The following is a 50,260-nucleotide window of genomic DNA, read 5'->3' as shown; positions in this document are numbered from 1 at the left end:
CGGCCAGGTGCCGTACCCCACCTGCACCGAGCCCCGCCACGTCCCTCCTCGGGGACCCTCCGGGCCCCACTCGTCGGTCGTCCCCCCGGGACCCGCCCCGTCCGGCCAGGTGCCGTACCCCACCTGCACCGAGCCCCGCCACGTCCCTCCTCGGGGACCCTCCGGGCCCCACTCGTCGGTCGTCCCCCCGGGACCCGCCCCGTCCGGCCAGGTGCCGTACCCCACCTGCACCGAGCCCCGCCACGTCCCTCCTCGGGGACCCTCCGGGCCCCACTCGTCGGTCGTCCCCCCGGGACCCGCCCCGTCCGCGCCGGCGAGCGGTCACCTCAGGACAGCACCGAGGCCCGGCCCCTGACGGGAACCGGGCCTCGGTGCGAGAACGGTGTGGCTCAGGCGACGCGCACGGAATCGGCCTGCGGCCCCTTCTCGCCCTGGACGACCTCGAAGGAGACCCGCTGGCCCTCGTCGAGGCTCTTGTAGCCGTCCATCTGGATGGCCGAGTAGTGGACGAAGACGTCCTGACCGCCGTCGACGGCGATGAAGCCGAAGCCCTTCTCGGCGTTGAACCACTTCACGGTGCCCTGTGCCACGTGTGCTCCCACGTTCGTGCGTGCCTACGACCTCCGCGATCCAGGAGGCCGGGTACAGCTCTCCCGCCCGCCTGACACGAACGTGGAACTGGAACCGCGCAGACCGTACAGCACGAAAGCCGTGGTGAGAGCAAGTTCACGCACTCCGGGGACCGGGAGGTCGGGGGGTGTCCCGGCCCGTGGGACGCCCCCCGACCGGTCACCCGATGAGGCCGGCGGCCCGCACCGACGCCAGCGACGGCTGCACCCGGTGGGTCGGCCCGACGACCGGCTCCAGAGGGTCGAGCGTCTTCAGCCCCTCGCCGGTGTTGAGGACGACGGTCTCGGCCGCCGGGTCGAGCCGGCCGTCCTCGACCAGCTGACGGAGGACGGCGACGGTGACCCCGCCGGCGGTCTCGGCGAAGACGCCGGTGGTGCGGGCCAGGTCGCGGATGCCCTGCACGATCTGCGCGTCGTCCACCCGGCCCACCGCGCCGCCGGTGCGGCGGATCGCGTCGAGCGCGTACGGGCCGTCGGCGGGGTTGCCGATGTTCAGCGACTTGGCGATGCCGGTGGGCTTGACCGGCTTGACGACGTCCCAGCCGTTGTCGAAGGCGGTCGCGATCGGGTCGCAGCCGGCCGACTGGGCGCCGAAGACCCGCCACTCGGTGGCCTCGACGATGCCGGCGGCGACCAGCTCGCGGAAGGCCTTGTCCACCTTGGTCAGCAGCGACCCGGACGCCATCGGGACGACGACCTGGGCCGGGATCCGCCAGCCGAGCTGCTCGGCGATCTCGTAGCCCATCGTCTTGGAGCCCTCGGCGTAGTAGGGCCGCACGTTCTGGTTGACGAACGCGGTGTCCTCGAACTCGTCGGTCTCGGCCAGCTCGCTGGTGAGCCGGTTGACGTCGTCGTAGGAGCCGTCGACGGCGACCAGGGTCTGCCCGTAGACCGCCGACTGCACGACCTTGCCCGGCTCGAGGTCGGACGGGATGAAGACGTAGGAGGGCAGGCCGACGCGGGCGGCGTGCGCGGCCACCGAGTTGGCCAGGTTGCCGGTCGAGGCGGCCGCGATCTTCGCGTAACCCAGTCGCTTGGCGGCGGTGGCGGCGAGGCTGACCACGCGGTCCTTGAACGAGTGGGTCGGGTTGGCCGAGTCGTCCTTGACCCACAGCCCGCCGGTGAGGCCCAGCTCGGCGGCCAGCCGGTCGGCCCGCACCAGCGGCGTCAGGCCCGGGTCCAGGGTGACGCGGTCGGCCGGGTCCTGGCCGACCGGCAGCAGCGCGGCGTAGCGCCAGATGTTCTGCGGCCCGGCCTCGATCTGCTGGCGGGTGACCTGCCGCATCAGCTCGGGGTCGTAGTCGACCTCCAGGGGGCCGAAGCACTCGGCGCAAGCGTGCTGGGCGACAGGTGCGAACGTGGCGCCGCAGTTGCGGCAGACCAGCCCGCGGGCCGGGGACGGCGGGACCGGGCCGCCGGCGGACGAGTCGGCCTGGACGGCTGGGCTGGTCGTGGTGGAGCCGGGAGCGGTCAGGGTCATGCGACGACTACCTCCTCATCTTCCCCGCGTCGGGCCGTCGAGCCGCGCGGGACGGAATTGGCACCCTTCCGCGCGAGCGGCGGTTGCCGGGGCTTCGCCGGGCCGTGTCCCTCTGCCCCTCTGGATGAGTGGAACGGCCCGACTCTACCCACCTGGTCGACAGCGCTCCGGCCCGGGCCAGGATGGGCCGGTGAGCGCGCGCGTCGTCTACACCGACCTCGACGGCACGATGGTCGGCCCGCGGGGCTCGTTCTGGCACACCGCGCACCGCGACCTCACCGCCGACCCGGCCGCGGCCCTGCTCGACCTGCACCGGGCCGGCATCGAGCTGGTACTGGTCAGCGGGCGCACCTTCGAGCAGGTGGTGGAGGCCGCCCGCATCTTCGCCGCCGACGGCGCCATCGCCGAGCTGGGCTCGGTGGTCAGCTGGGACGCCGGCCGCGGGGTGCACCGGCTGACCGGCCGGCTGCCGGCCGAGCACGCCGGGCGGACACCGATGGAGGTCATGACCGAGACCGGCGTCGTGGAGCAGCTGCTGGCCCGCCACCCCGGCCGGCTGGAGTGGCACGCACCCTGGCACGCCACGCACGTCACCGACGCGCTGCTGCGCGGCCGGGTCGACCCGCTGGCGGTCGACGCCGACCTGGCCGAGCGCGGGTTCGGCTGGCTGACGCTCAAGGACAACGGCGCCATCCCGGCGACGTCCCGCATGACGCTGGCCGCCGACGCGCTGCCGCCGCGGGTCTACCACCTGATGCCGCGCGGCATCTCCAAGGGCGCGGCGATCGCCTGGGACCTCGAGCGCCGCGGGCTCACCCCGGACGACGCGGTGGCCATCGGCGACAGCGTCAGCGACCTGGAGATGGCGCCGGCGGTCGACCGGCTGTGGATCACCGCCAACGGGGCGACCGTCGACGGGATGGCCGACCTGCTGGTCGCCGTCCCCAACGCGACCGTGACCGACGCGCCCATGGGCGAGGGCTGGGCGCAGGCCGTCCGCGCCTCGCTGTAGCGGAGTGTGCGAGCACAGGAAACCCGCACTCGCACACTCCGCTACAGCTCAGGAGGTGACGTCGCGGCGGGCGAAGTGGCGGAACGCCAGCGCGGTGAAGACCGCCGCGTAGAGCAGCGACTGGACGACGCCGCGGAACAGGTCGCCGGAGTCGACCGGGGTCTGCAGCAGGTCGGTCCAGGCGAACTCGTACGCGGTCGGGAAGAAGTCGCGGATGCTGCCCAGCTGCTCGACCTGGTCGAGGATGGCGAAGACGAACACGGTGAACACCGCACCCCCGACGGCGGCCAGCGGCGCGTCGGTGACCGTGGAGAACCAGAACGCCAGCGTGCCGACGACCAGCAGGTGGACGGCGAGGTAGCCGACCATCCCGGCCAGCCGCAGCAGCCCGTCGGCCTGTCCGAGGGTCACCCCGATCGGCGTCTGGATGGGCGCGAACCCGAACGCGGTGCTGCCGGCGACGAGCGCGGTCAGGACCAGGGTGAGCAGCGCGCCCACCGACAGCAGCAGCGCGGCGTACCACTTCTGCCGCAGCAGCCGCGCCCGCGGCACCGGGGTGGCCAGCGTGTAGCGCAGCGACCCCCACTGCGCCTCGGCGGCCACGGTGTCGCCGAAGAACAGCGCGTAGACCACGACCAGGAAGAAGCTGGTCGTGGCGAACAGCACGAACAGGGTGAAGTTCAGCCCGCCGGCGGTGGCCACGTCGACCAGGTTGATCCGGCTGTTGGCCTGCGCGTCCTCGCTGCCGCCCAGCTGCAGGGCGGCGATGAGGATCAGCGGCAGCGCCACCATGAGGGCGAGGACGCCGATGGTGCGCCGCCGCTTGAACTGCCGGCGCAGCTCCACCGACAGCCGCAGCGTGCGCTCGGGCCGGTACCCGGCGACCGCGCCGGTCGCCTGCACGGCCCGGGGGGCCTCTGTGGCCACAATGGCCCCTTCGTGTGCGGTGCTCATCGGGCTCAGCCCTCCCCCACCAGTGCCAGGAACGCGTCCTCCAGCCGGCGCCGCGGGGTGAAGGCGTCCACCTCGATGCCGGCGGCCACCAGCGCCTGCAGCGCCCGTGCTCGGGGCGTGCCGTCGAGCTCGGCGACCAGCCCCTCGTCGGTGCGCTCGACGGTCACCCCGGGCAGGCCCTGCAGGACGGCGGCCGCGCGGTCGGCGTCCGCGTCGTCGGCCAGCCCCACCGACACGGCGCCGCCGGTGCCCACGATCTCCTCCACCGTCCCCTGGGCGATCTTCTGCCCCTTGGCCATGACGACGACGTGGCTGCAGGTCTGCTCGATCTCGGCCAGCAGGTGGCTGGAGACGATCACCGTGCGCCCGGTCGCGGCGTAGGAGCGCAGCACCTCGCGCATCGCGTGGATCTGCGGCGGGTCCAGCCCGTTGGTCGGCTCGTCGAGGACCAGCAGGTCGGGCAGGCCGAGCATGGCCTGGGCGATCGCCACCCGCTGGCGCATGCCCTGGCTGTACCGGCGCACCGGGCGGTCGATGGCGGCACCCAGGCCGGCGACCTCGAGAGCCTCCTCCAGGTGCGCGTCCTCGGCCGGCCGGCCGGTGGCGGCCCAGTACAGCCGCAGGTTGTCCCGGCCGGACAGGTGCGGCTGCAGGCCGGTGCCCTCGACGAACGAGCCCAGCCGGGACAGCACCGGCGCCCCGGGGCGGACCTCGTGGCCGAAGACGGTGATCCGCCCGGACGTCGGCCGGATCAGCCCCATGAGCATCCGCAGCGACGTCGTCTTGCCCGCGCCGTTGGGCCCGAGCAGGCCGAGCACCTGGCCGCGGCGCACCTCGAAGGAGAGGTCGCGGACGGCGACGAAGCCGTCCTTGTACGCCTTGGTGACGCCGGTGAAGCGCAGCGGCACGTCCTCCCCGTCGGGCTCGACGGCCGAGACCCGGCGACGACGCCGGCGCCCCTCCAGGACGGCGGCGCCCCAGCCGAGCAGGCCGAGGGCGGCCAGGGCGCCGAGCAGCACCCACCAGCGGGAGGTGCCGCCGGTGTCCTGCGCCCGCGCGGCGACCTCGGGGACGCTGAGCGCGGCGCCGTCCCCACCGGCCAGGGCGACCGAGTAGACGGCGGACTGCGCCGGCAGCGCGAAGGCCTGGTCGGTCGAGGAGACGACCACCCGCATCGTGTGCCCGGCCTCGAAGCGGTGCACGATCGCCGGCAGGGTCACCGACACCCGGGTCGGTGCCGTGGGGTCGGCCGACAGGCCGGTGAGCGACAGCGGCGCGACCAGCCCCGAGGGCAGCGTCTGCTGCCCGTCGGGGCCGACGTCGTAGAGCTTGGCGAACAGGGTCGCCGACCCGCTGGAGGAGGCGACGGCGAGGTCGACCGTGGGCGCTCCGACGACCTCGACGGCCGCGTCGAGGGGGTCGCTGGCGAAGGCGGCGAACTGACCGGGGATCTCGACCGAGGTGCCCGGCAGCGCCGAGCCGAGCGAGCCGAGCCCGGGCACCACCGTGATCGCCGCGGGTGTGCCGCCCGCCGGGGTCACCACCGGCTGCACCGACCCGTCGACGGCGATCGACCGCCGCTCCGCCGGGGCGGCGCCGGCCAGGCCGGGGTAGGCGGGGGCGACGACGGTCGGGGTGCCGCCCTGCACGCTGCTCTGCGCGGTGCCCAGCCCGCCGGTCAGGCCGGTGGGGGCGGGGAACTCGAAACCGGTGCCCGGGTCGGTGCCCTCTCCCCGCAGGTACCGGTCGAACCAGCCGGCCACCTGGTCGCGCAGCCGCTCGGTGGTGCGCTCGGACGCCTGGGCGTCGTGCCCGCCGGCGTACCAGACGACCTCGACCGGGGTGCCGTTCGCGGCGATGCCACGGGCGTTGGCGTCGGCCTGGCCGAGGCCGAACAGCGAGTCCTGGGTGCCCTGGACGAGCAGGGTGGGCGCGTGGATGCGGTCCAGGACGGCGGCCGGGCTGCTCCGGTCGAGCACGGCGGCGACCTCGGGCGTCAGCGTCCCGGAGGCGGCGGCGGCCTGGTAGGCGGCGCAGACGTCGGCGCGGAAGCGCCCGCAGGTGAGCAGCTGCTCGGCCTGCTGCGGGTCGACCGAGGTGGGGTCGACCGGGAGGGACGCGGGCGCACCGCCGGGCGCCGCGGCCGCGCCGTCCCCACCACCCAGGCCGTCGAGCAGCCCGCCGCTGGGCGCCGACCCGACGCCGAAGAACAGCCCCGACCACAGCCGCTTGTAGACCCCGCCGTCGCCCTGCGGCGTCGCCGCCACGGTCGGCTCGTCGGCCGCGCCGACCTGCGAGGGGAACAGCGCCGCGGTCAGCGAGTTCCAGGTGATCTGCGGGGCGATCGCGTCGACCCGGGGGTCGTGGCCGGCGGCGAGCAGGGCCAGCGCCCCGCCGTAGGAGGCGCCGGCGACGCCGACCCGCGGGTCGCCCGGGGCGTCGAGGAGGACGTCGTCGCGCGCGGCGAGCCGGTCGAGCAGGGTGGACAGGTCGGCGACCTCGAAGCGCGGGTCGTCCAGCCCGATCTGGCCGGTGCTGCGCCCGAACCCGCGCGCCGAGTAGGTGAGGACGACGTAGCCGCGCCCGGCCAGGTCGCGGGCGTCGGCGGCGACGGAGTCCTTGCTGCCGCCGAAGCCGTGGGCGAGGACGACGGCCGGCGCGGGGGCGTCGGCGGTGGCCGACGCGGGGACGTAGACGGTGGTGTCGAGCTCGACGGCGTCGGCGCCCGACCCGGAGGGGACCATCGCCTCCTCGGTGGCGACGTCCGCGGCCGCGGCGGCCGGCGCAGGGGGCGCGGCGGCCAGCAGGACGCCGGTGAGCAGCAGGACGATCAGGGCGGCCGGTGTCGGGCGGGCGCCGGGGCGCGGGCGACGGGTCACGGGCCCGCGAACGGGACGCACGGTGCGGCCAACGGACGACCGCCCCCGGGGGTTCCGGGGACGGTGGCCGCGGGCGGGTCGGGCTGCGGTCAGGGCCGCCACTCGCCGGTGGCCACCACCACGAGACCGGGCTCGGCGACGTCCGGGACGTCGAAGAAGCGCACTCCTGGGCCGGTGATCTGCGGGAACTGCTCCATCAGCTGCAGCGCGGCCTGGCGCTGGGTCTCGTCGCCCTCGGCGTAGTAGACGGTGGTGACCGCGACGTCCCCGCCCTGGTACTGCCCGACGCCGGGCGACTGCCAGCCCTGGGTGCCGAGCTGGGCGACGATGGCGGCGGCCAGGCCGGGGACCCCGGTGGCGTTGAGCACGGTCACCGGGACGCGCACCGGCGTGGCCGCCGCCGCGTCGACCGGTGGCAGCGGCGACACCTCCAGCGGCGGCAGGACCGAGCTGGGCGCGGCGACGGCCGAGGACGTCGGGGCAGCCTCGGCCGCGCGGGCGCGGGCGGCCTCCTCCGCCTGCGGCGACGTGAACGAGTAGACCCCGAGCACGACCAGGGCGATGACGGCCACGGCCAGCAGCCCGGTGGCGGCGCGGCGCACGCCGGTGCCGCGGCGGCCGTCCCCGTCCTCGTCGGTGCGGGGGGCTGGAGCGCCGCTGCGACGGGCGGCGCGCCGGCGCTCGGCCTCGGCCGCCTGCCGCTCGGCCCGGGCGGCGGCGCGGCCGCCGACGACGCCGGTGGAGCTGCCGGTGTCCGGACCGCTGCGGGCCACGCGGTCGCGGTCCGGGGAGGGGTCGGCGCGCTCGTCGTCCTCGTCGTCGGCCAGCCCTCGTCCGGCCGGTGCCCGGTCGGGGATCGCCGCGGTCGCCGGGGCGACCGCCCGGCGCGCCCCGGCCGGGCGGTCGGGGATGGCGGTGGTGGCCGGAGGCGCCTGGTCCAGGAGTGCCTGGTCGGGAGGTGCCTGGTCGCGGGTGCGGGAGGGGCTGGTCCAGTCCCGGTAGCCCGGCGCGGCCGAGGGGCTCCCGGAACGCCAGGACGGCTCGGCTCCCGGACCCGGCTCGGCCGGGTGCGCGGTCGGCACGGGGGAGCCGCCCGGGCCGGTGCCGGCCGCCTCCGGGCGGATCGCGTGTCCGGGGCTGCGGCCGAGGACCTCCGGGTCGACGGGGTCCCGGCCGAGGGCCTCCGCCCGGCCGGCTGGCTCGGCGGTCGGCCCGTCGCCGCCGGAGTCGGGGGTGGGCACCGCCTGGAACGGGGCCACGGTGGTGCGCGGGGCGGCCGGCGCGGCGGGCTCAGCCGCGGCGGGCGGTGGGACCGGCAGGCGCAGGCGGGTCTGCGGCGCCGGCTCCGGGGACCGGGGGCGCGCGGCCGGTCGGGCGGGAGCCGGCCCCGGGCGCGCGGAGACCGGCGCGGCAGGGGCAGGGGCCGGCGCGGAGCCGACCGGGACCGGCACGGGCGGAGCGGGGACCGGCCGGACCGGTGCCGCGGGACGGGCCGGACCGCCGCCGCGCGGCGTCCCGGCGGCAGCGGCCGGCGGGGAGGCGGGGACGGCCGGGCGCGCGGAGCCGGGGGCGCCGGTGCGCGGCGTGCCCGGCGGGACGGGGCGGGGCTGCGCGGGGCGCCGGCGGCCCGGGTCCTCGCCCGCGTCCAGCAGGCCGTCGCGCCGCCGGTCGGCGCGGCTGCGGTTGGGCGCCGTCGGGGAGTCGCTCGGGTCGAGGTCGGTCGGGCGGCCGCTCGCGGCGACGTCCGTGCGGCGGCGGCCATGGGGGAGCTGGACGCTCCCCCGGTCCGGTACGTCACCGTTCGGCGCCGCGTGCTTGCCCACGGTGAGCGAATCTAGACGCCGCGCCCCTCGTTGCCCAGGACCTGCGCCGATCGCCGGTGTCCCCGCGCGGCGCGCAGCCGGCGCAGGCGCCGCACGAGCAGCGGGTCGGCCTCGAGCGCCGCCGGCCGGTCGACCAGCGCGTTGAGCACCTGGTAGTAGCGGACCGGCGCCAGGCCGAACCGGTCACGGATCGCCGTCTCCTTGGCGCCGGGCCGGCGCCACCACTGGCGCTCGAAGGCGAGCACGTCGTGCTCGCGGCGGGTGAGACCGCCCGGCCGCGGGGCGGGTTCGTCGGGGACCTGGGCGGCGGGGACGTCGGGAGCCGGGGGAAGAGGCACCTCGCCCCCCGGCGGGGAGACCGCGGGAGCTGGGTCGGCGGACATCGGGTTTCCTCCTGTCGGGTGACACCTGCGACGGTAGTCCCGACCACCGACGTCCCGGGCCGCCTCGTGGCCCGCACCGCCCGGGCCGTCAGACCGACGCCGGCGCCTCCTGCGCCGACCGCCGGCGGGCTCCGGCGCGGGCCTGGCGCAGGCTGTCGACGGTGAACACCGCGAGGGCGATCCACACGATGACGAAGCCGGCCAGCCGCGCCGGCGGCATCGGCTCGGAGTAGACGAACACCCCGATCGCCAGCTGCATGAGCGGGGTGAGGTACTGCAGCAGCCCGACCGTGGACAGCGGGATCCGTCGGGTCGCGGCGGCGAACAGCAGCAGCGGGACGGCGGTCGCCACCCCGGAGCTCATGAGCAGCAGCAGGTGCCCGACCCCGGCGCTGCCGGCGGTCGCCTCCCCCCGCGCGTGCAGCACGGCCAGCGCGGCCAGTGCGGGGACGACGACCAGCGCCGTCTCCACGAACAGCCCCGGCGCCGCCTCGACCCGCACCAGCTTCTTCATCAGCCCGTAGAGGCCGAAGGTGGCGGCCAGGGTGAGGGCGATCCACGGCGGACGGCCGTAGTCGACGGTCAGCACCGCCACGGCGACCCCGGCGGTGCCGACGGCCACCCACTGCAGCGGGCGCAGCCGCTCGGTGAACACCACCACGCCGAGCAGCACGCTGACCAGCGGGTTGATGAAGTAGCCGAGCGAGGTCTCCACCACGTGACCGGAGTTGACGCCGTAGACGAAGACCAGCCAGTTGGCCGCGATGAGCACCGCCGCGCCGAGGAGGACCAGCAGCGTGCGCCGGTCGGTGACCGCCGCGCGGACGAGCGCCCAGCGGCGCCGCGCGGTCAGCAGGACGGCGACGAAGACCAGCGACCAGACCACCCGGTGGGCCACGATCTCCACCCCGCCGGCCGGTTCCAGCAGGGGGAAGTAGAGGGGGAACAGGCCCCAGAGGCCGTAGGCGGCCAACCCGGAGGCGACCCCCGACCGCCGCTCGTCCACCGGGGCACCGTACGCCCGGGCGCCTCCTCGGCGTCCCCGAGCCCCGAGCAGCCCCCTCCAGGGCACCGCCGCGAGCTTGCGAGTGGCGGAACAAGGACCCCCTTGCTCCCCACCGCTCGCAAGCTCCCGGCGGGCCCCTGCAAGCGGGCCGGGGTCCTCACCCGGTCTGGATGTAGTCGACCAGCTGGGCGCGCTCGTCCTCCAGCTGGTCCAGCCGGGCCTTGACGACGTCCCCGATCGAGACGATCCCGACCAGCACCCCGCCGTCCACCACCGGGACGTGCCGCACCCGGTGCTCGGTCATCGTGCGGGCCAGCTCCTCCACCCCGGCCACGGGGCGGCAGGTGTGCACCTCGGCGGTCATCACGCTGGACACCGGGTCGGCGAGCAGCCCGGCGCCACGCTGGTGCAGCGCGCGGACGACGTCCCGCTCGGAGACGATGCCGTCGACGGTGTGCCCGTCGGCGGAGACGACCAGCGCGCCGATGCCGTGCTCGGCGAGCAGCGCGAGCGCGGTGCGGACGCTGGCGGAGGCGTCGACGGTGGCGACGTCGGCTCCCTTGCGGCGGAGCAGCTGGTTGATGTGCACGGGACCTCCATGCCGTGAGGTCGCAGGGCCGTCGGGTGGCGGGAGCGAGTGTGCTCCGGCGCACGAGCCCCCGGCAACGCCCGTACCGGCCTACCGTCGACGTGTGCCACCCCGCTCGGCTCCGCGCCGCCCCACGCCGCTGCAGTGGGTGCGCTACGCCCTGGGCGGCGGGCTGCCGCGGGAGCTCTCGCCCTGGGTGCTCGCCGACACCACCGGGCCCGGATGGGTGCGCCGGCACCTCACCCGCGCCGTCGTCCAGCTGCTGCCGGTGCTCGTCCTGTGCGTGGTGGCCGTGCCCGTGCCGCTGGTCTACCGACTGTCGGCCGCGGTCGGCGGCCTGCTGATGGGCCTGGTCTTCTCGCTGGCGTTCATGGTCGAGACGACCGAGCACCGGGTCGCCAAGGCCGGCTACCGGGCCGGCACCGCCGCCCGCATGCGGGAGGAGCGCGCCGAGCGGGAGCAGCTCGAACGCCGCTCGCCCTACCGGCGGAACGGCGCCGGCAGCTTCGACTAGAGAGGACCCCGTCCTCCCCACCCCTCGCACGCTCGGGGCGGGGCCCGGGACGGGGCCGTCAATCCTCGACCCGGAAGCCGATCGCCAGGCGTACCTGGAAGTAGCCGACGTCGCCGTCGACGACCTGGCCGCGGATCTCCTTGGTCTCGAACCACTCGATGCGCCGCACCGTCTGCGCGGCCTTGCGGATCGCGGTGCGGATCGCGTCGTCGACGCTGGTCTGGCTGCTACCGACGATCTCGCTCAGCCGGTACACGTGGTCGGTCACGGCTACCTCCTCCGGCTCGGCTCCCGGCGTCGGGCCTCCCGACCGGGCGGGTCCGGACGGTAGCGGGCTCGGCGTCGCGCCACCAGGCGCAGCGCGCTGGCGCCGTCCGCCCGGCGCTCACCCGGTGGAGGCGGCGGCGGGGACGGCGGGCGCGGCGGCGGAGCCGGCGAGGACGCGACCGGCGAGGTGCACCAGGTCGAGGTCGGGGAGCAGCCGCGACCCGGTGCCGACCTGGAGGAGGGGCGCGCCGCGCAGCACCCGGCTCAGGTCGCCGTCCGCGTCCGGGTCGGCCGCGTCGGGATCGCGCCAGGTCAGCGGCTCGATCGAGCGCAGGGCGTCCACGGCGAAGGCGACGTGGCCGCCGTCGACGGCGACCAGCAGGAGGCAGGAGGTGGCCAGGCGGCCCGTCGGGGGCCGGCCGAGCAGGGTGCGCAGGCACAGCACCGGCACGGCCGCCTGCCGGTGGACGACGACGCCGAGGACGCCGTCGGCCGTGGCGGTCGCCAGCGCGTCCTCCGGGAAGGGCAGGATCTCGGCGACCTGGTCGAGCCGCGTGGCGACGTCCGCCCCGGCCGAGTGGACCAGGTAGGGCCGGCCGACACCGTCCGGCCGGTCCGCGGGAGCCCGGTCGCGGGGCGTCGGGACGGCCGGCCGGCCGTCGGTGAGCGCGGTGTTGACCGACGCGAGGGCGACCACGTCGCCGTCGACGACCAGCGCGTCGCCGTCGACGACCAGACACGTCGAGCCGTCGGGCAGCCGTGCGGTCCCGGTCACCAGGTCGGAGCGGCGGGTGGCCAGCGCCGGGAAGGCGAGGACGTCGGTCTGCGCCAGCTCCACGAGGTCCAGCAGCGCGCTGACCCCGAGCACCACGTAGCCGTGGCCCAGGTCGAGGACGAGACCGGCGCCGAAGCCGTCGTCGGCCATCCGGCCGAGGCCGAGCAGCTCGAGCGGGTCGGCCACCGGCACCTCGGCGCCGGCGAAGTCGACGACGCCCCGGCACAGCGAGCCGGACAGCACCGAGGCGCGCACCGGGAAGCGCGGGAGCGTGGTGTGCACCTGCGCGATGTCGACCGCGAGCACGTGGGTGCCGCAGCGGACCGTGACCAGCCGGCGCACCGCCCGCCCCGTCCCCCGGCCGGCGTCCCCGTCCGGAGGTCCCACGGCGCGGGTCAGGTCCGCGACCACGGGCAGGCCCGGACGGGCGAGCACCGCGGCGGCGTCGAGCACGCTGACCGGCACGCCCGTGTCCGGGTGCAGGAAGGCGGAGGAGAACAGCAGGGTGCCGTCGTGCACGGTCACCGGGACCAGCGCCTCGGTCGGCACCCGGACCACGCCGCGCACCTCGTCGGCGAGCAGGCCCAGGGCAGAGCCGGCGTCCGCGACCACGACCACGACCTCCTCGCCGGTCCGGGCGCAGGTGCGGCCGATGACCGGCCGGAGGTCGAGCACGGGCAGCACGAGGGAGCGCAGCCGCATCGCGCCGAGCAGTCCCTCGGCGGCCGCCGGGAGCCCGGACAGCCGCTCTGGGCACGGCACCACCTCCCGCAGCGCCGCCAGCGGCACCGCGACGTCCATGCCCGCGATGCGCAGCAGCCCGAGGACGGCCTGACCGCTGTCGCTGTCCACCAGCACCCCTCCTCCGGCCCGGCTCGTCAGGCGTCGGAGTCGACCGTGCTGAGCCCGGCTATCAGCGCGTCGACCTCCTGGGAGGCCTCCTGCTGCACCCGGGTCGACTCGGAGATGGTCCGGATGGCCTCGGTGGTGCGGGCGACGCTGCCCACGATGCGCTCGAAGGCGTCCTCGGCCCGCTTGGACACCTCCGACCCCTGGTTCACCCGGTCGGTGGACTCCTCGATGAGCTTGCCGATCTGCTGGGCGGCCTCCGACGAGCGCTCGGCGAGCTTGCGCACCTCGCCGGCCACGATGGAGAACCCGACGCCGTGCTCGCCGGCGCGGGCGGCCTCGATGGAAGCGTTGAACGCCAGCAGGTTGGTCTGGTTGGCGATCTCGCCCATGACCCGCACGATCTCCCCGATCGACACCGACGAGCGCTGGATGAGCGCGATCGCCTCCAGCGAGGCCCGCAGCGCCTCGACGCCGCGCTGGGCGTTGTCCTGGGTCTCCTCGGCGAGGTCGGTCGCCGTCCGGGAGCTGCGCGCGATGTCCTCGATGGACACGGCGAGGCTGCGCACGGACGTCGTCATGTCCCGGGTGCCCTCGGCGATGCGCTGCTCGCGCTCGATCTGGGCGGAGATGTCGTAGGCGTACTTGATCACCTTCGCCGGCCGGCCGGCGAGGTCGAGCACGGGGTTGTAGGTCGCCTGGATGTGCACGTCGCGCCCGTACTTGCCCTTGCGGTGGAAGCGGCCGGCGATCACCTCGCCCTTGCCCAGCCGCAGCCAGAAGTCGCGGTACTCCTCGGACCGGGTGTACTCCTCGGAGCAGAAGTCGCTGTGGTGCCGGCCGACGATCTCGCGCAGCGAGTAGCCCATCGTCCTGAGGAAGTTCTCGTTCGCCGAGAGGACCACGCCCTCGAGGTCGAACTCGATGACCGCCTGCGCCCGGTCGACGGCGTTGACCCGCGCCTCGATCTCGGCGTTGCGCAGCTTCTCCGCGGTGACGTCGACGGCGAACTTGACCACCTTCATCGGCCGGCCGTCCGCGTCGAGGATCGGGTTGTAGGTGGCCTGCAGCCACACCTCCCGCCCGCCCTTGGCGACCCGCTTGTACTCGCCGGACTCGAACGCGCCGCCGCCGAGCCGCTCCCAGAACTCGGCGTACTCCGGCGACTGGGCGAGGTCGGGGTCGCAGAACACCCGGTGGTGCCGGCCCTGGACCTCGCCCAGCGAGTAGCCCATGACCGACAGGAAGTTGTCATTGGCGGCGAGGACGGTGCCGTCGAGGTCGAACTCGACAACCGCCTGGGCCCGGTCGATCGCCGCGACCTTGCCGAGGAACTCGGCGTTGCGCAGCGTCTCGGCGGTGACGTCGCTCGCGAACTTGACGATCTTGGTGGGCCGGCCGTCCGCGTCGAGGATCGGGTTGTAGGTGGCCTGCAGCCACACCGCGCGCCCACCCTTGGCCACCCGCTTGTACAGGCCGCCGGTGAACCGGCCCTGGCCCAGGTCCTGCCAGAAGTCGGCGTACTCGGCGCTGGCGGCGAGCTCGGGCTCGCAGAACTGGCGGTGGTGCTTGCCGGCGACCTCGGCCAGCTCGTAGCCCATCACGTCGAGGAAGTTGCGGTTGGCGGTCAGCACCCGGCCGGTGAGGTCGAACTCGATGACCGCCTGGGCCCGGTCGATCGCCGCGACCTTGCCCAGCTGGTCCATGGCCTGCAGTTTCTGGGTGGTGACGTCGCTCGCGAACTTGACGATCTTGGCCGGCCGGCCGTCCGCGTCGAGGATCGGGTTGTAGGTGGCCTGCAGCCACACCTCCCGGCCGTCCTTGGTCACCCGCCGGAACTCGCCGGACTCGTACGAGCCGCTGGCGAGGGAGGCCCAGAACTCGGCGTACTCGGGGGTCTCGACCAGTTCCGGAGGGCAGAACACGCGGTGGTGCTGGCCCTCGACCTCGGCCGACGTGTACCCCATCACGTCGAGGAACTTGCGGTTGGCCGCGAGCACGGTGCCGTCGAGGCCGAACTCGACGACCGCCTGGGACCGGTGGATCGCATCGACGACGCTCTGGAACTCGTGCAGCGTCTGCGAGACGGGGCTCTTGTCGGCCGACGACGCCATGGGGACCAACTCTTCTCCGATGAGGGGACTGGACGCTCCGGTTCGCTCGACCGACTACATCGACGCGTGGCACGGGAACTTGAGCCGGACGGTGCCGGGAGACCTCATCGGGACAGGATCGGTGGCGACGGCGCCGGGCTCGACCGGCGGCGGGTCAGGGGCGGACGGCGTGTACGTCCACGACCCCGGGGATGGGTGTGCTGCCGGGGAAGTCGTCCTTCATCTCGTCCACCCCGTGTTGCGGCCGGGCCAGAGGGAGGAGGGACTGCCGGTCGGCCCGCTTGGCGTCGACGTCCAGGCCCATCGCCTCGTTCCGGTCACGGAGCAGATCCTCCCGACCCTCGCCGTCCCGGTTGAACGACCACATCAGCTTCGGATCCCCGTAGGGGAGATCCATCCCGGGCTCGGCGTGCGTGCCGGTGTGCCAGGTGTGCCAGGTCTTGCCGTAGGAGTTCATCAGCAGCTTGAAGAACGCCTTCTCCGCCACCTCCGGCAGGCCCGGGGCGACGAGCTGACCGGACAGCAGCTCGAAGTTGTGCGGGTGCCAGTAGGGCCGCTCCTCCTCCGGCAACCGGTCGAACAGCCGGCCGGAGACGATGTACTCGATGCCGATGAGGTTGGCGTCCTTGGTGTTGCCGTCGAAGAGCACGCACTGCAGCAGGTCGTCGTTGACCACCCGGCAGAAGTGGTGGGCCTCCATCTGCATGTCCGGCTCGCCCTTGGCAGGGTGGAAACCGACGACGTAGACGTCGAAGTGGTTGAGCGGTCCGGCGGTCTGCAGCAGGTTCGCTCCCTGCTCGAGGGTGGCCAGCCAGAAGCCCTTGCTCTGGCCAGCCGGTCGGATGGGGCTCTTCCGGTCCTTGATCAGCGGATTGACGCTCATGCGCCGGCTCCTCTCGTGTGGCGTACCGCCCGGCTCCGTCGCTCTGCACGCCGTCCTCGGCCGAGCCCTCGTCGCACTCGTCCTCGACGGTGCCGGTGACGCCCTCGTCGCCCCGCTTCGGGACGTGGACGAGCACCCGACCGGAATGCGAGACGCTTCCGCCGGTCGGCGTCGGCCCGCTGACGGCGCGCACGAGTTCCAGCTCGCTCCCCGGATGGCCGGTCGTGAGCTCGCACGGCAGCGCACCCGGGCCTCCGGCGTGAGGGTCGTCGCCGCCCGCACCGGCGGGTTGCGGCTGTCGGGACCGTGGCGCCCTACCCGGTGTCACCCGGGGACACACTCCCTCCGCGTTCGGCTTCGGGGAGCGGCGGGATCTCGACCCCGCTGTCCCGCCGGCGGGTCGGAACGCGCAGCCCCGACGGCGATCTCACAGCCGATCGAGGCTCCGGCGACCCCGCCGCCGATGACCAGCACATCGTGTTCGTCCGTTCCGGTCCTCCGCTCTCGGTACGGCTCCGACGGCCGCCGCCTCCGCGGCGCCGGCGTTGGCTGCCCGCGTTCCGCTGGGGCGGGTCGCCACCACCACCATCGCGCTCAGCACGAGCGCGCCACCGATGGCCGTGCGGAGGTCCAGTGCCTCCTGCCAGAGCGCGACACCGAAGAACGCGGCCCACACCGGCTCGAGCACCATGAGGACTGCGACCTGGGTGGCAGCGACGTGTGCCTGCGCCCAGGTCTGGACGAGCATGGCGACGCCCCCGGCGACCACCGCCAGGTACAGGAAGGTCAGCAGGTCCGCCCGTCCCGGAGCCTGCAGACCGTCGAGCGATGCCCAGCCCAGCAAGCAGACGCCCATGGTGAGCAGCTGCACGAACGTCAAGGCATACGCCGTCCGGCCCGTCGACCACCGGCCCAACGCCAGGATGTGCCCGGCGTACAGGACGGCGGCGAGCAGGGTCAGCAGCTCGCCGAACCCCAGCGCCCAGCCCCGCAGCGACATCGTGGCCACACCCGCCGTCGCCGCCACCGTGGCGACGGCCGTGACCCGATCGGGACGTGTACGCAGCAACGCCGCGCTCAACAGCGGCGTGAACACCACGTACATCGAGACCACGAACGCCGACACGGTCGCAGCGGTGTGCTGGAGGCCGAAGAACTGCAGCACCTGGCCGAGGAAGTAGCAGAACCCGAGGCCGGCGCCGACCACGAGCACCCGGCGGTCCAACCGCCGCACCAGCGCCCGCGGATTGGCGAGCGCCATCACGACCGCCGCGGTCAGGAACCGGAGCGCCAGGTAGTCGGTCACCGACATCCGGGTCAGCAGGTCCTTGCTCAACGGGAAGGTCGATCCCCAGACGGCGGTGATGGCGACCAGTGCGAGAACCGCGGAGACGAGACGACGACGAGCAGCGGGCGCAGCGACGTCGACCGCCGGAGCGGTCACCGCTGCACCGATTTGGTCTCGAGGAACTCCTCGATCCCCCACTTCCCGAGCTCGCGACCGTTGCCCGACCGTCGGTAGCCGCCGAAGGGCGCCGTCGGGTTGAACGCGGCACCGTTGACGTCCACCTGCCCGGTGCGCATCCCCCGGGCGAACGCCAGCGCCGCCTCCTCCGAACCGGACCACACGGCGCCGGAGAGCCCGTAGTCGGGAGCGTTGGCCATCGCCAGGCCGTCGTCCTCGTCGCGGTACGCCTGCACGGTGAGCACCGGCCCGAAGACCTCCTCCCGGACGATCTCGGCGTCCGGCCGGACCGCCGTGACGACGGTGGGGGCGACGTAGTGGCCCCGGTCCAGCCCGACCGGTCGGTCCGGACCGCCGGCGGCCACGACCGCGCCCTGCTCGACGGCCCGGCGCACGAACCCGAGGACCGTCTCGCGCTGGGCGGCCGAGACCACCGGACCGATCAGGGTGTCGGTCGCCTCCGGGTCGCCGACGACCAGCCGCTCGGCCGCGGCGGCGGCCGAGGCCACCGCCTCGTCGAGACGGTCGGCGGGGACCAGCAGCCGGCTCCACGCGCTGCACGTCTGCCCGCTGTTGAGCATCGCCGCGGCCACCGTGCCCTCCACCGCGGCCGGCAGGTCGGCGTCGGGCAGCACGACCGAGGCGGACTTGCCGCCCAGCTCCAGCGCCACCCGCTTCACCGTCGGCGCGGCCAGCGTGGACACCCGGGCCCCGACGCCGGTGGAGCCGGTGAAGGAGACCATGTCCACGCCGGGATGGGCGACGAGCGCCTCGCCCACCACCCGGCCGGCCCCCGGCACCAGGTTGAACACGCCCGCCGGCAGGCCTGCCGCCGCGGCGGCGTCGGCCAGCAGGTATGCCGAGAGCGGGGTGAGCTCCGCCGGCTTGAGCACCACCGTGCAGCCGGCCACCAGGGCACCGCCCACCTTGGCGAGCACCTGGTACAGCGGGTAGTTCCACGGGGTGATGCAGCCGACGACGCCGATCGGCTCCCGCAGGACCAGCGAGTTCGCGACCCGCTCCTCCCACGGCACGCTGCCGGCCGCGGCCAGGTACCCCTCGAGGACGGCTAGCCCGGTGTCGACGTGCGACTCCTCCGCCACCTTCCTCGGCGCGCCGACCTCCGCGATCGTCGTCTCGACCAGCAGCTCCCGCCGGGACCGCAGCTCGCCGAGCCACCGGCGCAGGACCGTTCCCCGGTCGCCGACCGGCAGACCGGCCCAGCCCGGGAAGGCCGCGGCGGCCGCGGCGACGGCGTCGTCCACCTCCCCGCGTCCCGCCTCGGCGGAGCTGCCCACGATCTCCTCGGTGGCCGGGTTCTCCACGCCGAGGGTGCGGCCCTCGTAGGTCGGCTGCCAGCGGCCGGCCACGAAGACCGCGTCCCGGCGCCACTCCTCGCGGGTCACCGCGTCACACCGACGCGCGCCTGCACCACCTCGGCGTTGCGCGCCGCCAGCGCCAGCGCGCTCTCGCGCAGCGTCCGGCCGCACGCCTCGGCGTCGGCCGCCACCGTCTCGACCAGCCGACGCATGACCGTGTCGATCTTCGCGAACGACGACTCGGCGGTCGGGGCGATGTCGCCGAACACCACCCACCACCACCAGGCGTTGGTCATCACGTTGGCGAGGAAGTCGGGGACCACCGGGATGCCGCGGGCGGTCAGCGCCGCCTCGGCCTCGGGCAGCGTCGGCATGTTCGCGCCCTCGACCACGACCCGGGCGTCGATGCGGAGCACGTCGGCGGCCGCGACCACGTACGACATGGCCGCCGGCACGAGCAGGTCGCAGGGCACGTCGAGCCACTGCTCGGTGGGCGCCGTGGAGTCCCCGGGGCGGAGCGCGGACCGGTCGATGACGCCGAGGCCGTTGCGCGCGGCGAGCAGCGCCTCGACGTCGAGCCCCTCGTCGTTGCGGATCAGGCCGTCCCGGTCGGCGACGGCGATCACCGTCACGCCGGCGCGGGCGAGGTAGCGGGCCGCGGCACCGCCGATGGAGCCGAACCCCTGCACGACCGCGGTCGTCGCGGCCGGGGCGAGCCCGAGCCGCTCGGCGTAGGTGAGGCCCGCGCGCGCCACCCCGTACCCGCCGACGAGGTCGCCCAGGGAGATCCCGTCGACGTCCACGGTGAACGCCTGCGCCAGCCGGTCGCGTGCGGCGGGCGCGTCCGGCAGGGTCGCGAACACCGCCTCGACGGTGGAGGCGAGCCCGAGCTCGGCGGCGACCTTGTCCAGCGTCTCCTGGCGCAGGCCGAAGTCCTCGCCGGTGTTCCACTGCTCCTTGACCACGGGCAGGACGGCGGCGAGGAAGCGGCGGAGGACGTCGACCGCCCGCGGGTCGGCGGGATCGATGTCGATGCCGCCCTTGCCGCCGCCCAGCGGGAGGTAGGTGTCGGCCGGGTCGTAGACCAGCGCCTCCTTGCGGGTCATGCCCTGCGCCAGGCCGCGCACCTCCTCCAGGGTGCAGCCCTCGCGCAGCCGCAGCCCGCCGCTGGCCAGGCCGCGGACCAGGGTGTCGAGGACGACGTACCCCTTGCGCCCGGTGACCGGGTCGGTCCAGGTGGTCTCGAGGAACGACGAGCTCATCGGGCGTCTCCTTGCAGGCGCGCGGCGGGGTCGGAGTGGCGGAGGTGGATCACGGTCGCCCGGTCGGCGGCGAGGGCCTCCCGGACGGCGCCCGCGAGCCCGGCGGGCCCGTGCAGGGTCACGCCGGAGCAACCCATGGCCCGGCCGAGCGCGGCGAAGTCGGGCGAGGCGAACGTCACCGCGTGCACCGGGTCCTCGCGGTCGAGCATCTCGTTGCGGATCTCGCCGTAGCCGGAGTTGTCGACGATCACGATCGGCAGCGGCAGGCCGAGGTCGGCGGCGGTGGCCAGCTCGGCGATCGTGAACATCACCCCGCCGTCGCCCAGCAGGGCGAGGACCGGCGCCCCCGGATCGCCGACCTTGGCGCCCACCGCGGCGGGCAACCCGTAGCCGAGGGTGCCGAACCCGGTCGGGTAGAGGAACGCGCCGGGCCGGTGGACTGGCAGGTTCGTCATCGCGCCGTAGTAGCAGACCATCGCGCTGTCGCCGGCGACGACCGCATCGCGCGGCAGCGCCTCGGCGAGGGCCGCCACGATCTCCAACCACTCCGCACCCTCGGCCTCGGCGTCCTTGGCCTTGCGGTCCCGCCACGACTCGGCCCTCCGGGCCGCGGGCTCCCCCGCGTCGGTGCTGGGCAGCAGGTCGAGCAGGGCCCGCAGGGTACGGGCCGCGTCGCCCACGAGCGCGATGCCGGGCACCGCGTTGGTCACGGCACCGACCGGGTCGACGTCGACCCGCACCAGCCGGTCGGCGAGCGGCAGGGGGCCGTACCACAGGTCGGAGGGGGCCAGTTCCGTGCCGACGGCGAGGACGACGTCGGCGTCGTCCACCAGCTCCCGGACGGCGGGGAGGTGCACCCCCGCACCGAGCGACAGCGGGTGGTCCTCGGGGAGCACGCCCTTGCCGTTGGCGGTGGTGACCACCGGCGCGCCGAGCCGTTCGGCGACGCGGCGCACCTCCTCCGCGGCGCCGCGAGCCCCGCCGCCGACCAGCAGGACCGGACGGGAGGCCCCGGTCAGGCGGGCCGCCGCGGCCGCGACGTCGAGCGGGGCGGCGACCGGCGCCGCGGCGGCGACCGGGGAGGACAGCACGACGTCGCCGGTCTCGGCCAGGACGTCGAGCGGCACCTCCAGGTGCACCGGCCGCGGGCGGCCACCGGTCATGATCGCGAAGGCCTGCGCGACCGCGACCGGGATCTCGGGGACGCTCGTCGCGCGGATGCTGGCCGCGGCGATCGCGGCCAGCGCGCCGCCCTGGTCGCGGGACTCGTGCAGCAGACCGTTGCCCAGACCCGGATGGCGCAGCGGCAACCCCGGCGAGACGACGAGCACCGGCACCGAGTCCGACCACGCCTGGCCGACGGCGGCCGCGGTGTTGAGCAGGGCCGGCCCGCTGGTCACCACGGCGACGCCCGGCCGGCCGGTGGTGCGCGCGTACCCGTCGGCCGCGTACCCGGCGCCCTGCTCGTGGCGCGGGCTGACGTGCCGGATGCCCTGCTCGGCCAGGTGCCGGTAGATCTCCAGGTTGTGCGTGCCGGGGATGCCGAAGACCGTGTCGACCCCGTGGGCGTCGAGCGCGGCGACCAGTGCCTGGCCGCCGGTCATCGGGGTCACGACCGGCTCCGGCTGGAGTCGGCCCTGCTGGAGTCGGCCCTGCTGGAGTCGGCCCTGCTGGAGTCGGCGTAGACGGCCTTGCCGAGCCACTGGCCGCCGTCCACGGACAGGACGTCGCCGGTGACGTACCCGGCGCGGGCGTCGTCGAGCAGGAACGCCGCGCTCTCGGCGACCTCCTCGGGCGTGGTGAACCGGCCCGCCGGCACGCTGCCGAGCACCCGCGCCCGGTCCGCGTCGGTCGGCCACAGGGCCGCGCCGGCCCCCTCGGTCTCGGTCGGTCCGGGGGAGATGCAGTTCACCCGCACTCCGCGGCCGCCCCACTCGGCGGCCAGCGTGCGGGTCATCGCGAGGATGCCGCCCTTGGCCGCGGCGCTGTGCACCGTGCCGGGGTGACCGTGCCACGCATAGCTGGCGATGACGTTCAGGATGGCGCCCCGCCCGGCGGGCAGCATGTGCCGGGCCGCGGCGCGGGTGCAGTAGAAGGTGCCGTTGAGCACGATGTCGAGGACGGCTCGCCAGCCGTTCGGGGACAGGTCCTCGGCGGGGCACACGAAGTTGCCCGCGGCGTTGTTGACCAGGGCGTCGATGCGGCCGTGCTCCCCCACCACGCCGTCCACCGCGGCCGTCACGGCGTCCGGGTCCCGGACGTCGCAGCTCACGACGGCCGCCCGCGCGCCGAGCTCCTCCGCCAGGTGCGCGGTCTCCTCCAGCGGCTCGGGACGGCGGCCGAGCACCACCACGTCGCCGCCGCCGGCGGCGTACCGGAGGGCGATCGCCCGACCGATGCCGGAGCCGCCTCCGGTGACCAGGGCCACCCTCCCGGCGAACTCGGCGAGCGGGGACGGTTCGATCACGGCTGTGCTCCTGTTCGCGTGCGGGCGGGGATCTGTGCGTCATCGGGAGCGGCGACCACCAGGGCGTCGACCGCGACGGCCGCGTCCGGGCCGACCCGCAGCGGGTTGATCTCGCACTCGGCGACGTCGGGCTGCTCCGCGAGCAGCCGCGAGACGGCGGCCACGACCGAGGCGGCCGCGTCCACGTCGACCGGGGGCCGTCCCCGCCAGCCGGTCAGCACGGGGTAGCCGCGCAGCGACTCCACCATCCGGCGGCCCTGCTCCTGGGTGACCGGGGCGAGGCCGATCCGGACGTCGCGGTACACCTCGGCCTGCACCCCGCCGATGCCGACCAGGACCACCGGCCCGAAGGACGGGTCCCGGTGGGCGCCGACGATCAACTCCACGGTGTCGCGCCGGCCGTCCATCTCCTCGAGGACGTAGGCGCCCTCGCCCAGCCGGGCGAGCATGCCGCGGAAGGCGGCGACGGCGGCGTCGGCGTCGGCGAGCGCGACCGCGACCCCGCCGACGTCGGTCTTGTGCTCGAGCCACCCGGCCTTGAGCACGTACGGCGCGGTGAGCCGGCCGCTCGCCCGGCGCACGTCCTCGGCGGTGTGCACCGCCTCGGCGGCGGGATAGCGCACGCCGGAAGCGGCGATCCGCGCCCGGCCCTCGAGGTACGGGAGCGGATCGCCGGTCCCGGCCGAGGAGGGCGCCACCTCGGGGACCAGACCGCCCGGCTGCTCGGCCAGGTCGGCGGCGAGCGCGAGGGAGCGGGCGACGGCGTCGACGGTGTGCAACGTCGGCACGGCGTGCGCGCGCATCGACCGGACGGCGTCGGAGTCGGAGCTCATCGAGTGCACCACCACCGGGCGGCCGTGCACGCGCACGGCGTCGGCCAGCGTCTTGACCACCTCGAGTTCCCGCTCCACCAGCTCGGGGGTGTCGTCGCCGTAGCAGCCGAAGTAGCCGGACAGGACGACGGCGTCGATGTCCCCGCTGCGCAGCAGCGCCTCCACCACCCGGGCGTAGGTGTCGAGGTCCCGCTCGCCGGCGCCGGCGAGGTCGACGGGGTTGGCGACCCCGGCGGAAGCGGGCAGCAGCGCGGCCAGACCCGCCGAGGTCTGCGGGGCCAGCCGCGGCACGCGCAGCCCCTCCCGCGCCAGCGTGTCGGCGGCGATCGCCCCCTGTCCCCCGCTGTCGCTCACCACGGCGATCCGGCGGCCGGCCGGGAGCGGGCTGCCGAGCAGCAGGTGCGCCAGGTCGACGGCCTGGGCCGGCGTGTCGACGAGCACCGCGCCGACCGCCCGGCAGGCGGCGGCGACCACGTCGGTGGCGGCGGTGAGCGCCCCGGTGTGCGACCGGGCGGCGACCCGGCTCGCCTCGCTCGCCCCGACGGTGAGCACCACCACCGGCTTCCCGGCGTCCCGCAGGCGGGCCAGCGCGGCCAGCAGCGCCCGGCCGTCGGCGAAGCCCTCCAGGTAGAGCACGACCGCCTTCGTCGCCTCGGAGTCGACCAGGTCGTCGAGGACGTCGACCGCGGTGACGTCGACCTGGTTGCCGATCGACACGAACCGGGAGATGCCGAGCCCGGCGTGCGCGGCGAGTCCCGCCATCTCCAGCCCCAGCTGACCGGACTGGGAGACGACGGCGAGGCTCCCCGGCTGGAAACTGCCCCAGGCGAGCTCGAGCTCGGAGGCGGCGTCGTAGATGCCCAGGCAGTTGGGGCCGACGATCCGGGCACCCGCGGCCCGGATCTCGGCCGCCATCCGCCGCTCCAGCCCGGGGTCGTCGTGGGCGGCGTCGATGCCCGCGGTGATCCCGAGGAAGCCCTTCGCCCCCAGCTCGAGCGCCTCGTCGACGACGGCCGGGACCGTGGCGGCCGGGGCGCAGAGCACGACCAGCTCCGGCGGCTCGGGCAGGGCCCGCAGCGACGGGACGGACGCCACCCCGTCGATCACCGCGGACCCGGCGTTCACCAGGTGCACCGACCGCCGGTGGGCGCCGCGCAGCGCTCCCCGGGCGAGCCAGTAGCCCCACTTGGCCGGGTCGGCCGAGGCGCCGACGATCGCCACCGACCGCGGGTCGGAGAACGTGCCGAGGTCGCCGCCCATCAGCTGCCCGCTCGGCGCGCGAACAGAGCGCGGGAGATGATCAGCCGCTGGATGTCGGAGGTGCCCTCCTCGAGCTCCTCCAGCTTGGCGTCGCGCAGCCACTTCTCCGGGAAGTACTCGCGGGAGTACCCCCAGCCGCCGTGGGTCTGCAGCGCGGCGTTGGTGACCCAGGTGGTGTTCTCGCTCGCGGTGAGCTTCGCGATCGCGGACTCGGCGGTGCAGGGGATCCCGGCGTCGAAGAGGCGGGCGGCCCGCATCGTGACGAGGTGGGAGACGTCGGTGCGGGCGGCCATGTCGGCGAGCCGGAAGGCGACGGCCTGGTGCTCGATGATCGGCTTGCCGAACTGCGTCCGCTCGCTCGCGTACCGCACCGTGGCGTCCAGGGCGGCCCGCGACAGGCCGGTCGCGCCGGCGCCGATGAGGATCCGCGAGCCGTCGAACGTGCGCATCAGGCCGTAGAAGCCCTGCCCCTCCTCGCCGAGCCGGTGGTCCACCGGCACGCGGACGTCCTCGAGGAACACCTCGGCGTTGACGATCCCGCGCTGGCCGAGCTTCTTCATCGGCGCACCGATCGTGACCCCCGGCATGTCCCGCTCCACCAGGAAGGCGGTGACGCCACGGGAACGCAGGGAGGGGTCGACCGTGGCGAAGACCACGATCCACTGCGCGTACGGCGCGTTGGAGATCCAGGTCTTCTGGCCGGTCAGGAGGTAGTGGTCGCCGTCGCGCACCGCCCGGGTCTGCAGGCTCGCCGAGTCGGAGCCGACACCCGGCTCGGTGACCGCCACGGCGGTGACCGGCGGGGTCTCCCCGGTGAGCGGGCCGATCCAGCGCTTCTTCTGCTCCTCCGTGCCGAGGGCCAGCACCGGCTCGGCGAAGAACGCGCTGGAGGTCAGGAAGTTGCCGATGCCGACGTCGCCGTAGCAGAGCTCCTCCTGCACCAGGCACTGCGTGACCAGGTCCGTCACGCCGCCGCCGCCGTACTCCGCGGGGAGCATGTACGAGCTCAGGCCCACCCGGGCGGCCTTCGCCCACAGGTCCAGCGGCGACTCGGTGTCGGCCTCGTCGACCGAACGGGACCGGGGTCGGATCTCGCGCTCGGCGAAGTCGCGGGCCAACGCGACGAACTCGCGCTGCTCCTCGGTGAGCTCGATGCCGTCTCGGATGGCGCGGGTCACGGGGTCTCCTCTGATGACGGGTGTGCGGAGCGGGCGTCGATCGCCGCCGCCGGCGGCGTGGGACGGGGAAAGGCCTGTGCAGCGGGCGCCGGGCGGCGGACCAGAACGCTGAGGCAGGTGACGCAGCCCTCGAGCTTCTCGAACTCGCCGATGTCGACCACCCGGGGCGTGAACCCCAGGTCCGCCAGCCGGTCCGCCGTCCGTGGTGCCGAGGCGCTGATGAGCACCTCGTCCCCGCCCAGGGGGACGACGTGGCAACCCGGCTCCTCGACAACCGGTCGGGCAACCGGGAAGGAACCCGGTTCGAGCAGCTCCGGCAGCGCCAGGAACGTGCCGTCGGGAAGCGCCGTCACGGCCGACTTCAGGTGCAGGACCGCCCGGAGCCCGACCGGGACCACCGTGCGGCCGAGCGGGGCCAGGTGCCCGCGCAGCTGCCGGATCCCCTCGGCGTTGGTGCGCCCGCCGCGGCCCACGTACACCGTCGCACCGACCTGCAGGACGTCACCGCCGTCGAGCGTGCCGTCCCCGTCGATGCGCACGACCTCGAGACCGAGGTCCCGCACCGCCTTCTCGGTGCCGGGCAGCTCCGCCCGGCGCGCCCGGGCGCCGCTGCGGGTCAGCACCGCCGTCCCGTCCACCACCACGACCGAGTCCTCGACGAAGGGAGCGTCCGGGCAGCCGGGCGCCGGGTCCACCTCCCGGACCTCCCAGCCGGCGGCGGCCAGCACCGCGCGGTAGCCGGCGTGCTGCTCCGCGGCGAGCGCCACGTCCACGGGCACCCGCTCGACGTGCGTGACGATGCCGTCGGCGAGGTCCTCGGTGGGTCGCCGCACCAGCGCGATCCCTGCTGGCTGCTCGGGCACGTCACAACCTCCCCGCGACGAGGACCCGGCTCAGGAACTGGCGGGTCCGGTCCTCCTGCGGGTCCTCGAAGATCTGCGCCGGGGTGCCGCGCTCGAGGATCCGCCCCTGGTGCAGGAAGCACACCTGCGAGGCGACCTCCCGGGCGAAGCCCATCTCGTGGGTGGCGAGCAGCATCGTCAGCCCGTCCTGGGCCAGCTCGCGCACGATCGCGAGGACGTCGCCCACGAGCTCGGGGTCCAGCGCGGCGGTGATCTCGTCGAGGAGCAGCACCTGGGGGCTCGAGGCCAGAGCGCGGACGATGGCGACGCGCTGTTGCTGGCCGCCGGACAGGGCGTCGGGGTAGGCGCCCGCCTTGTCCTTCATGCCGACCCGGTCCAGCAGGGCGAGCCCCTGCTCCTCGGCCGCCGCCGTGGACTTCCCCCCGATCTTGACCGGGGCGAGGGTGACGTTCCGGAGCACGGTCATGTGCGGGAACAGGTTGTAGGACTGGAACACCATGCCCACGTTGCGGCGCAACCGGTTGACGTCCACCCCCTGGCCGCTGACGACGTCGCCGTCGACGCGGATCTCGCCCTGCTGGATCGGCTCGAGGGCGTTGATGCAGCGCAGCAGGGTGGACTTGCCCGAACCCGAGGCGCCGATGAGGCAGACCACCTCGTGCTTGGCCACGTCCAGGCTCACGCCGCGCAGGACGTCGTGCTCGCCGTAGCGCTTGTGCACGTCGTTGATCTGGAGAAATGTCATGTCGTCCGTCCGGTCCGGCTCTGCTGCTTGCCGAGGAGCCGGTCGACGTAGCGCGCCTGCGGGATCGTGATGATCACGAACAGGACGGCGACCACGATGACCGGCGTGAGGTTGAAGACGTTGGAGGCGGTGAGCCGGGCCTGCGTGAACGCGTCGGTCACCCCCATGACGCCGATCAGTGCGGTGTCCTTCTGCAGCCCGATGAAGTCGTTGAGCAGCGGCGGGACGATGCGCCGGACCGCCTGGGGGACGATCACGGTGCGCAGCGTCATGCCGTAGGACAGCCCGAGGGACCGCGACGCCGCCCACTGACTGGGGTGGATCGACTCGATGCCGGCGCGGTAGACCTCGGCCACGTAGCTGGAGTAGGTCAGCGTCAGCGCGATGATCGCCAGCCAGACCGGCGACAGGTCCTTGACCAGCGGTACCTGCGCCAGCTTCAGGCCGAAACCGACGAGGTAGAGCACGATGATGCTCGGGATGGCGCGGAAGGTGTCCACGTAGGCGATCGCCAGCCAGCGCAGCGGACGCCCGGCGCGGCCGGGCAGCAGCCGCATCACCGCGACGAGCAGACCGACGACGAGCACCAGCACCTGGGCGCCGACGGCCACCTCGACGTTGATCCAGAACGCCTTCAGCACGTTGGCGAAGCTGGACTGCAGGAACTCCCAGCGCAGGAACGTCGTCGAGATCGCGCCGTCGTTGGCCGTGGCGAACCAGACGAGCGCCGCGCAGAGGAGGACGGCCAGGGCGTACCCCATCGCGGTGTGCGCGTGCTCCCGACCGCTGGCCGCCTCGTGGCGCGCGCCGGCGAGCCGGCCCTCGGCCAGCAGCCGCGAACGGCTCCGGGCGGAACCGAAGGCGCGTCCGGCCGGGACGAGCGGGAGCAGGGCGACGGCGCCCAGGGCGACGAGGCCCGCGTCCACCGCTGCCGGGGGGTTCCCCAGCATCGAGTGCAGCGACCGCAGCGCGAGGGCGGCCGCCAGTGCGCAGAGCACTCCGATCAGGAGTGCGAGGGCCGCCGTGGGGAGAACGGGCTGCGGAGGCGTCGGCGTCGCCGAGACCTCCGCAGCGGTTCGCGTGCGACTGGTCACGGGAGCGCTCACCGGAGGGACCACACCGGGACCGTGGCCGGGTCGCCGCCGAGCTCGGGACCGAGCCACGTGGCCGAGAGCTCGTCGAGCGTGCCGTCCTGGCGCATGGCGTCGATGGCCTGGTTCATCGTCTCGCCGCTCGTGGAGTCCTTGGGGTAGATGGCCGCGTACTTCTCCCCGGACTCGAACTGGCCGACGACCTTCAGCGTGCCGCCGGAGTTCTTGGCGAAGCCAAGCATGATCGCGGTGTCCTGGACGGCCACGTCGACGACGCCGGAGCTGACCGCGGTCACCATCGAGGTCGTGTCCTGGAACAGCTGCGGCTCGGTGTTCGGCTTCAGCTGGTCCTGCGCCCAGGCCACCGAGGTCGTCCCGAGCTGGACGCCGACGGTCCGCTCGCGGATGTCGTCCTCGGTGACGTCGGCGTCCGCCGGGGCGAGGACGCCGAGGTTCGAGTCGAAGTACGGCGCCGAGAAGGTGACCACCTTCTCGCGTTCCGGCGTCACGGAGATCTGCGCCATCGCGATGTCGAAGTCCTGGGTCTGGCCGGCGACGAGCGCGTCGAAGGAGACGTTCTCGACCTCCACCGCGTCCAGGCCGGCGCGGTGCGCGATGTTGGCCGCCAGGCAGTACTCGTAGCCGCCGACGATGCTGTCCGGCGTCTCGCCCTTCCACCACCCGGGCGACGGGAGGGTCGTCTGCACCGTGAGGACGCCGTCGGTCACGGGCTCCAGGGAGATGGAGCCCGCCTCGCCGTAGACCTCGCACTCGCCGTACCCGCCACCGTCGGCACTGGCCTCGTCGCCGGTGGAACCGCCGGAGCAACCGGTGACCAGAGCGACGGACAGGGCGGTCAGGGAGGCCAGGAGCCCCTTGTTGAGCGTCGGCACGATGCCCTCCGATGTTTGACGGACGCGTCAGTTATGAACGAGGCGGTGAGCGTGGCGCGTATCACCATCCGTTGTCAAGTGGCGGCTGCCAACGCGAGAAAATCCCCCGGAGGAGCTGTGCAGGCGGCCGGTCGTGCCGTAACTTGACTGATCGGTCAGACAGGACAGGCGCGACACCGAGGCGCGGAGGGGTGCATGGCCAGGCCCAGCGTGGAGGCCGAGCGGCGGGAGCAGATCCTGTCGGCCGCCTGCGAGGTCGTGTCGGAGATCGGCTTCAAGTCGCTCCGGGTGGCCGACGTGGCCAAGCGCGCCGGCACCAGCACCGGAACCGTCCACTACTACTTCGACACCAAGACCGAACTGATGCGGGCCGCCTTCGAGTGGAACTTCGCGCGGTCTCTCGATCGCCGACGGCCACTGCTCGACGAGCACCCTGATCCACGCGAGCGCCTGCGCGCCTTCGTCGAGTCGTACCTGCCGGTCGACGACGTCACCGTCCGCGCCTGGCACGTCTGGGCCGAACTCTGGGTCGAAGCTCTCCACGACCCGGATCTGCAGGAGATGAACGAGCAGGTCTACGGCGAGTGGCGGCGGATCGTCGCCGGCATCCTCCGTGACGGTCAGGACAGCGGCCTGTTCCGGGAGGAGGACCCGGTACTCGCCGCCAACGCCTTGATCGGCATGATCGACGGGCTGGCCCTGCAGGTGCTGCTGCGCTCCAGGAGCATGACCGTCGACCGCATGCGGGCGGTCTGCGACCGGACTCTGCGCAACTTGGACGTCGCGACGGTGTGAGGACGCGGGGAGGCATCCACGTCCGCCGCCGCGGTCAGGTCACGGAGGAAGGCCAGCCAGCCAGCGGGCGCCCGTCCTCGGCACGGGCGACGTGCGTCTCGATGAACTCCCCCGGCGATCGGCGCCCACCGTGGTGCTGACGGGGTCAACCCACGTCGAGAAGTGCTTCGCCGCCCGAGAGGGTCTCCCCGTAGCCCTCCCGCATGTGATCGGTGGCGATCGCCAGCAGCCGCTCCTCGTCACCGGCCGCGGCCGCCTCGAGGATGGTCCGGTGCTGCCGCACCATGGCCTCGACGTTCGACGGATCCCGCAGCAGGTAGGAGCGGGTGATGCGGCGGTTGACGGGGTGATCCCACAACTGGTCGATCATCGCCACGAGCAGGTTGTTGCCGCACGGCGATCACCGTCGAGGTCCAGGGCGACGTCGTCACGGTCGACCGGCTGATGCCGGGCGTCGAGGCACCGCCGCTGTACGCCACGACGATGGGGACGACCGGCCTGTACGACCGGTTCCACTGCACCGAGTTCCGCCTGCCCGGCTTCCACGTCCTGCACTCGGGGATCACCGGCCAGGGCCGGCCCCGCGAGGAGGGCCACCTCATCAAGGTGCTCAACGGGATCACCCCGATCGATGCCACGACCAGCTGGTACTACTACGCGTTCAGCCGCAACTTCGCCGTCGACGACGTCCGGGCCACCGAGGAACTCCGCGAGGGGCTGGCGACGGTCCTCGAGGAGGACGCGGAGGCACTGGCGCTGCAAGAGATCGGGATGCAGCAGCGGCCGGCCGGAGAGCACGACGTCCTGATCGCCCAGGACGCCGGTGTCGCGAAGGCACGCCGGATGATGAGCCAGCTGATCGAGGCCGAAGCCGCCGTTCGCGAGCCCACCGCGGCCGGTGCTCCCCAGCGCCGCCCCGTCACGGCGGGCTGAGCCGACCATGTGGATGCTCGTCCGGGACGACGTCGGCCTCTCCGCCGACGCAGCACCCCGCACGCTCGCCGCCTGTCCCGACTCCGACGAGCGCGGCGATCCCTGGCGGTGGTCGGTCCGACTGGTGCCACGGGAGGCCGGCTGCTGGGCCGTGGAGGTCGAGGCCGACCACGACCACGTCACGGTTCGGCAGGACACGCACCGCGACGGCGCGGTCGTCGACGTGGCGCGGCGGGCCGGCGAGGAGATCGTCGTCGTCCCGGTGAGCGGGCAGTGCCTCGTCGCCGCCGCCCAGGGCCCCTGGCACCGCTGGCTGCGCCCCGGCGACGTCTTCGTCGGGGAAGGCGAGCAGGACGAGTTGCTGCGGCTCACGCTCGCTCCGGGTCGCAGCGGGACGACCGTCGTCCGCTTGACCCCCGTGACCGCGCAGCCACTGCGCTGGGTCCCCTGATCCCCCACCCCCATCCGTCCGTCTCCTCCGAAGGCATCGCATGACCGCAACCCTCGACCGTCCCGCACCGGGAGCCCGCGCGAGCACCGTGCACGAGAGCCGCCGCGTCGTCGTCGACGCCCTCACCCACGTCGCCGACGGCGTCCTGGCCCTGGAGCTGCGTGCAGCGGACGGACGCGACCTGCCGGAGTGGGAGGCGGGCGCGCACGTCGACCTGGTCCTCGCCGAGGACCTCGTGCGCCAGTACTCGCTGTGCGGCGACCTCGACGACCGAGCCCACTGGCGTCTGGCCGTGCTGGAGGAGCTCCAGAGCCGGGGCGGCTCCCGGCACGTGCACTCCCGGCTGCGGGCGGGCGACGTCCTGGAGGTCCGGGGCCCCCGCAACAACTTCCCCTTGGTGGAGGCCCCGTCCTACCTCTTCATCGCCCGGGGAATCGGGATCACACCCGTCCTCCCGCTGGTGGCGGCCGCGTTCCGGACGGGGCGCCCCTTCGCCGTCGTTGACGGGGCCCGGTCCCGTTCCGGCATGGCGTTCGCCGACGAACTGGCCCGCTACGGGGACCGGGTCACCCTCGTGCCGCAGGACGAGCTGGGTCTGATCGACCTGGATGCGGCTCTCGACGCGTGCGCGCCGGCCACCGCCGTCTACTGCTGCGGCCCGGAACCGCTCATGGCCGCCGTGGCGGAGCGGTGCGCGCTACGTCCGGACCTCACCGTGCGCCGAGAGCGGTTCACGCCCGCAGCCGAACCCGCGCCCACGGCCGACGACAGCGGATTCGACGTCGAGCTGGCCGCCAGCGGCGAGGTGGTCGCGGTGGAGCCGCAGGAGACCCTGCTCGAGGCGCTGGAACGGGTGGGCGTCGACGTGCCCAACAGCTGCCGCGAGGGCATCTGCGGCACCTGCGAGACGACGGTGCTGGCCGGTACGCCCGACCACCGGGACTCGCTCCTCTCCCCGGAGGAACGGTCCTCGGGAACCACCGTGCTCGTCTGCGTCTCCCGGTCCTGCGGCCCCCGACTCGTCCTCGACCTGTGAGGCGCGGTGGTGCCACCACCGATCCGGCAGCGCGAGCGCGTCCTACCCTGCCGATGTCGTGACACAGCCGTCGTGGCCGGCAGCGACCGCGGGGCCCAGGGCTGATCGGCCCGGCAACGAAGGGAGGGCGATGGGCCAGGGTGCAGACACCAGCGGCGCTTCGTTCCTGCGGGGTCTCAGCGTGCTGATCACCGTCGCGGAGTCCGGCGAGGCCCGGGCCGACTCCATCGCCACCGAGCTCGGGATCCCGCTGAGCACCGTCTACCGCTACCTGCGGACGCTGCGCGAGCTCGACCTCGTCGAGGAGCGCGACCGCTCCTACGTGCCGGGCTGGCGGCTGCTCGAGCTCGCCGGGCTCGACGCGACCCGCACCCGGCTGGTCGAGCTCGGGCACTCGGTGCTGCGGGAGATCAGCCAGGCCACCGGGGAGACCGCCGTCCTCACCGTGCGGGCCGGGACGCGGGCGCTGTGCCTGCGGCAGGTCGAGTCCCACCACCCGATGCGGATGGCCTTCCGCCTCGGGCAGCTGCTCCCCCTGTACGCCGGCGCGGGGCAGCGGATGCTGCTGGCCTACGCCCCCGCGGCGGTCGTCCAGCGGGTCTTCGAGCAGCCCCAGTGGCAGACGACCGACCGCACCCTGCCGCCAGCCGCCATCCTCCGCGAGCTCGAGCAGATCCGCCGCAGCGGGTACCTGGTCACCCACGGCGAGCTGTCCGAAGGCGCCGTCGCGGTCGCCATCCCCGTCTTCGCCGGAGGGGAGGTCGTCTGCTCGCTGACCGTGGCCGGACCGGAGATCCGGTGCGGCCCGGCGTGGCTGTCGCAGGCCCGCGCCAGCCTCGCGGCCGCCGGCAGGCGGCTCGCGGAGGTCCTGGACGACCCGGGCTGCGACAGCTCGACCCGCGGCCGTCCTCCCGCATGACACAGACGGGAACGTGCGTCCCCAACGACTGGGGATCGACCGTCGTCGCAGAACCCACCACCCATGGTCGTGCCGGATCGGGCGCGAACCGGAGGAGAGATCGTGATCGAGCAGGTGACGGTCGGGGCCAAGCCCCTGACGCTGGAGGATCTGATGGCGGTCGCCCGATACGGCGCGCCGGTGCGGATCGCGCCCGAGGCCACCGAGGCGATGAACGCCAGCCTGCACTGGGTCGACTCCGCCCTCGCCGTCCACGGCGACGACCCGGTGGGTCGCCTGGAGCCGATCTACAGCATCAACACCGGCTTCGGGTCCCTGGCCGGCCGACAGGCGCTCCAGCAGCCCGACCTGGCCAGCGAGCTGTCCCGGCGGCTGGTCATCTCCAACGCCTCCGGCGTGGGTGGGTGGCTCGACCCGGAGGTGGTCCGCGCCGCGATGCTGATCCGCATCGTCAGCCTCACCCGCGGGTACTCGGGTGTCCGCCCCGTCCTGGTGCAGACCCTCGCCGCCATGCTCGACGCCGGCGTGCTGCCCGCCGTCCCGGAGTTCGGCAGCCTCGGCGCCAGCGGCGACCTGATCCCGCTGGCCCACCTGGCGATCGTCGCCACCCGGCCCATGGGGGACGCCGACCCCGAGGAGGAGTCCGGCGAGGCATGGGTCGACGGCCGGATCGTGTCCGGCGTGGCCGCCATGCGGTCCGCAGGGATCGAGCGCGTCGTGCTCGGGCCCAAGGAGGGCCTGGCGCTGGTGAACGGCACGTCGTTCTCCACGGCGCTGGCGGCCCTGGCGCTCTACGACGCCGATCGGCTGGTGCGCACCAGCGAGGTCACCGCCGCGATGACCATCGAGGCGCTGACCGGCTTCGGTGACGCCTTCGTCCCCCAACTGCACGAGGCCCGCGGGCACGAAGGTCAGATCGCCGCGGCGGCCCATCTGCGCGCGCTGCTGGCCGGCAGCGAGTTCGTCGACGGCGGGGAGACGACCGACCCGAGCCGTCAGCCGCCTCAGGATGCCTACTCACTGCGGTGCGTGCCGCAGGTGCACGGCCCCGTTCGCGAGACCCTCGCGTTCGGCCGCGGCATCGTGGAGCGCGAGATCAACGCCGCCACCGACAACCCGCTGATCTTCCCCGACCTCCCGAGCAGCCGGCGACTCAAGGCGGTCTCGGGCGGCAACTTCCACGCCGAGTACCTGGCGTTCGTCTCCGACTTCACCGCCATCGTCACGACCGAGGTCGGCAACATCGCCGAGCGCCGCCTGTTCCGCCTGGACGACGGCACCCTCAACCGGGGGCTGCCGGACATGCTCGTGGCCTCGGAGCACGTGGGCATCGACTGCGGCTACATGCTGCCGCAGTACCTGGCCGCCGCCCTGGTCTCGGACTGCAAGACACTGGCCCACCCCGACAGCGTGGACTCCATCCCCACCTGCGCGAACCAGGAGGACCACGTGTCGATGGCGAACAACGCCGGCCGGCACGCCCGCCAGGTGGTCAACAACATCGAGACGGTCGTCGGGATCGAGCTGGTCATGGCCGCGCAGGCGCTGGAGCTGCGCCTGCAGCTGAGCGGGAAGGGCCCGGAGTCACTGTCACCGTCGACCCGCGCCGTTCTCGAGCTGGTTCGCGCCACGCCGACCAGCGACGGCCGCGGCATCGACCACATCACCCGCGACGTCGTGATGTACCCGCGCATCCGCGCAGCAGCCGACCTCGTCCACTCCGGGGCCGTCCTGGGTGCCGTGGCCGGCCACGTGGCCGGCCAGGTCCCGGCGTGAGGACGAACGCCGCCCGCTGACGACACCAGCCGCATGCCTGGTGACCGACGACGGGACACCCGATCGCGGAACGGCCTGCCGCCGCGTCCGGTCGGGTGTCCCGTCCGCCGCGCGCCGGGACCGGCCCGAGCCGGCTGCAGAAGCCTGCTCAGGCGGGGTGTACGCGGACCGGCACGGAGGTCCAGCCGCGCAGTGTGTTGTGCAGATAGTGCGCAGGCTCACCGATCAGCTCGATCCGCGCGACGCGCTTGGCCAGCTCGGTCAGCAAGACGTCCATCTCCAGCCGGGAGATGGGCTGGCCGACGCACTGGTGGATCCCCATGCCGAAGGCCAGGTGCCCGCCGGCGTCCCGGGTGATGCGGTAGTCGTCAGCGTCGTCGCCCCAGCGTCGAGGGTCCCGGTTGGCCGCTCCCACGAAGAGCACGATCTTGGTGTCCTCCGGCAGAACGAGGCCGTGGAAGTCGACGTCCCGGCCGGTCGTGCGGAAGAAGGACTGGAAGGGCGAGTCGAAGCGCAGGGCTTCGTCGACGGCGAACTTCGTCAGACGGGGCTGCTGGTGGAGGGCGTCCCACTGGTCCGGGTTCGACGCCAGGCACCGAATGGCGTTGCCGATGGCGAAGACGGTCGTGTCCACACCGGCGGACAGCAGCGCCCGCACCAGCCGGGTGGCCTCGTCCGGGGTGATCGTGCCGTCGTCGGCGTACTGCCAGATCTGCGCACCGAGCCCGTCCGGAGTGAGGTTCTCCCGCGCGCAGTTGTCCATGACCCAGTCGATCGTCGACTCGCCCTCGGCGAAGAACTCCTCGTACCGCGCGTCCTCGGGGCCGAACTGGCTGAAGTTCATCGCGCCGTGCGCGAGCAGGTTCGCCTCCCGGCCCTCGCGGGGGATGCCGACCGCGTTGCCGAAGACCTCGATCGGGAACAGCTCTGCCATCTCGGTCACCGCGTCGAACTCCCGCTGCTGCACCAGCTCGTCGACGAGCTGCTCGGCGAAGACCTGGAACTGGGCGCGCAGGCCGCGCACGTTCCGCGGGGAGATGACCCCCGCCATGGCCGTGCGCAGCGGCGTGTGCACCGGGGGGTCGGAGTCGAGGATCCCCTGCGGCCGCCAGGACGGCTGGTGGTGGAAGTTCCGCGGCCCGACGCCTGCGCCGGAGATGAAGGTCTCGTGGTCGAGCAGGATCTCCCGGCAGGGGTCGAACCGGGTGAAGGCGTGGACTCCGTACCTCTCCAGCCACACGACCGGGCCGGCATCCCGCATCCGCTCGAACAGCGGGTAGGGGTCGGCCAGGTTCGCGTCGTCGTACGGATCGTCGGCGATGACCGGGGCGCCGGCACGGCTCGGTGCAGTCATGTCACTTCCTCGGTACGCGCTGTCTGTGTCGCGTGGACGCTAGGACGACGCGGAGCCCCGGACGAGACGTCTTTCTCGCCGAGTGAGAACCACGGTTGTCGACCGCTGTGTCGCGTCCGGACATTGGCCGTGCAGTCGGACACGCAGGACAGGAGCAGCGGTCATGGTGGTCGGGAAGGGGTTCACCCCCCTGGTCGTGCACGAGATCCGGCAGGAGGCCGACCGCGTCGCCTCCTTCGAGCTGGCCCGACCGGACGGCGGGCCACTCCCGCCATGGGAGCCGGGCGCGCACGTGGACGTGCTCCTCGGGGACGACCTGGTGCGGCAGTACTCCCTGTGCTCCGCGCCGACGGACTCCACCTGGCGCATCGCCGTGCTCCACGAGGAGGTCAGCCGCGGCGGGTCGACGTGGCTGCACGAGCGCATCCGCGCGGGGGACACGCTCGGAGTCGGCGCCCCGCGGAACAACTTCGCCCTGGACCTCGGAGGGCAGCGGTACGTCTTCGTGGCCGGGGGCATCGGCATCACGCCTCTGGTGCCGATGGTGGCCGCGGCCGACGCCGCCGGCAAGGACTGGACCCTGCTCTACCTCGGGACCAACGGGAGCCGGATGGCCTTCACCGAGGTCCTGCGGGCGTACGGGTCGAAGGTCGTCCTGCACCGGGATTCCGACTCGGGCGTCATCGACCTCGAGTCGGCACTGGACCGGCTGGGCGCCGCCGACGCCGCGGTCTACGCCTGCGGGCCCGCCGGCCTGCTCGCCGCGATCGAGGGCTACGCCGCCCGCCACGAGGGCTGCCGCGTCGTCCTCGAGCGGTTCACGGCCGACCCCGACGGCACCCGCGCCCGGGAGGGCGACTCCGCCTTCGTCGTCGAGACCAGCGACGGCACGGAGATCGAGGTCGGCGCCGACGAGTCGATCCTCGACGCCCTCCACCGAACAGGCATCCCGGCGCTGAGCTCCTGCCAGGAGGGGATCTGCGGAACCTGCGAGACGACGGTCCTGGCAGGTGTTCCGGACCACCGTGACCAACTGCTCAGCGAGGAGGAGCGCGAGGCCGGGGACACCATGATGATCTGCGTCTCCCGCTGCGAGGGCGACCGGCTCGTCCTCGACATCTGAGACCCGGAATGTCTGTCATCCCAGACAGCCGTGATGGTGCGGGACTGGGTCGCCCGACCTCGACCGTGTGCGATGGAGCCATGGACGCGCCACAGCCTGCTCGCCGAGCTCCAGGGTGCGGGCTTCGTCGTCCACCTGCCCGAGGAACGCCGGTACGGCCTCGGCGTCAGCGCCTTCGAGCTCGGGTCGGCGTACATGCGCCAGGAGCCGCTCGCCCGGCTGGCACGGCCGGTGCTGGGCAGGCTCGTCGACGCGGTGGGCCACACGGCGCACCTGGCGGTGCTGCACGGGCGCGAGGTGCTCTACGTGGTCGAAGAGCGGGCGCCCGGACGACCACCCTTGGTGACGGACGTCGGGGTCCGACTGCCGGCGCAGCTGACGGCCAGCGGACGCGCGGTGCTGGCCCAGCTGCCGGCCGCTCACGTGCGGGCGCTCTTCCCTGACGCCAGCGCCTTCGTGGAACGCCACGGAGTCGGACCGGCGTCGCTGTCGGCGTTGCGGCGTCTGCTCACCGACGTCCGCCAGACCGGCTACGCCACCGAGGAGGGGCAGGTGACACCCGGCTTCGCTTCGGTCGCGGCAGCCGTGTACGACCACTCGGGACATCCGGTGGCCGGCGCCGCGGTGACCTTCCCGTCCGGGGACGTCGACGGCGAGGCGCGCCAGCGACTGGCGGTGCGAACAACACGGGCAGCGGCCGAGTTGACCCGTCGGCTCGGGGGTCACCCCCCGCAGGGGGGTCGGCAACGCCTCGAGGGACGGTGAGGCGGCCAGACCCAGCGTCCGCCGAACAGGCGGCACGAGAGCCGCTGACGGTCGGCCCCGGAGGCCGCCGCCCGCAGCGGACCGAGGGGATCCGGGTGGAGTCGGGCCACGACTCCGGGCACGACGTCGCCACAGTCCCGGACGCGAGTCCCTGGACGTCGTCGTTTCCGTGACCGACCTCCAGGGCACCGGGTGGCCGTGGCCGGACACGACGTCGTCGTCATCGGCAGCGGCATCAACGCGATGGTGGCCGCGGCCGTGCTCGCCAAGAACGGGCGGGACGTCGGGGTCTACGAGCGCAACCCGCGCCTGGGCGGCGCCATCCGCACCGAGGCCGACACCCCCGCCCCCGGGTACACCACCGACCTGATGTCGTGCTGGCACCCGCTGTTCGTCGGCGGGCCGGCCTACCCATCCCTCGAGGACGACCTGGCCGCCCGCGGCCTGGTCTACCGCAACACCGACATCCCGGCAGCCGCCGCGCTGCCCGACGGGTCGACGGCCGTGCTGTCCACCGACACCGACGTCACCGCGGCCGACTTCGACCGGGTGTCTGCCGGCGACGGAGACGCCTGGCGCGCCTTCCTGACCGACTTCGGCGGCCGGGCGGACATCGCCTTCGGTGCGCTGGGCACCGAGCTGCTCTCCCTCGACGGACTCAAGCTCGTCGCCCGCGCGGCCTGGAAGCTGGGACCCCGCGGGCTGCAGCAGTTCGGCTCCGAGGGGCTGGAGTCCGCCCGCTCCTGGCTGACCGGCACTTTCGCCTCCCCCACCGTGCAGGCGTTGCTGTCCCCGTGGACCGGCCACGAGGGGCTCGGGCCCGACGACGCCTTCAGCGGCTTCATCAACAAGGTCATCGCCCTCGCGCTGGCCCAGGGTGGCTGCCCGGTGCCCGAGGGCGGCGGGGTCCGGCTGGTCGACGCGCTGGCGGCGGTGGTCGCCGATGCCGGAGGCACCACCCGCACCGGCGCCGAAGCCACGGCCGTGGAGATCCGGGACGGGCGCGCCACGGGCATCCGGCTGGCCGACGGCGAACGCGTCGACGCCCGCCAGGCGGTGCTGGCCAGCGTGACCCCGCAGGCGCTGTACCTGGGGCTGCTCGACGGCGTGGCGGCGGTGCCGGAGCAGGTGCGCCGGGCCGCCCGCGGCTACCGGTACGGCCGCGGCGACATGCAGATCCACCTGGCCCTGTCCGAGCCGCCGCGCTGGGCACACGACCACGACCGCCTGTCCCGGGCCGCGATCGTGCACGTCTCCGCGGGGCTGGACAGCATCAGCCGGGCGGTCAACGAGGCCCAGCGGCACCTGCTGCCCGCCGTCCCCACCATCGTCGCCGGCCAGCCCGCCGCACTCGACCCGACCCGCGTGCCCGACGGCGCCGGTGTGCTGTGGCTGCAGCTGCAGGAGACACCCGGCCACCCGGTCGGCGACGCCGCCGGACAGATCGACGTCGGTGACGGCACCTGGACGCACGACCTGCGCGAGCGCTACGCCGACCGGGTGGTCGACGAACTGTCCAGGCACGTGACCAACCTGGACTCCGCACTCACCGCCCGCCGCGTGCTCTCCCCGGCCGACCTGGAGGCCTGGAACCCCAACCTGGTCGGCGGCGACCCGTACTCGGGAGCCTGCAGCCTCGACCAGTTCCTCATCTGGCGGCCCACACCACGCACGCGCGGCCACCGCACCCCGGTGCGCGACCTGTGGCACATCGGCGCCTCCACCCACCCCGGCCCGGGGCTCGGCGGAGCAAGCGGCTACCTCGCCGCCCGGCAGCTGTCCAGGACACCCCGTTTCCGAGCCAGACCACGGCACCGGGGCTAGCCTCACCGAGGCCAGTTCTTGAACGCCTTCTCCCGGGCAGTGGCGTAGGTGCGGACCTTCGATACGACCCGACCCACGAGGCTCTTGGCTTCACGATGTGAAATCAAACTTTTGTTTCGTGAGAAGATATCTGTGGGCGCGTCACAGTCAAGGGGTCTGGCTGACGAGCGCCCCGGCCGGCATGCGGCCGGCATGGACGTCGCGGACGAGAGGGGCCGCCGGAGACCCGGGAGGTCCCCGACGGCCCGCGCCGTTGCGTGGTGGTCAGCTCTCCCCGCGGCGGAGCAACCGCCCCCGGGGCGTGCGGTAGTCCACCGTCGTGCCACGCAGGTAGGTCTTGCGCACCACTCCGGACAACGCCTTGCCGTGGTAGGGGGTGATGGGGTTCTTGTGGTGGAGCTTGGTGGCGTCGACCACGAACGCGTCATCGGCCGCGAAGACGACGAGGTCGGCGTCGTAGCCCAGCGCCAGCCTGCCCTTGGCGCGCAAGCCGGCCCGCCGGGCCGGTCGCGTCGACATCCACTCCACCACGCGTTCCAGCCCGATGCCGCGGCGGCGGGCCTCGGTCCAGATCAGGGACAGGCCCAGCTGGAGGGAGGAGACGCCGCCCCATGCGACTCCGAAGTCCCCGTTGTCCAGGTCCTTCAGATCGAGGGTGGAGGGGGAGTGGTCGGAGACGATGAAGTCGATGGTCCCGTCGATCAGCCCCTTCCACAGCAGTTCGCGGTTGTCGACCTCCCGCACGGGAGGGCAGCACTTGAACGCCGTGGCCCCGTTCGGCACCTCCTCGGCGAGCAGCGTGAGGTAGTGGGGGCACGTCTCGACGGTGAGGTCGAGCCCGTTCCGTTTGGCCGTGGCGATCATGGGCAGGGCGTCCGAGGAGGACAGGTGCAGGATGTGCGAGCGGGCGCCTGTCCAGCGGGTGCGCTCGATGACCTCGGCGATGGCCAGGTTCTCCGCGCCGCGCGGCCGCGACTTCAGGAAGTTCTCGTACACGACTCCCTCCGGGTGCGGGGCCCGGTCGATGGCGCGCGAGTCCTCGGCGTGCACGATCATCAGCGAGTCGAAGGTCCTGATCTCCGCCAGGTCCTCCTCCATCTCGTCGGCCTCCAGGTGCGGGAACTCGTCCACGCCCGAGTGGAGCAGGAAGCACTTGAAGCCGAACACGCCGTCGTCGTGCAACCCCCTCAGGTGGGACCTGTTGCCCGGGATCGCCCCGCCCCAGAAGCCGACGTCCACGAAGACGTTGTCCTGGGCGAACAGCCGCTTGTACTCCAGCGCCGGGGCGTTGACCGTGGCCGGGATCGAGTTGAGCGGCATGTCCAGGACCGTGGTCACCCCGCCGGCGGCCGCGGCCCGGGTGGCAGAGGCAAAGCCCTCCCACTCGGTGCGGCCGGGCTCGTTGACGTGCACGTGGGTGTCGACGAGGCCGGGCAGCAGGGTCTCGGCGTCGTCCAGCTCCACGGCCTCGCGGCCGCGCAGGCCGGCGCCCAGGGGCTCGATGGCCACGATCTTCCCGTCTCGAACCCCTATCTCACGCGCGACCACCCCGGCCGTGGTGAGGATGCGGCGTCCCCGGAACACCAGGTCGAACTCCCGGTGGTCACCGGCGAAGGCGCCGTCGTCGTCCGCCCCCATGGGGGAGGAGCCGACGGCGTCGTCGGCGAGTCCGTGCTCTCGCTTGTACTCGGCGATCAGGCGGCGGACCCGGTCAGGATCGTTGACGTCCTCGCTGACCTCGAGTTTGCGGGCCTGCTCGGACTCGAAGGCGTTCTGTGCCGCGGTCGGCTTGGTGACCGAGCGCGCCGAGTTCTCCTCGGCGATCTTCGCCGGGTCCTCTGGCATCTGCTGCGGGCGCCCGGTGGGGTCCGAGGTCGAGGACGGCGCGCGCCGAGCCTCCGGGGGCGGCTGCTGGGGGGCCTCCTGTCCGGCGGTCTGCTCGGGGCCTGGGTCGGGCGTCCCCGGCTGCCGGGACGGCTTCTCGGTCATCGACGTTCCTCCTCGTCATGGGTACCGGCACCGGCCGCCGCGTCCACCAGGTGGGCTGCACTCTGGCGAGTGGATGGAGCAGGTCGTGCAGGTCTCTGGCGAGCCGGGCGTGCACCTGCTCGAGCGGCCGTCCCGCCCAGGCAGGTCGCTCCGCGGCAGAGTCGGCTGACCGAAGGGGGACTCTCGAGGGCAGAGCGGCTGCGGGCAGTGCCGTGGTGAGTCGGCCAGCTGTCGAGGGCGGCGGGGTGCTCGTCGCCGTCGGCGCAGGGGTGTGGGCCGTTCCGTCGTCCTGTGACGGCTCGTGGGGCAGGCGGCACGGTCATCACTCGTCTGCCAGCCGCACGCCTGCTGGGTCTCAGCCGAACTGGCGGCTCAGGCCGACGTGCCGGTTCACGTCCTTGTAGAGCAGGTAGCGGAACAGCCCGGGGCCTCCGGCGTAGCAAGCCTGCGGACAGAAGGCGCGCAGCCACATGAAGTCACCTTCTTGGACCTCGACCCAGTCCTGGTTGAGCCGGTACACCGCTTTGCCTTCCAGGACGTAGAGCCCGTGCTCCATCACGTGGGTCTCGGGGAAGGGGATGACCGCACCGGGTTGGAACGTGACGATGTTGACGTGCATGTCGTGGCGCATGTCGGCCGGGTCGACGAAGCGGGAGGTCACCCAGCGGCCGTCCGTGTCGGGCATCGGGATGGGCGTGACCTCGCGCTCGTCGGTGACGAAGGCCGGCGGGATCTCGACCCCCTCCACCGCCTCGTAGGCCTTCCGTACCCAGTGGAACCGGGCCGGGGCATCGCCGGTGTTGCGCACCGTCCACTGCTGGGCGGCCGGGAGGTAGGCATAGCCCCCGGGTTCGAGCCGATGGGCCTCCTCGCCGATGGTCAGCTGGAGCTCGCCCTCGACGACGAACAACACCGCCTCGGCCCGGCGGTCGGTCTCCGGACGGTCGCTGCCTCCCCCTGGGGCGACTTCGACGACGTACTGGGAGAAGGTCTCGGCGAAACCGGACAGCGGACGGGCGAGGATCCACATCCGCATCCCGTCCCAGTGCGGTAGGTAGCTGGTGACGATGTCCCGCATCGTGCCGCGCGGGATGACCGCGTAGGCCTCGGTGAACATCGCCCGGTCGGTGAGCAGCTCGTCCTGTCCGGGCAGTCCCCCTCGGGGGGCGTAGTAGGCGGTGGTCATGTCCGACTCCTTCGTCGTCGTCGTCGTCATCGTCGAGGGATGGGTGGGCGGCTGTGATGCCTGCACGGCGACGTCGTCACTCATCCCCACCGCCTGATGTGGCGGACCGAGCGCGATGGGCGCGCCACCCGCCGGATTCCGAGATGTCGGCCATCTCCGGGGAGCCGTGCGCCTCGGGCCGGAGGAGCACCGCCAGCGCGGCGGAACCGTCGTGCAGCTCGATGACCCCGAGCTCGAGCTCCGGTGGTTCCGACGGGATGAACGCGTCCCGGATCACTTCCAGCGGCACGTCGTAGAGCTCCCCGGGCACCGACCGACCGTCGTCGGTCACCGGCCAGAGCGCCGGGAAGCGGTCCCCGACGGAGTAGAAGCGGTAGCGGGGCGCGGTGGTCACCTCGCCGAGGAAGCGGTGCCCGGCGATGCTGTGGTGCACGGACCCGCCGCGCATCCCCTCCCCGTTGACGAAGAGCGGAACGGAGGTCACGAGTCGCCTCCCGCGGAGATCCCCACCGGGAAGGAATCCGGATCGTCCAGCCGGTGGCGGGCCGCCGCCTCGGCCACCACGCCGTCGAGGGGCTCTCGCCACTCTGCGGTCTCATCGGCGTCGACGCGGGGCAGCTGCGCGGGCAGTCCGTCGGTGATGACCCGCTGCGTCGCGGTCATGAGGCTCCTTCCTGAGGAGCGGGCCAGGCTCACGGCGCGGGTTGGACGGCGAGGCGCTCACGAGCGATCCGGTGCGCGAGCTGCTCGAGCAGCGGGCCGGCCTCCTGGATGCAGCGGTCGACGTCGGGTTCCAGATCGGTGAGGGCGTAGGCGGCGGCGATGCCGGCGTCGCGCAGACCGCCGGCGTCGAGCAGGCAGCGTCCGGCGACCGCGACCACCGGCACCCCGGCGGCGCGGGCTCGAGCGGCGACCCCGGCCGGCGCCTTGCCGTGCAGCGTCTGCGCGTCCAGCGACCCCTCTCCGGTCACCACGAGCCCGGCCACGGCCAGCTCGGCGGAGAAGTCGGTGAGGTCGAGGACGACGTCGATGCCCGGCCGGCGCACGGCGCCGAGCACGGCGAGGCAGGCGTAGCCCACTCCGCCCGCCGCGCCGGCGCCCGGTGCCTGAGCGGCGGCTGCCGCCTCCCTCAGCACCTGCCCCAGGGTGTCGACCCAGCGGCGCAGCCCGATCTCGAGCAGCTCCACGTCGGCCGGGGACGCGCCCTTCTGCGGGGCGTACACGGCCGCGGCCCCCCGGGGACCCAGCAGGGGGTTGTCGACGTCGGAGGCGAGGACGACCCGTACCGACGTCAGCCGCGGGTCCAGGCCGGCGAGGTCGACCCGCGCCAGGTCGACCAGGGCACCTCCGCCGGGTGGGAGTTCGCGGCCCTCGCGGTCGAGCAGCCGGGCGCCGAGGCCGACGAGCACCCCGGCGCCGCCGTCGGTGCAGGCGCTGCCCCCGACACCCACGACCACCTCGGTGCAACCGAGGTCCAGGGCCGTCCGGATCAGCTGGCCGGTGCCCAGGCTGGTCGCGGCCAGCGGGGCCGGCCGCCCGGCGGGCAGCGCGGCCAGCCCCGACGCCGCGGCCATCTCCACCACCGCGGTGGTTCCGCGCACCGCCAGGGCACTGGCCAGCGGCTCGCCGGTCGGCCCGGCGACCTCGGCCGGCACCCGCCGGAACCCGGCGGCCTCGGCGGCCTCGAGCGTGCCCTCTCCCCCGTCGGCGACGGGGATGGCGGCCACGGTCAGGCCCGGGGCGGCGGCCGTCAGCCCGGCGGCGACGTGGGCGGCGACCTCGGATGCGGACAGGCTGCCCTTGAACTTGTCGGGTGCCACCACGATGCGCACGGTTCCTCCTCGGTGGGCTCGGCGGAGGGGACGGCGGCCCCGCTGCAGGCAGGAGGACCTCGCCCCTCTCACCCCTCGCACGCTCGGGGCGAGCCTCCGGGCGAGGCCAGCCTGCGAGCGGCGGGGGGCAGGGGGTCCTGCTTCAGTCCAGGTACTGCATCTCCTCGAGGTTCAGCGCGCTGATCGCGGTCGGGGCGTGCTCGCCGGAGGTGGCCAGTTCCTCGAACTCGACGATGCCGTCGATCTCGGTGCCCATGGCGATGTTGGTGACCCGCTCCAGCACGATCTCCACGACCACGGGCACCCGGTGCTGGGCCATCAGCTTCTTGGCCTCGTCGAACGCGGGCAGGATCTGCTCGGGGTCGGACACCCGGATCGCCTTGCAGCCCATGCCCTCGGCGACCTTGACGTGGTCGACGCCGTAACCGGCCAGCTCGGGGGAGTTCTGGTTGTCGAAGCCGAGCTGCACGGCGTAGTCCATGTCGAAGGCGCGCTGGGCCTGGCGGATCAACCCCAGGTAGGAGTTGTTCACCAACACGTGGATGTAGGGGATCTGGAACTGGGCGCCGACCGCCAGCTCCTCGATCATGAACTGGAAGTCGTAGTCACCGGAGAGCGCGACGACGGTGGCATCGGGATCGGCGACGCACACGCCGAGCGCGGCGGGCAACGTCCAGCCCAGCGGGCCGGCCTGGCCGCAGTTGATCCAGTGCCGCGGCCGGTACACGTGCAGGAACTGTCCGCCGGCGATCTGCGACAGGCCGATGGTGCTGACGTAGCGGGTGTCCCGGCCGAAGGCCTTGTTCATCTCCTCGTACACCCGCTGCGGCTTGACCGGGGTGTCCTCGAAGTGGGTGCGGCGCAGCAGCGTGCCCTTGCGCTGCTGGCACTCGGCGACCCAGGTGCTGCGGTCGGGCAGGTCGCCGGCGGCCTTGCGCTCGCGGGCGACCTCGATGAACACCTCGAGGGCGGCCCCCGCGTCGGAGACGATGCCCAGCTCGGGGGGGAAGACCCGGCCGATCTGGGTGGGCTCGACGTCGACGTGGACGAACGTGCGGCCCCGCCGGTAGGTGTCCAGCCCGCCGGTGTGCCGGTTGGCCCACCGGTTGCCGACACCGAGCACGAAGTCCGACTCGAGCAGGGTGGCGTTGCCGTAGCGGTGGGCGGTCTGCAGCCCGACCATGCCGGCCATCAGCGGGTGGTCGTCAGGGATCGCCCCCCAGCCCATCAGCGTGGGGATGACCGGGACGTCGACCAGCTCGGCGAACTCGACCAGCAGGTCGGCGGCGTCGGCGTTGACGATCCCGCCACCGGCGACCAGCACCGGGCGCTCGGCCGCGGCGAGCATGTCCAGCGCCTTCTCCGCCTGGACCCGGTTGGCTCGCGGCTTGTAGACCGGCAGCGGTGCGTAGGCGTCGACGTCGAAGTCGATCTCGGTCATCTGCACGTCGAAGGGCAGGTCGATCAGCACCGGGCCGGGTCGGCCCGAGCGCATGAGGTGGAAGGCCTGCTGGAACGCGCCGGGCACCTGGGCCGCCTCGAGCACCGTCATCGCCATCTTGGTGACCGGGGCGGCGATGGCGGCGATGTCGACGGCCTGGAAGTCCTCCTTGTGCAGCCGGGCGACGGGGGCCTGGCCGGTGATGGCGAGGATCGGGATGGAGTCGGCCGACGCCGAGTACAGGCCGGTGATCATGTCGGTGCCGGCCGGGCCGGAGGTGCCGACGCAGACGCCGATGTTGCCCGCCTTGGTGCGGGTGTAGCCCTCGGCCATGTGCGAGGCGCCCTCGACGTGCCGGGCGAGCACGTGGGAGATGTTCCCGTTGGTGCGCAGCGCGGCGTAGAAGGGGTTGATCGCCGCTCCGGGCAGCCCGAAGACGGTGGTGATGCCTTCGCGCTCCAGGATCTGGACGGCGGCTTCGATTGCCCTCATGCGAGGCATGGGTCTCTCCTGTCTCGGCCCCTGCGGGGCCCGGGAAGTGGATGGGAGCGGGGCTCAGCTGGTGCTGCGGCCGGAGAGCTGCTCGACCAGCAGCAGCAGGGCGGAGTGGTCGAGGGAGCCGTGGCCCTCCGCGCGCAGCGCGCCCATCAGCTGGGCGACCAGCGCGCCGACCGGGATGGCGACGCCGGCCTCCCGGGCGGCGCTGGTGACGATGCCCAGGTCCTTGTGGTGCAGGTCCACGCGGAAGCCGGGGCGGAACTCGCGGGCGATCATGCCGGCGGCCTTGCGGTCGAGGATCCGGTTGCCGGCCAGCCCGCCGGCGAGGACCTCGACGGCGGCCTGGGTGTCCACGCCGTGGGCCTCGAGGAAGACCAGCGCCTCGGCGACCAGCTCGATGGTGCCGGCCACGATCAGCTGGTTGGCCGCCTTGACCGTCTGCCCGGAGCCGGCCGGGCCGACGTGCACGATGGTGGAGCCGACCGCTTCCAGGACCGGCCGTGCGGCGGCCACGTCGTCGGCGTCCCCACCGACCATGATCGACAGCGTGCCCTCGATGGCTCCGACCTCGCCGCCGGAGACCGGCGCGTCGACCGCCCGGATGCCCCGGGCCCCGGCCGCCTCGGCCAGCCGCACCGACACGTCGGGGCGGATGGTGCTGGCGTCGATGAGCAGCGTGCCCGGCTTGGCCGCCTCCAGGATCCCGCCCTCGCCGAGGACGACGGCCTCGACGTCCGGGGAGTCGGGCAGCATCGTCAGGACGACGTCGGCGTCGCGGACGGCCTCGGCGACGTCGGCGGCGCCGCGGCCACCTGCGGCGACGAGCTGGTCCACCTTCTGCCGGCTGCGGTTGTAGCCGACCACGTCGTAATCGGCCTTGAGTAGGTTGGCGGCCATCGGGCCGCCCATGATCCCGAGGCCGATGACCGCGACGGTCGTCATGGCTGTTCCTCTCTCGGTGGGGGGCGAACGGGGGCTGATCGGTGCGGGGGACCGGCTCAGGCCGCCGGTCGGCGACGCTCGCGGGGCAGCCAGTCGAAGCTGTCGGCGCTGGCGCCGCGCGGCTTGTACTCCAGTGCGATCCAGCCGTCGTAGCCGGCGGCGGTGAGCTTGCCGAGGTAGTGATCGAGGTCGAGCGCCCCGGTGCCGGGCTCGTGGCGACCGGGGTGGTCGGCGATCTGGACGTGTGCCACGCGCGGGCCGTAGATGTCGATCACCTGGTCGAGGTCGTCGCCGTTGACCGCCAGGTGGTAGAGGTCGCAGAGGAAGCCGAGGTCGGTCACGTCGGTCTCCCGTGCGACCCGGTCGATGACGTCGATCGAGTCCTGCGCGGTCAGCAGCGGGTAGCGGGGGGCGCCGCTGACCGACTCGACGAGCACGGTGCCGCCGATGCGCGCCGCGGCCTGGCCAGCGCGGGCCAGGTTCTCCACGGCGAGGGTGTCCTGCTCGTCCGGGGTGGCGTCGTCGACCCGGTTGCCGTACAGGGCGTTGAAGGCCCGGCAGCCGAGCCGCTCGCCGATGCCCACGGTGACGTCGACGTTGTCGACGAACTCCGCCGACCGGGCCGGCCAGGACACCAGGCCCCGGTCGCCGGCGGGCATGTCGCCGGCGAAGAAGTTCAGGCCCACCAGGGACACCCCGGCGTCCTCCACCGCCCGCACGAACGCGTCGACGTCCCGGTCACCGGGGACGGCGGTGGCGAACGGCCACCAGAACTCCACGCCGCCGAAACCGGCCTCGGCGGCCGCCGCCGGACGGTCCAGCAGGGGCAGCTCGGTGAACAGGATGGAGAGGTTGACGGCGTAGCGAGCGGTCGGCATCGAGAAGCTCTTTCACATCGTGGATGTTTTCTTTTGCTAGACGAAAGCTTAGCCGGGTAGGTCTGTGGCGTCAACCACAGGGCGTCCTCCGACCGGCGGGGTGCCGGGGTGATGGGCGCGCGCGGCTGGGCGCCGCGCCGATGAGCGATCAGGCGGTGACGCGCCGCGCCAGGACCTCCAGCTGTCCGCGATCGGCGCCGGTGGCCTCGACGACCTCCTCGGCGGTCACGGCGCCGCAGTCGAGGCCTCGCAGCACCGCGCCGGCCAGCGCCTGCGCAGTCGCCGGCTCGTCCATGACGTCGGTCTCGCGCCGGCCGAGGTAGGCCCGGATGCGCTCGGCGGTCGACGGCAGGTCCCGGCGGAAGAAGGCGTAGGTCGCCAGGTAGCGGGTCGGCAGGTGACCCGGGTGCATGTCCCACCCCTGGTAGAAGCCGCGCCGCAGGGAGCGCTCGACGAGGCGGGCGTGCAGCCGCCAGGCGGCGTGGACGCGGTCTCGTTCCCCCACGGGCAGCACGTTGGTCGAGCCGTCGGACAACCGGACGCCGGTGCCGGCGGCGGCCAGCTGCATCACCGCCTTGGCGTGGTCGGCAGCGGGGTGGTCCAGGCTCTGCTGCGCCGCCGCGATCCCCAGGGCGGCGCTGTAGTCATAGGTGCCGTAGTGCAGCCCGGTGCAGCGCCCGGCCGCGGCAGTGATCATGCGCGCGACCGTGGCGGTGCCGTCGCCGCCCAGCACGGCCTGCGGGGTCTCCACCTGGATCTCGAAGCGGAGCCGCCCTGCGGGCAGCCCGTGGGCCTGCTCCAGCCGGGCGCAGACGTCGACCATCGCGGCCACCTGCGCCACGGAGGTGACCTTGGGCAGGGTCAGCAGCAGACCGGCCGGGAGGTCGCCGGCCGACAGCAGGCCCTCCAGGACCAGGTCGAGGGTGCGCAGGCCTCGCCTGCGGGTCGGCGCCTCGAAGCTCTTGAACCGGATGCCGAGGAACGG

At 73.7% G+C, this 50,260-nt stretch carries 45 protein-coding genes and 1 riboswitch (1 of these 46 only partly in view); of the genes, 11 read left to right on the top strand and 34 right to left on the bottom strand.

The genetic code is table 11. The features are described from left to right. Positions 1 to 389: 389 nt before the first annotated feature. Complete coding sequence (locus tag DQ238_RS16515; protein ID WP_113782353.1) at positions 390 to 590, bottom strand: cold-shock protein; 201 nt, start codon at positions 588 to 590, stop codon at positions 390 to 392. 199 nt (positions 591 to 789) lie between these two features. Continuing rightward, positions 790 to 2,109, bottom strand: a complete 1,320-nt coding sequence (gene thrC, locus DQ238_RS16510; protein WP_199506404.1) for a threonine synthase — start codon at positions 2,107 to 2,109, stop codon at positions 790 to 792. Between the two features lie 12 nt (positions 2,110 to 2,121). Beyond that, positions 2,122 to 2,240: riboswitch (SAM riboswitch) on the bottom strand. A 59-nt stretch (positions 2,241 to 2,299) separates the two neighbouring features. Here thrC and DQ238_RS16505 point away from each other — a divergent pair. After that, positions 2,300 to 3,121: an HAD family hydrolase gene (locus DQ238_RS16505; protein WP_113782352.1), complete on the top strand. Its 822-nt coding sequence runs from the start codon at positions 2,300 to 2,302 to the stop codon at positions 3,119 to 3,121. Positions 3,122 to 3,169: 48 nt separating this feature from the next. Here the strand turns inward: DQ238_RS16505 and DQ238_RS16500 are convergent, their stop codons facing one another. The 6 genes from DQ238_RS16500 to DQ238_RS16475 all read right to left on the bottom strand — a co-directional run bounded on the left by DQ238_RS16500 (position 3,170) and on the right by DQ238_RS16475 (position 10,755). Beyond that, positions 3,170 to 4,048, bottom strand: a complete 879-nt coding sequence (locus DQ238_RS16500; RefSeq protein WP_233496025.1) for an ABC transporter permease — start codon at positions 4,046 to 4,048, stop codon at positions 3,170 to 3,172. 32 nt (positions 4,049 to 4,080) lie between these two features. Next, complete coding sequence (locus DQ238_RS16495) at positions 4,081 to 6,954, bottom strand: alpha/beta fold hydrolase (protein WP_233496024.1); 2,874 nt, start codon at positions 6,952 to 6,954, stop codon at positions 4,081 to 4,083. 89 nt (positions 6,955 to 7,043) lie between these two features. After that, on the bottom strand, positions 7,044 to 8,777 hold the full coding sequence (locus DQ238_RS24255; RefSeq protein ID WP_113782349.1) for a LytR C-terminal domain-containing protein: 1,734 nt from the start codon (positions 8,775 to 8,777) through the stop codon (positions 7,044 to 7,046). Between the two features lie 11 nt (positions 8,778 to 8,788). Next, positions 8,789 to 9,160, bottom strand: a complete 372-nt coding sequence (locus DQ238_RS16485; RefSeq protein WP_113782348.1) for a DUF3263 domain-containing protein — start codon at positions 9,158 to 9,160, stop codon at positions 8,789 to 8,791. Between the two features lie 88 nt (positions 9,161 to 9,248). Beyond that, a complete protein-coding gene (gene rarD / locus DQ238_RS16480) occupies positions 9,249 to 10,166 on the bottom strand; it encodes an EamA family transporter RarD (RefSeq protein WP_113782347.1) in 918 nt (305 codons plus the stop codon). A 157-nt stretch (positions 10,167 to 10,323) separates the two neighbouring features. Further along, positions 10,324 to 10,755, bottom strand: coding sequence for a CBS domain-containing protein (locus DQ238_RS16475; RefSeq protein ID WP_113782346.1), 432 nt, complete (start codon positions 10,753 to 10,755; stop codon positions 10,324 to 10,326). A 103-nt stretch (positions 10,756 to 10,858) separates the two neighbouring features. Here DQ238_RS16475 and DQ238_RS16470 point away from each other — a divergent pair, with 103 nt between their 5' ends. Next, on the top strand, positions 10,859 to 11,269 hold the full coding sequence (locus DQ238_RS16470) for a DUF5313 family protein (protein WP_113782345.1): 411 nt from the start codon (positions 10,859 to 10,861) through the stop codon (positions 11,267 to 11,269). A gap of 58 nt (positions 11,270 to 11,327) precedes the next feature. On the opposite strand, the gene DQ238_RS16465 is transcribed toward DQ238_RS16470, so the two are convergent. From DQ238_RS16465 to DQ238_RS16395, 15 genes are all read right to left on the bottom strand, one after another. After that, positions 11,328 to 11,537: a dodecin gene (locus DQ238_RS16465; protein WP_113782344.1), complete on the bottom strand. Its 210-nt coding sequence runs from the start codon at positions 11,535 to 11,537 to the stop codon at positions 11,328 to 11,330. 117 nt (positions 11,538 to 11,654) lie between these two features. Continuing rightward, entirely contained in the window at positions 11,655 to 13,163 is a 1,509-nt protein-coding gene (locus DQ238_RS16460; RefSeq protein WP_233496023.1) for a chemotaxis protein CheW, read from the bottom strand. Between the two features lie 26 nt (positions 13,164 to 13,189). Next, entirely contained in the window at positions 13,190 to 15,274 is a 2,085-nt protein-coding gene (locus DQ238_RS16455) for a PAS domain S-box protein (protein WP_113782343.1), read from the bottom strand. A 154-nt stretch (positions 15,275 to 15,428) separates the two neighbouring features. Beyond that, on the bottom strand, positions 15,429 to 16,157 hold the full coding sequence (locus DQ238_RS16450; protein ID WP_113782342.1) for an OBAP family protein: 729 nt from the start codon (positions 16,155 to 16,157) through the stop codon (positions 15,429 to 15,431). A 427-nt stretch (positions 16,158 to 16,584) separates the two neighbouring features. Continuing rightward, positions 16,585 to 17,601 (bottom strand): DMT family transporter, encoded by a 1,017-nt coding sequence (locus DQ238_RS16445; protein WP_199506403.1) that lies wholly within the window; start codon positions 17,599 to 17,601, stop codon positions 16,585 to 16,587. Beyond that, positions 17,598 to 19,028, bottom strand: coding sequence for an aldehyde dehydrogenase family protein (locus tag DQ238_RS16440; RefSeq protein ID WP_113782341.1), 1,431 nt, complete (start codon positions 19,026 to 19,028; stop codon positions 17,598 to 17,600). Before DQ238_RS16440 ends, DQ238_RS16445 begins: the two co-directional genes overlap by 4 nt. Further along, positions 19,025 to 20,203, bottom strand: coding sequence for a Glu/Leu/Phe/Val dehydrogenase dimerization domain-containing protein (locus DQ238_RS16435; protein WP_113782340.1), 1,179 nt, complete (start codon positions 20,201 to 20,203; stop codon positions 19,025 to 19,027). The genes DQ238_RS16440 and DQ238_RS16435 overlap by 4 nt, the downstream gene beginning before the upstream one ends. Continuing rightward, entirely contained in the window at positions 20,200 to 21,807 is a 1,608-nt protein-coding gene (locus tag DQ238_RS16430) for a 5-guanidino-2-oxopentanoate decarboxylase (RefSeq protein ID WP_233496029.1), read from the bottom strand. The genes DQ238_RS16435 and DQ238_RS16430 overlap by 4 nt, the downstream gene beginning before the upstream one ends. Before the next feature lie 5 nt (positions 21,808 to 21,812). Further along, positions 21,813 to 22,670: an SDR family oxidoreductase gene (locus DQ238_RS16425; protein WP_113782338.1), complete on the bottom strand. Its 858-nt coding sequence runs from the start codon at positions 22,668 to 22,670 to the stop codon at positions 21,813 to 21,815. After that, the gene (locus DQ238_RS16420) at positions 22,667 to 24,763 is read right to left on the bottom strand and encodes an acetate--CoA ligase family protein (RefSeq protein ID WP_113782337.1); all 2,097 of its coding nucleotides are present in this window, start codon (positions 24,761 to 24,763) and stop codon (positions 22,667 to 22,669) included. Before DQ238_RS16420 ends, DQ238_RS16425 begins: the two co-directional genes overlap by 4 nt. Continuing rightward, positions 24,763 to 25,941 carry an acyl-CoA dehydrogenase family protein gene (locus DQ238_RS16415; protein ID WP_113782336.1) on the bottom strand — a complete coding sequence of 393 codons (1,179 nt, stop codon included), beginning with the start codon at positions 25,939 to 25,941 and terminating at the stop codon, positions 24,763 to 24,765. Before DQ238_RS16415 ends, DQ238_RS16420 begins: the two co-directional genes overlap by 1 nt. Further along, positions 25,938 to 26,804 (bottom strand): dimethylargininase, encoded by an 867-nt coding sequence (gene ddaH, locus DQ238_RS16410; protein ID WP_113782335.1) that lies wholly within the window; start codon positions 26,802 to 26,804, stop codon positions 25,938 to 25,940. Before ddaH ends, DQ238_RS16415 begins: the two co-directional genes overlap by 4 nt. Before the next feature lies 1 nt (position 26,805). Next, entirely contained in the window at positions 26,806 to 27,549 is a 744-nt protein-coding gene (locus DQ238_RS16405) for an amino acid ABC transporter ATP-binding protein (RefSeq protein ID WP_113782334.1), read from the bottom strand. Further along, complete coding sequence (locus DQ238_RS16400; RefSeq protein ID WP_199506402.1) at positions 27,546 to 28,547, bottom strand: amino acid ABC transporter permease; 1,002 nt, start codon at positions 28,545 to 28,547, stop codon at positions 27,546 to 27,548. Before DQ238_RS16400 ends, DQ238_RS16405 begins: the two co-directional genes overlap by 4 nt. A gap of 104 nt (positions 28,548 to 28,651) precedes the next feature. Then, positions 28,652 to 29,533, bottom strand: coding sequence for an ABC transporter substrate-binding protein (locus DQ238_RS16395; RefSeq protein ID WP_158550814.1), 882 nt, complete (start codon positions 29,531 to 29,533; stop codon positions 28,652 to 28,654). Positions 29,534 to 29,728: 195 nt separating this feature from the next. Between DQ238_RS16395 and DQ238_RS16390 the strand changes: the two genes are divergently transcribed. Continuing rightward, entirely contained in the window at positions 29,729 to 30,328 is a 600-nt protein-coding gene (locus DQ238_RS16390) for a TetR/AcrR family transcriptional regulator (protein WP_113782332.1), read from the top strand. Positions 30,329 to 30,473: 145 nt separating this feature from the next. On the opposite strand, the gene DQ238_RS16385 is transcribed toward DQ238_RS16390, so the two are convergent. After that, a complete protein-coding gene (locus DQ238_RS16385; protein ID WP_255418064.1) occupies positions 30,474 to 30,710 on the bottom strand; it encodes an FCD domain-containing protein in 237 nt (78 codons plus the stop codon). 17 nt (positions 30,711 to 30,727) lie between these two features. On the opposite strand from DQ238_RS16385, the gene DQ238_RS16380 reads away from it, so the two are divergent. The 5 genes from DQ238_RS16380 (at position 30,728) to hutH (ending at position 35,443) form a co-directional block, all read left to right on the top strand. Beyond that, positions 30,728 to 31,261 carry a hypothetical protein gene (locus DQ238_RS16380; RefSeq protein ID WP_255418063.1) on the top strand — a complete coding sequence of 178 codons (534 nt, stop codon included), beginning with the start codon at positions 30,728 to 30,730 and terminating at the stop codon, positions 31,259 to 31,261. Positions 31,262 to 31,268: 7 nt separating this feature from the next. Then, positions 31,269 to 31,712, top strand: coding sequence for a hypothetical protein (locus tag DQ238_RS16375; RefSeq protein WP_113782330.1), 444 nt, complete (start codon positions 31,269 to 31,271; stop codon positions 31,710 to 31,712). A gap of 40 nt (positions 31,713 to 31,752) precedes the next feature. Continuing rightward, entirely contained in the window at positions 31,753 to 32,748 is a 996-nt protein-coding gene (locus DQ238_RS16370; protein ID WP_113782329.1) for a PDR/VanB family oxidoreductase, read from the top strand. 130 nt (positions 32,749 to 32,878) lie between these two features. Then, positions 32,879 to 33,667, top strand: coding sequence for an IclR family transcriptional regulator (locus DQ238_RS16365; RefSeq protein ID WP_113782328.1), 789 nt, complete (start codon positions 32,879 to 32,881; stop codon positions 33,665 to 33,667). A gap of 102 nt (positions 33,668 to 33,769) precedes the next feature. After that, positions 33,770 to 35,443, top strand: coding sequence for a histidine ammonia-lyase (gene hutH, locus DQ238_RS16360; RefSeq protein WP_199506400.1), 1,674 nt, complete (start codon positions 33,770 to 33,772; stop codon positions 35,441 to 35,443). Between the two features lie 148 nt (positions 35,444 to 35,591). Here hutH and DQ238_RS16355 read toward each other — a convergent pair whose 3' ends face one another. After that, positions 35,592 to 36,797 carry a cytochrome P450 gene (locus DQ238_RS16355; protein ID WP_113782326.1) on the bottom strand — a complete coding sequence of 402 codons (1,206 nt, stop codon included), beginning with the start codon at positions 36,795 to 36,797 and terminating at the stop codon, positions 35,592 to 35,594. A gap of 163 nt (positions 36,798 to 36,960) precedes the next feature. Between DQ238_RS16355 and DQ238_RS16350 the strand changes: the two genes are divergently transcribed. From DQ238_RS16350 to DQ238_RS16340, 3 genes are all read left to right on the top strand, one after another. Further along, positions 36,961 to 37,920: a PDR/VanB family oxidoreductase gene (locus DQ238_RS16350; RefSeq protein WP_113782325.1), complete on the top strand. Its 960-nt coding sequence runs from the start codon at positions 36,961 to 36,963 to the stop codon at positions 37,918 to 37,920. Between the two features lie 72 nt (positions 37,921 to 37,992). Next, a complete protein-coding gene (locus DQ238_RS16345) occupies positions 37,993 to 38,685 on the top strand; it encodes an IclR family transcriptional regulator (protein WP_233496022.1) in 693 nt (230 codons plus the stop codon). A gap of 198 nt (positions 38,686 to 38,883) precedes the next feature. After that, positions 38,884 to 40,509 carry an NAD(P)/FAD-dependent oxidoreductase gene (locus DQ238_RS16340; RefSeq protein ID WP_113782362.1) on the top strand — a complete coding sequence of 542 codons (1,626 nt, stop codon included), beginning with the start codon at positions 38,884 to 38,886 and terminating at the stop codon, positions 40,507 to 40,509. Between the two features lie 264 nt (positions 40,510 to 40,773). Here the strand turns inward: DQ238_RS16340 and allB are convergent, their stop codons facing one another. From allB to DQ238_RS16295, 9 genes are all read right to left on the bottom strand, one after another. Further along, positions 40,774 to 42,498, bottom strand: a complete 1,725-nt coding sequence (gene allB, locus DQ238_RS16335) for an allantoinase AllB (RefSeq protein WP_233496021.1) — start codon at positions 42,496 to 42,498, stop codon at positions 40,774 to 40,776. Between the two features lie 355 nt (positions 42,499 to 42,853). Then, positions 42,854 to 43,768: a bifunctional allantoicase/(S)-ureidoglycine aminohydrolase gene (locus DQ238_RS16330; protein ID WP_233496020.1), complete on the bottom strand. Its 915-nt coding sequence runs from the start codon at positions 43,766 to 43,768 to the stop codon at positions 42,854 to 42,856. Further along, complete coding sequence (locus tag DQ238_RS16325; protein WP_233496019.1) at positions 43,761 to 44,168, bottom strand: gamma-glutamylcyclotransferase; 408 nt, start codon at positions 44,166 to 44,168, stop codon at positions 43,761 to 43,763. The genes DQ238_RS16330 and DQ238_RS16325 overlap by 8 nt, the downstream gene beginning before the upstream one ends. Beyond that, entirely contained in the window at positions 44,165 to 44,347 is a 183-nt protein-coding gene (locus DQ238_RS16320; RefSeq protein WP_113782323.1) for a hypothetical protein, read from the bottom strand. Before DQ238_RS16320 ends, DQ238_RS16325 begins: the two co-directional genes overlap by 4 nt. A 29-nt stretch (positions 44,348 to 44,376) precedes the next feature. Continuing rightward, positions 44,377 to 45,516: a glycerate kinase gene (locus DQ238_RS16315; RefSeq protein WP_199506399.1), complete on the bottom strand. Its 1,140-nt coding sequence runs from the start codon at positions 45,514 to 45,516 to the stop codon at positions 44,377 to 44,379. Between the two features lie 142 nt (positions 45,517 to 45,658). Next, positions 45,659 to 47,458, bottom strand: a complete 1,800-nt coding sequence (gcl, locus tag DQ238_RS16310; RefSeq protein WP_113782322.1) for a glyoxylate carboligase — start codon at positions 47,456 to 47,458, stop codon at positions 45,659 to 45,661. A gap of 54 nt (positions 47,459 to 47,512) precedes the next feature. Then, positions 47,513 to 48,397: a 2-hydroxy-3-oxopropionate reductase gene (locus tag DQ238_RS16305; RefSeq protein ID WP_113782321.1), complete on the bottom strand. Its 885-nt coding sequence runs from the start codon at positions 48,395 to 48,397 to the stop codon at positions 47,513 to 47,515. Positions 48,398 to 48,453: 56 nt separating this feature from the next. Next, complete coding sequence (locus tag DQ238_RS16300) at positions 48,454 to 49,275, bottom strand: hydroxypyruvate isomerase family protein (protein ID WP_113782320.1); 822 nt, start codon at positions 49,273 to 49,275, stop codon at positions 48,454 to 48,456. Between the two features lie 148 nt (positions 49,276 to 49,423). Next, on the bottom strand, positions 49,424 to 50,260 hold the 3' portion of the coding sequence (locus DQ238_RS16295; protein WP_113782319.1) for an aldolase/citrate lyase family protein. 420 nt of this gene lie beyond the right edge of the window; only the last 837 of its 1,257 coding nucleotides appear in the window; its start codon lies beyond the right edge, outside the window; it ends in the stop codon at positions 49,424 to 49,426.

The sequence above is a fragment of the Geodermatophilus sp. TF02-6 genome, from assembly GCF_003319115.1.
Lineage (GTDB): Bacteria > Actinomycetota > Actinomycetes > Mycobacteriales > Geodermatophilaceae > Geodermatophilus.
Note: the sequence above shows the minus strand (reverse complement) of the source record. Positions and strands in the feature narration are given on the sequence as shown.

Excerpts from the sequence above, each read along its gene's own strand:
- DQ238_RS16365 (WP_113782328.1), top strand. The coding sequence starts at position 32,879 with ATGGGCCAGGGTGCAGACACCAGCGGCGCTTCGTTCCTGCGGGGTCTC.
- DQ238_RS16430 (WP_233496029.1), bottom strand. The coding sequence starts at position 21,807 with ATGACCGGCGGCCAGGCACTGGTCGCCGCGCTCGACGCCCACGGGGTC.
- DQ238_RS16300 (WP_113782320.1), bottom strand. The coding sequence starts at position 49,275 with ATGCCGACCGCTCGCTACGCCGTCAACCTCTCCATCCTGTTCACCGAG.
- DQ238_RS16420 (WP_113782337.1), bottom strand. The coding sequence starts at position 24,763 with ATGGGCGGCGACCTCGGCACGTTCTCCGACCCGCGGTCGGTGGCGATC.
- DQ238_RS16355 (WP_113782326.1), bottom strand. The coding sequence starts at position 36,797 with ATGACTGCACCGAGCCGTGCCGGCGCCCCGGTCATCGCCGACGATCCG.
- DQ238_RS16345 (WP_233496022.1), top strand. The coding sequence starts at position 37,993 with ATGGAGCCATGGACGCGCCACAGCCTGCTCGCCGAGCTCCAGGGTGCG.
- DQ238_RS16405 (WP_113782334.1), bottom strand. The coding sequence starts at position 27,549 with ATGACATTTCTCCAGATCAACGACGTGCACAAGCGCTACGGCGAGCAC.
- thrC (WP_199506404.1), bottom strand. The coding sequence starts at position 2,109 with ATGACCCTGACCGCTCCCGGCTCCACCACGACCAGCCCAGCCGTCCAG.
- DQ238_RS16455 (WP_113782343.1), bottom strand. The coding sequence starts at position 15,274 with ATGGCGTCGTCGGCCGACAAGAGCCCCGTCTCGCAGACGCTGCACGAG.
- DQ238_RS16350 (WP_113782325.1), top strand. The coding sequence starts at position 36,961 with ATGGTGGTCGGGAAGGGGTTCACCCCCCTGGTCGTGCACGAGATCCGG.
- DQ238_RS16435 (WP_113782340.1), bottom strand. The coding sequence starts at position 20,203 with ATGAGCTCGTCGTTCCTCGAGACCACCTGGACCGACCCGGTCACCGGG.
- DQ238_RS16305 (WP_113782321.1), bottom strand. The coding sequence starts at position 48,397 with ATGACGACCGTCGCGGTCATCGGCCTCGGGATCATGGGCGGCCCGATG.
- allB (WP_233496021.1), bottom strand. The coding sequence starts at position 42,498 with ATGACCGAGAAGCCGTCCCGGCAGCCGGGGACGCCCGACCCAGGCCCC.
- DQ238_RS16485 (WP_113782348.1), bottom strand. The coding sequence starts at position 9,160 with ATGTCCGCCGACCCAGCTCCCGCGGTCTCCCCGCCGGGGGGCGAGGTG.
- gcl (WP_113782322.1), bottom strand. The coding sequence starts at position 47,458 with ATGCCTCGCATGAGGGCAATCGAAGCCGCCGTCCAGATCCTGGAGCGC.
- DQ238_RS16370 (WP_113782329.1), top strand. The coding sequence starts at position 31,753 with ATGACCGCAACCCTCGACCGTCCCGCACCGGGAGCCCGCGCGAGCACC.
- DQ238_RS16330 (WP_233496020.1), bottom strand. The coding sequence starts at position 43,768 with ATGAGTGACGACGTCGCCGTGCAGGCATCACAGCCGCCCACCCATCCC.
- DQ238_RS16320 (WP_113782323.1), bottom strand. The coding sequence starts at position 44,347 with ATGACCGCGACGCAGCGGGTCATCACCGACGGACTGCCCGCGCAGCTG.
- DQ238_RS16375 (WP_113782330.1), top strand. The coding sequence starts at position 31,269 with ATGTGGATGCTCGTCCGGGACGACGTCGGCCTCTCCGCCGACGCAGCA.
- DQ238_RS16450 (WP_113782342.1), bottom strand. The coding sequence starts at position 16,157 with ATGAGCGTCAATCCGCTGATCAAGGACCGGAAGAGCCCCATCCGACCG.
- DQ238_RS16390 (WP_113782332.1), top strand. The coding sequence starts at position 29,729 with ATGGCCAGGCCCAGCGTGGAGGCCGAGCGGCGGGAGCAGATCCTGTCG.